A 40,697-nucleotide genomic window follows, 5' to 3' on the forward strand; every position below is an offset into this window, starting at 1 on the left:
AGCCACAGAGTGGCGACGGTCAGGCCAAGCTGCGCGCCGGAAGAGACGCCCAGCGTGGTCGGCTCCGCCAGCGGATTGCGCAGCACCTGCTGGAACAGCAGGCCCGCGAGGCCAAGTCCGGCCCCGACCAGCAGCGCCAGCGCCAGCCGCGACAGCAGGCTGTAGTGGAACACCACCTGACGGATGTTATCGATATCCGGCGCGAACATCGCCTGCTGCCACTGCGCCAGCGGCAGCGCCTGGCGCAGGTTGATAAACGTGAGCGCCAGCGCCAGTAAACTGAGCACGCTGAGCAGCGTGACGGGAAACAGACGGTTGCGCATCAGTGCGACTCCAGCGCGCGTTCCAGCACGCGAATAAATTTGATGGCTGAGTAAGTGGCGCCGTAATACCACACCGCCGGCACCCGCCGGAAACGGCCGGAACGGACAAACGGCAGCGCCTGCCACAGTGCGCTTTGCGTCACCTGCTGCATATCGCGTTCGTTATCGTGATCGAAGCAGATCACCTCAGCGTCACCGACCTCCGCCAGCCGCTCCAGACCGACCACCGCACTGCCCCAGAAGTTGGTTTCGCCCTGCCAGGCATTGCGCAGGCCAAGCTGCTCCATCACTTCGAGGAACAGGCTGCCTTTACCGAAAGTAATGGCGTGACGCGGATCCATCAGCGACATCAGCAGCAGCGGACGCTGCGCCCACGGACGTAACCGCTCACGCGCGGCAGCCACTTCACCATCCACCCATTGCAAATGGGCCTGTGCCTGCGCTTCAAGGCCAAGCCGGGCAGCCAGCGCATGCAGCGATGTGCGCGCGGTGGTGAACGGTTTGCCATCGCCGCTGTTGAGGTCAAAGCCCATCGTCGGCGCAATGCGCTCCAGCTTGTCGACCGCCGGGCCGTAACCGTTGGAGTGCAGGATCAGTGACGGTGCCAGCTGGGTCATCAGTTCCAGATTGGGTTCGGTGCGTAAGCCGAGATCGAGGGTGCCGGCCGGCAAGACCGGGTCACCCACCCAGATGGCGTAGTTGTGCAGATCGGCCACGCCGAGCGGGGCGACGCCGAGCGCCATCAGCAACTCCACCGGCAGCCACTCCAGCGCCAGGATGCGCTGGCTGTCCGGCGGCGCGGCGCGCAGCGGTGCAAGGTTCATCAGCGGTGAGAGCGCCAGCGCGGTCAGCAGACGACGACGGGAAATGTCGAACATCACGAGGCCTCAGTAGACAAAGCTGACGGGCGCGCCGCCCTGCGGATGCGGCAGAATGCCCATCGGAATGCCATAAATATCACCCAGCACCCCGGCCTGCATAATCGCTTCCGGTCCGCCTTGCGCGATCACTTCGCCCGCGCGCAGCGCCACCAGCCGGTCACAGTAGCGAGCCGCCATGTTGAGATCGTGCAGTACCGCTATCACCGTCAGGCCGCGTTCGTGGCTGAGGCGCTGAATCAGCGCCAGCACATCCACCTGATGAGCGATATCCAGCGCAGATGTGGGTTCGTCCAGCAGCAGGCAGCGGCTGTTCTGCGCCACCAGCATCGCCAGCCACGCACGCTGCCGCTCGCCGCCGGACAGGCTGTCCACCAGCCGCCCGGCGAAGGGTTTCAGTCCAACCAGCGCAATCGCCTCGTCTACCCGATCGCGATCTTCCTGGCCGTAGCGCCCCAGCGCACCGTGCCACGGATAGCGCCCAATCGCCACCAGCTCGCGCACCGTCATGCCCTCCGCCGCGGGCAGCTGCTGCGGCAGATAGGCCACCTGACGTGCAAAGGCTTTACTGCTCCAGGTATCAACCGCCTCACCGTTGAGCATCACGCGCCCTTCGCTGGCGGCATGGTGACGGCCGAGCATCTTCAGCAGCGTGGATTTACCGGAACCGTTATGCCCGATCAGCGCGGTGACTTTGCCCGGGGCGAAAGTCAGCGACAGCGGATGCAGCAGCGTGCGGTCGGGTACACGGAAGCTGACGTTTTCCAGTGAAAAGGTGGTTTCTGCGTGGTGCGGATGCTGCATGATAATCCCTGGTTAACGGGCGCCGCAGCGCCCTGTGTTCAGTATCAGAAGCGGAAGGTGGCGGTACCGACGATCTGGCGCTCTGCGCCCCAGTAGCAGGCGTAGTCGCGGTAGCAGCTGGCAACGTATTCGCGATCGAACAGGTTGTTGATATTGACGCCGACGGTTGAGCCCGGCAAGCCGAAGCGGCCCAGATCGTACTTCAGTGCAGCATCTACAGTGGTGTAAGCGGCGACGTCAAAGTTCTGGTTGGCATTTGCGCCGCTGGCGTACAGACCTTTGCTTTCACCCACGTAGCGCACCCCGGCACCCACGGTGAAGCCCGACAGTGCGGTTTCGTGGAAGGTGTAATCACCCCACAGCGAGGCCATGTGCTTCGGCACCTGCACCGGTGTACGGCCTTTCAGCAGGGTGTCTTCGGTGTATTCCGCATCGGTATAAGAGTAAGCCGCCGTCAGGTTGATGTTGGCGTTAAGCGCCGCTTTGGCTTCCAGCTCGACGCCGCGGGAGCGAATCTCCCCTCCCTGCACACTAAATTGCAGACTGTTCGGATCTGCTGTCAGGTTTTTGGTTTTAGTCAGCTGATAAACCGCCGCGGTGACCACAATCGGGCGATCTTTTGGCACGTATTTTACGCCAGCCTCATACTGCTTCGCGCGGGATGGGTCAAAAGGTTTCCCATCAACCGTGGTGCCAGTCGTTGGGATAAAGGATTCGCTGTAGCTGAAATACGGCGCGATACCATTATCAAACACATAGTTCACACCACCGCGCCAGGTAAATGCCTGGTCGTGGTTTTTTACTTCGCTGTTACCGTTACGGTTCAGTGCGGAGGTCATCGCATAATCGTATCGCCCGCCCAGCGTCAGCACCCATTTATTCCATTCCATCTGATCCTGCGTATACAGGCCAGTTTGTTCCTGACGGTTCAGATATTGATAGGGGAAGGCGGCACCCACAGCATCATTACCGTACTGCGGATCAATCGCGTTGATAGGCGCTGCGGAGGCAAAGGCAGCATCAATATCATTACGGGTGCGCTGATAATCAACCCCCATCAGCAGCGTATGATCGACCGCACCGGTAGCAAATTTTGCCTGCACCTGATTATCGACGGCAAACTGATTCAGTTTCTCATCGGAAATGGCTGAACCACGCGTAATCTGTTGTGATTCAGGCAGATAGCCGTTGCCATAAATACTGCGATAATTCGTTTTCAGCTCGGCATAGCGCAGATTCTGGCGCACCGTCCAGGTATCGTTAAAGCTGTGCTCAAAGTTGTAGCCAACCATTTTGGTGTTGCGCGAGATCTTATTGCTGTCTTCGCCTTCATCAAAATTGGTGGGCAGCTTATAACTGCTGCCGTCCGGCCGGGTGATGCCCACCACGGTGCCTTCGCGCGGCAGCCAGCCGTAATAGCCAGTTTCCGGTTCGTTCTGGAAGTAGGTCAGCAGGTCAAAGCGGGTATTGGCATCGGGACGCCAGCTGAACGAAGGCGCAAGGGTATAGCGCTTCTCTTTGTTCATCTCCTGTTGCGCATCGGCGCTGCGCGCCAGGCCGGTCAGGCGATAGCTGTAAACACCGTCATCATCCAGTGAGCCGCCAAAATCGAAGCCGGTGGAGAACAGGTTGTCGGTGCCCATCTGGAACTGGACTTCACGCAGCGTCTCCTGGGTCGGCCGCTTGCTCACCAGTGATACCACACCGCCCGGGTTGCTCTTACCGTACAGCACCGACACCGGACCACGCAGCAGTTCCGCGCGCTCAAGGAAATAAGGATCGATAGCGAATTCGGAATAGTTGTCACCCTGCAGCTTCAGGCCATCCAGATACTGGTTGGTGTTGGTTTCGCTGAAGCCGCGAATCGACAGCGCATCGATAACGTCCGAGCTGCCGCGGTTACCGGTCAGCACGCCTGGCGTGTAATTGAACGCACCTTTGACGCTGGTCACCGCATGCATTGACATCTCTTCCTGCGTCACCACCGACACCGACTGCGGATTCTTCTCGATTGGCGTATCGGTTTTGGTGCCGGTCGCGCTGTGTTTAGCGGCGATGGTCGGCGACGGTCCCCATGCACTCTCCTGCGCGACGCCGCTGCCGCCATCAGCCGTCACCACCACGGTATCTTCGGCCAGCGCCTGCATGCTGAGTGTGCCCAGAGTCAGGGAAATCAATAACGCGAGCGGTCGACGGGTGGTCACCGCGCGCAGAGAACAAGGAAAAGTGTTTCGCGCATTCATAGTGGGATCTCATGAAAATAGAACAATGCAGGCGAATGGAAACGAGAATGATTATTAGACGCACGGATTTTAGGCGAAACCCGGCAAGCACCGCAAGATGTAATGCCTGCTGGCGGTGAGTTTGCCAGCGGATCGCACATATCCATGATCGCGGCTAAAAAAATGGCGGGCAAAGAAAAAGGCGCCGCAGCGCCAGTGGGAGTTAAATTCAGTTTATAGGTAAGGCTCAGGCTGGAGCGCCGCCATGTATCTGGCGCCGCCACGTGGTGGTAAAACGCCGGCACTGCATAGGCTCTGAAGGTATAAAGCCGGTGCAGTGCCGGATGGCTTATTTACTGCCAAACATATCTTTAATCCAGCCCGCGACGCCGTCAGAGTCTTTCTGCTCGCCCTGCGGCTGTTGCTGTTGCTGCTGTTGCTGTTGCTGCTCTTGCTGTTGCTGCTGCTGAATCTGCTGCTGTTGCTGCTGGCACAGCGCGTTCGGATCCAGCGCCCACACCGGCAGCGAACGCCAGGTGCTGCTGCCGCTGCCGCAGACAAAGTTACCGGCCGAATCGATATTCATCTGAGTGATATCTTCCGGTGGCGTCAGGACCAGTGGCATCGGCGCCTGGTTGTCGAGGTAGCGACGATAGATCTGCATCGCACCACTGGCACCGTACAGCTTCGAGGTCTGGTTGTTGTCGCGGCCAACCCAAGTGATCGCCACTTCTTTGCCATCAATACCGGCAAACCAGCTGTCGATCAGGTCATTGGTGGTACCGGTTTTCGCCGCCAGATGCGCACCCGGGAAGCGTGCGCCCAGCGCCCGCGCCGTACCGTGATCGGCCACCTGCTGCATGGTATACAGCGTCAGATACGCCGCCTGCGCCGGCTCAACGCGCTGCGCCTGCGGGAAGCTCTGATACAGCACCGTGCCATCTTCCGCAATTACCGAGCGCACCGCCGACAGCGCAGCGCGGTTACCGCCGCTGGCAATTGACTGGAACGCCTGCGCCACTTCAATCGGCGTCAGATTAAGCGCCCCCAGCAGCATGGCCGGTACCGGATGCAGCTGATCTTTTGGCACGCCCAGTTTAGTCCAGGTATCCACTACCGCATCGAGTCCCAGCGTCATACCGAGGTTAACGGTTGGCACGTTCATCGAGTTAGTCAGTGCATCCACCAGCATCACTTTACCGCTGAAGCGACGATCGTCGTTCATCGGCTTCCACACCGAACCGTTTGGCTGTTTCAGCGCGATCGGCTCGTCGGCGATCCAGCTGTTCAGGCGATAGCTGTTTGGCTGGCTGAGGGCGGTCAGATAGGTCGCCGGTTTGGCCAGTGAACCAATCGAGCGACGCGCCTGCAGCGCGCGGTTATAGCCGGCAAACTGTGGATCGGCACCGCCGACCATGGCGCGCACTTCACCACTGAAGCGGTCGACCACCACCATCGCGGTTTCCAGATCTTTCAGCCCGCGCTGTTTCTTCAGCGTGGGAATGCCGTCTTCAACCGCTTTTTCCGCCGCATCCTGCGAAATCGGATCGAGCGTGGTGAAGATCTTCACGCCGGAGAGGTCTTTGACCTTATCACCCAGCTTCGCCTGCAGCTCATTACGCACCATCTGCATAAATGCCGGCTGCGGCGTGATCACCCCGCCTTTCGGCTGGACACCAAGCGGCCGCGCCGACAGCATGTCGTACAGCTCCTGGTCGATCACCTTCTGCTGTTGCAGCAGACGCAGCACCAGGTTACGACGCTCCAGCGCCAGCTGCGGATTACGCCACGGATTGTACAGCGACGCACCTTTAACCATGCCGACCAGCATCGCCTGCTGATCAAGGCTCAGTTCGTCCACCGGGCGGCCAAAGTAGTACAGGCTGGCCAGCGGGAAACCGCGGATTTGGTCATTGCCCGCCTGGCCGAGATACACCTCGTTCAGGTACAGCTCAAGAATGCGATCTTTGCTGTAGCGCGCATCCATGATCACCGCCATATAAGCTTCACGCGCTTTACGCCACAGCGAGCGTTCGTTGGTGAGGAACAGGTTTTTCACCAGCTGCTGCGTCAGCGTACTGCCGCCCTGCACCGCTTTACCGGCGGTGATATTGGCAAGGAAGGCGCGACCAATCGAGTACGGGCTGATACCGTCATGCTCGTAGAAGTGGCGGTCTTCGGTGGCGATCAGCGTATCGACCAGCAGATCCGGGAACCCGGCGCGCGGCACAAACAGACGCTGCTCGCCGTTTGGCGACTGCAACATGGTGATCAGCCGCGGATCGAGGCGGAAGAAGCCAAAGTCGCGTCCGGTATCGAGGTTTTTAATCTCGCTCAGCTCGTTGTTACTGAAGGTGAGACGCGCGTTAATCTGGCCCTCTTTGCTGTCCGGAAAATCAAACGGACGGCGCAGCAGGTCGATAGTGTTGCCTTTCACGCTGAACTCACCCGGACGGGTAATGCGCGACACTTCGCGATACTGCGTGCCTTCCAGCAGCGCAATCATCTCTTTCTTGTCGTAAGCCATGCCCGGTTCGAGGCTAACCATGCGCCCGTACACGGCCGCTGGCAGCTGCCACACTTTACCGTCAATGCGGCTGCGGATTTCCGAATCGAGATAGACGCCCCAGGCGGCCATCACCACGACAAACACCAGGAAGAGTTTAATCAACCAGCCTAACCAGCGGCGTTTGCCACGCGTTGGACGTTTTCCTTTACCTTTGGGTGGCACCGGCGCACTCTCCTCATCATCTTCGTCAAAATCGTCCTGATCGATATCATCTTCAGGCTCCCTGCGGCGACCCCGGCGCGTAACGTTACGCGGCGGCTTTGGCGCTTTTCCTTTGCGCCCAATAGGTTCGCGATCGTTCCCAGACATGCTTTGTTTTCTCCAGGCATAGCTACGGCAGCGCCGCTACTCTAACTGCTTTCTCGTGCCGCGCATGGCAGAACCCTCTGAATTCGATCCACTGCGGGCTACGAGGAATATTTTTTGGTGCGCCTCGTCGGCAAGGCGCTGGCCGGATCGTCCGGCCACGGATGTTTGGGATAGCGCCCTTTCATCTCTTTCTGCACTTCAGGATACGCACCGCGCCAGAACGCCGCGAGGTCACGGGTGATCTGCAGCGGACGGTGCGCCGGCGAAAGCAGCTCCAGCACCAGCGCAACGCGTCCATCGGCAACCGCCGGGTTCTGCGCCTCGCCAAACATCTCCTGCATACGCACCGCCAGCGCGGGGGGCTTTTCCGCGTCGTAGCGAATCGGCAGGCGACTTCCGGTCGGCACAGTGTAATGAGTTGGCAGCACAGTATCCAGCCGCTGCCGCTGTGACCATGTCAGCAAATGTAATAAAGCGCTGACAAGATTAACGCTCTGCAGCCCTTTCAAATCGCGTACTGCGCCCATCTCCGGCAGCAGCCAGTGCTCCAGCGAGGCCAGCAGTGTGTCATCATCCAGCGTCGGCCACGCCTCTTCCGGCAGCCACTGCGCGGCGCACTGCAGGCGCACACGCAGCTGCTCTGCCTCTGGCGTCCAGCCGAGCACCGCCAGCCCTTTTTCGCGGATCCAGCGCAGCATCGCCGGATGCAGGATCTCCGGCTCGGGCCGCGCCTGCGGCTGGGCCCGCAGGATCAGCGCGCCAATCGCTTCCCGCCTCCACGCGCGCAGCGTGCCTTTGTCTTCATCCCAGTCCACATCGGTGCGCTGCTCCACCAGCTGCGGGCACTGCTGGCGCAGCGCATCCATCTCTACCGGCAGCGCCAGCAGCATGCGCGCATCGGCGCTGCTGGCCCCCTGCAGCAGGCTCGGGGCAATCAGCCACTCATAGCGGCTCAGGCCGTCGTGCTCATCCAGCATCGCGCCGATACCATTGGCGAGCTGATAGCGCGCGCTGTGACCGCGACGCTGCGCCAGCCGGTCAGCAAACCCGGCGGCCAGCAGCGCCGGGAAGCGATCGGCGTCAACGCGCCCCTGACCTGCATTCAGGCGCTGCTGCCAGTGGCGCGCGCGCCGCAGCCACTGCGGCTGTGGCTGGTTGAGCGCATCACGCAGATCGACACTGCCGCTGCGCGGCGGATCCTCCAGAATCGCCACCAGCAGCGCCGCGCTGGCGATGGCGTGCACATCATCGCCGGCGGCGCACAGCATCGCCGTGAGACGCGGATCGCTGCCGAGCTGCGCCATTTTACGACCGCGCGCGCTGAGCCGCCCTTCGCTATCCAGCGCGCCGAGCCGCTGCAGCTGTTGACGTGCCGCCTGCAGGCTGCGCGCCGGTGGACTATCCAGCCATTGCAGCTGAGCCGCGTCCTGACAGCCCCACTGCAGTAAATCCAGCTGCAGCGAGGCCAGATCGCTGGTGAGTATCTCCGGCTCACTCTGCGCCGCCGCACGCAGCGCCTGCTCCTGCGGCAGCAGATGCAGACAGATCCCCGGCGCCAGGCGACCGGCGCGGCCAGCGCGCTGCGTCATTGATGCCTGGCTGATGCGCTGGGTCAGCAAACGCGTCACGCCGCTGCGCACGTCAAACTGCGCCGCGCGCTCCAGTGCGCTGTCCACCACCAGGCGGATGCCTTCAATCGTCAGGCTGGTCTCGGCGATATTGGTGGCGAGCACCACTTTACGCCGGCCCGGCGCGGCCGGCAGGATGGCCCGCCGCTGCGCCTCCAGCGACAGCGCACCATATAAAGGAGATAAATCCACCTCATCACTGACGCGCGACACCAGTTCACGCTTCACCCGTTCAATCTCCGCCACGCCGGGCAGAAACAGCAGCAGCGAACCGGGCTCGTCACGCAGCAACTGTGCCACCTCGCGCGCCACCGCCTCTTCAAACCGCTGCTGCGGATTGAGCGAAGCGTAACGTCGAATCACCGGAAAGCTGCGCCCCTGTGACGCAATAAACGGCGCGTCGGGCAGTAGCCTGCGTAGCTGCTGATTATCCAGCGTTGCCGACATCAGCAGAATTTTCAGGTCGTCGCGCAATCCCTGCTGCACATCAAGCAGCAGCGCCAGCGCCAGGTCAGCCTGCAGGCTGCGCTCATGGAATTCGTCGAGGATCACCAGCGATACGCCCTCCAGCAGCGGATCGCGCTGCAGCATGCGCGTCAGAATGCCTTCGGTGACCACCAGCAGACGTGTCGCTGCGCTGCTGCAGTTTTCCCCGCGCAGCCGATAGCCTACCGTCCCGCCCGGCTGTTCACCCAGCTGTTCCGCCAGCCGCTGTGCCACGTTGCGTGCCGCCAGCCGGCGCGGCTCCAGCATGATGATTTGCCCTGACAGCTGCGCCTGTTGCAGCAGCTGTAGCGGCAGCCAGGTGGATTTCCCGGCGCCGGTCGGGGCCGCCAGCAGCACCTGTGGCGACTGCGCCAGCGCGGCCAGCAATGCAGGCAGTACCTCGCTTACCGGTAACTCACTCACACTCAACTCCCACTCTGCCTGTGCTAAGATGGCGCGCATTGTACACCACCCGGCGCCAATTACCGGAGTTCAGCATGGCCACGCAACGACTGTTTTTTGCCCTCGAATTGCCTGATGCCCTCCAGCAACAGCTGGTGCAATGGCGGGCCGATTGCTTCGCCGCAGACGCGGGTAAACCGGTGGCGGCGGCGAATCTGCACCTGACGCTGGCGTTTCTCGGTGAGGTCAGCACGGAAACGGCGGAGCAGCTGCAGCAGCTGGCGGCACGCATCCGCCAGCCGGGCTTTACGCTGGATCTCGATGACGCCGGTCACTGGCCGCGTCCCGGCGTGGTGTGGCTTGGCTGCCAGCGCGCGCCGCGCGGTTTACTGCAGCTGGCCAACCTGCTGCGCGCCCAGGCCGCGCGCCATGGCTGTGCGCAGAGTACGCAGCCGTTCCATCCCCACATCACCCTGCTGCGCCACGCTGCGCAGGCCGTGGCGCTGCCGCCGCGCGGTTTTCACTGGCGCATTGAGGTGAGTCATTTCGCGCTGTTTGCGTCCAGCTTCACGCAGGGACGCACGCGCTATCGCCGGCTGGCGCGCTGGCCACTGTTATCTGCCGCAGGAGCATAAATGCAGTTCGATCCGCCGTTACAATCAGCCCGCTTAATCACCCGCTATAAACGTTTTTTAGCCGATGTCATTACGCCTGAAGGTGACACATTTACCCTGCACTGCGCCAATACCGGCGCGATGACCGGCTGCGCCACGCCAGGCGACACCGTGTGGTACTCCACCTCGGCCAGCGCGACGCGCAAATATCCGCACAGCTGGGAAATAACGCAAACCGCGCAGGGCCACTGGATTTGCGTCAACACCCTGCGCGCCAACCAACTGGTGCGCGAGGCGCTGCTGCGCGATGCAATTCCGGAATTATCCGCTTATAGCCACTGCCAGGCTGAGGTGAAATACGGCACGGAAAAAAGCCGAATTGACTTCCTGTTGCAAGCGGAGGGCAAAGCCAACTGCTATATTGAAGTCAAGTCCGTCACCCTTTTACAAAATGGTAAAGGCTATTTTCCGGATGCGGTGACGGCTCGTGGACAGAAACATCTGCGCGAATTAAGCACTATCGCGGCAGAAGGCCACCGGGCCGTTTTGTTGTTTGCTGTTCTGCACACGGGGATTGAGGACGTTTCCCCGGCGCACCATATCGATGCGCAATACGCAGAACTACTGGTACAGGCGCAGCGCTGCGGTGTGGAAGTGTTGGCGTATCAGGCTCAGATTTCACCGGCAGAAATGTTACTTACCCGGCCGTTAACGGTAACGATTAACGCACAGTTGTAATATTTAACGTTATTTGCTGTGATAAGAATGTTCTGAGCGGTGCGCTAAATACGCTGTTCCTCACAGGCTTGTCAAGGTGCGTTCATGAATAATTGCCAACCTTGATTGCTTCTGCTATTTATAGCGGCCTGTTTTTTTCCCTGATGGGAATCGATATGCCCCGCATGCGTCGGGTTGCAGGCAAAGGCTTTCGCAATCTGAAACAGAACGGGTAGTGCGTGTTATCCAGGAGAAACAACATGCAAGAAGGGCAAAACCGTAAAACATCGTCCCTGAGTATCCTCGCCATCGCTGGGGTGGAGCCGTATCAGGAGAAACCGGGCGAAGAGTATATGAATGACGCCCAGCTGAGCCATTTCCGCAAGATTCTGGAAGCCTGGCGCAACCAACTCAGGGATGAAGTAGACCGTACTGTGTCGCATATGCAGGACGAAGCTGCCAACTTCCCGGATCCGGTTGACCGTGCCGCCCAGGAAGAGGAGTTCAGCCTGGAGCTGCGTAACCGCGATCGTGAGCGCAAACTCATTAAAAAGATTGAGAAAACGCTCAAGAAAGTGGAAGACGACGACTTTGGCTACTGCGAATCCTGTGGGGTCGAAATTGGTATCCGCCGTCTCGAAGCGCGTCCGACCGCCGATCTCTGCATTGACTGCAAAACGCTGGCAGAAATCCGCGAGAAGCAGATGGCAGGCTAATGGCCGTTAACAGACTGTCGCCGCACAGCCGGGAAAACCACTGTTTTCCCGCCGTGCGGTGTACCAAAGCATGATGTCCGCCACGCTTCCCTGCATCGGGCGTTTCGCCCCCTCTCCTTCCGGTGATCTTCATTTCGGTTCGCTGATAGCCGCATTAGGCAGCTACCTGAGCGCGCGCGCGCAGCAGGGCCGCTGGCTGGTGCGCATTGAAGATATTGATCCGCCGCGTGAAGTCGCCGGTGCCGCAACGCGCATCCTGCGTCAGCTGACCCATTATGGGCTGCACTGGGACGGCGACGTGCTGTGGCAGTCGCAGCGCCACGAGGCCTATCGCGCGGCGCTGAGCTGGCTGCGCGAACACCGTCAAAGCTACTTTTGTACCTGCCCGCGCAGCCGCATTCAGCAGCTGGGCGGCTTTTACGACGGTCACTGCCGCGATTTACATTTGCCGCCGGACGGCGCCGCGCTGCGGCTGCGTCAGCATGCGCCGGTGTACGGCTTTGACGATCGCCTGCGCGGCCATTTGCAGGCGGAGCCGCGTCTGGCGCAGGAAGACTTTATTATTCACCGTCGTGATGGACTGTTCGCCTATAACCTTGCGGTGGTGATCGATGACCATTTTCAGGGCGTGACGGAGATTGTGCGCGGTGCGGATTTGATTGAGCCGACGGTGCGTCAGATTGCGCTGTATCAGCAGTTTGGCTGGCCGGTGCCGGCTTATCTGCATCTGCCGCTGGCAATTAACCCGGACGGTAATAAATTGTCGAAGCAGAACCACGCGCCAGCCTTACCGGACGGCGATCCGCGACCGGTGCTGGTGCAGGCGCTGAGCTTCCTGGGGCAGTCGGTTTTGCCAGGCTGGCAGGACCATGGGCTGGAGGCGTTGCTGGAGCATGCCGTTACACACTGGGATAGCGCATCGATTCCGCGGCATGATGCGCAACAACCGGATGAGGCGACAACGCCATTCCTAAATGGTTCGCAACAGGCTATGATTAGCCGCTGATTTTATTCACACCCATTTTCTCACTGTCGAGGTGTCCCATTTTTACCCGAGTCGCTAATTTTTGCCGGAGAGTCCTCAAGCGTGATGAGGAGGCCCCTGAAGAGGTGGAAACCGTAAGTCTGATGACCGTTATCCCCCGGGAAAGCCACAATATCTCACGCAAAGATATCAGCGAAAACGCTCTCAAAGTGCTGTATCGCCTGAACAAAGCCGGATACGAAGCCTATCTGGTTGGCGGCGGCGTGCGCGATTTGCTGCTGGGTAAAAAGCCGAAGGACTTTGACGTGACCACCAACGCCACGCCGGAGCAGATGCGTAAGCTATTCCGCAACTGCCGCCTGGTCGGGCGTCGCTTCCGTCTGGCGCATGTGATGTTCGGTCCGGAAGTGATCGAAGTCGCTACGTTCCGCGGCCACCATCAGGAAGAGAGCGTCGACGATCGCAACGGTTCGCAGCGCGGTCAGAACGGCATGCTGCTGCGCGACAACATTTTTGGCAACATTGAAGATGATGCGCAGCGCCGCGATTTAACCATCAACAGCCTCTATTACAGCGTGGCTGATTTCACCGTACGCGATTACGTCGGTGGCCTGCAGGATCTGCAGGAAGGCATCATCCGCATGATTGGCGATCCGGAAACGCGCTACCGCGAAGATCCGGTGCGTATGCTGCGCGTGGTGCGCTTCGCCGCCAAGCTGGACATGAGCATTGCGGCGGAAACCGCCGAGCCGATTCCCCGCCTCGCCACGCTGCTGAATGACATTCCGCCGGCGCGCCTGTTTGAAGAGTCGCTGAAGCTGCTGCAGGCCGGTTACGGTTATCGCACCTATCTGATGATGCGCGAATACCAGCTGTTCCAGCCGCTGTTCCCGACGCTGGCGCGCAACTTCACCGAACAGGGCGACAGCCCGATGGAACGCATGCTGGCCCAGGTGCTGAAAAACACCGATACCCGCCTGCACAACGACATGCGCGTGAATCCGGCGTTCCTGTTTGCGGCGATGTTCTGGTATCCGCAGCTGGAGTCAGCCGAGCAGATTGCGCAGGAGAGCGGCCTGACCTATTTCGACGCGTTTGCGCTGTCCATGAACGAAACGCTGGATGAAGCCTGCCGTGCGCTGGCGATTCCGAAACGTATCACCACGCTGATTCGCGATATCTGGCAGCTGCAGCTGCGCATGTCGCGGCGTCACGGTAAGCGCGCATGGAAGCTGATGGAGCATCCTAAATTCCGCGCCGCCTACGACCTGCTGGCGCTGCGCGCAGAAGTCGAGAACAACGCCGAGCTGCTGCGCCTCAGCCAGTGGTGGGGCGAGTTCCAGTCGGCGGTGCCGACACAGCAGAAAACCATGCTCAATACTTTGGGTGACGATCCGGCCCCGCGCCGTAAACCACGCCGTCCACGCCGTCGTCCAGCTGGCCCGCGCCGCGACAGCAACCACAGCGCGTCATGACGCGGGTCTATCTCGCCTTAGGCAGTAATCTCGCCGATCCGCTGCATCAGGTTGATGCAGCGCTGGCCGCGCTGGATGCCATTCCCGATACCCACCGCGTAGCCACCTCCGCGTTATATCGCACGCCACCGTACGGCCCGCCGGATCAACCGGATTACCTCAACGCCGTGGTGGCACTGGAGACCACACTGGCCGCGGAAACGCTGCTCGATCACACCCAGCGCATTGAGCTGGAGCATGGCCGGGTGCGCAAAGCCGAACGCTGGGGACCGCGCACACTGGACCTCGATATTATGCTGTTCGGCAATGCGGTGATCCACACGCCGCGTCTGACGGTGCCGCACTACGATATGCACAACCGCGCCTTTATGCTGGTGCCGCTGCTGGAGATCGCGCCAGCGCTGCGCCTGCCGAACGGCCAGCCGCTGGCTGGCATTCTGGCGACGCTGGACCGCAGCAGCATCCGCTTGTGGTCCGCCTGACGCGGCAGAATCGCACGCCCGTCGTATCGCCTTTGCAATCAATCCAGTACACTGCGCGCATCAGAAAATGCTGGAGATTGCGATGAAACCCACCACCCTCTCTCACTTACGCCAGCTGAAAGCCAGCGGCCGCAAGTTCGCCACGCTGACCGCCTACGATTTCAGCTTCGCGCGCCTGTTTGCCGACCAGGGCATTCCGCTGCTGCTGATTGGCGATTCGCTCGGCATGACCATACAGGGCCATGATTCCACGCTGCCGGTGACGGTCGACGATATTGCTTATCACACCGCCGCCGTGCGGCGCGGTGCGCCTAACGCGCTGGTGATGGCCGACCTGCCGTTTATGAGTTACGCCACGCCGCAGCAAACCTTTGACAGTGCCGCGCAGCTGATGCGCGCCGGTGCCAACCTGGTAAAACTGGAAGGCGGCGCCTGGCTGGCAGAGACCGTGCGCATGCTGACCGAGCGCGCCGTGCCGGTGTGTGGTCATCTGGGATTGACGCCGCAGTCGGTTAACATCTTCGGTGGCTACAAGGTGCAGGGGCGCGATGAAGCGGCAGCCGAGCGCCTGCTGGCGGATGCGCTGGCGCTGGAAGCGGCCGGCATGCAGCTGCTGGTGCTGGAGTGCGTGCCGGTCGCGCTGGCTGAGCGCGTCACAAAAGCGTTATCGGTACCGGTGATCGGCATCGGTGCCGGTAACGTCACCGACGGCCAGATTCTGGTGATGCACGACGCGTTTGGTATTACCGGCGGCCACATTCCAAAATTTGCCAAAAATTTCCTTGCGGAAACCGGCGACATTCGTGCGGCAATTCGCCAGTATATGGCCGACGTTGAGGCAGGCACCTACCCTGCTGCCGAACACAGTTTCCAGTAAATCAGGAGATTTGCAGTGCTGATCATTGAAACGCTGCCGCTGCTGCGCCGTGAGATTCGACGCTGGCGCCAGGCAGGTAAACGCATCGCGCTGGTGCCCACTATGGGTAACCTGCATGAGGGGCATCTGACGCTGGTGGATGAAGCACGCCAGCGCGCAGATATCGTGGTGGTATCGATCTTCGTTAACCCGATGCAGTTTGATCGCGCCGACGACCTGGCGCGCTATCCGCGCACGCTGCAGGACGATTGTGAAAAACTCAATCGCCACAGCGTCGACCTGGTCTTTGCCCCGGCGCCGGCCGATGTCTATCCGCAGGGTCTCGACAGCCAGACGTTTGTTGAAGTACCGGGCCTCTCCTCGCTGCTGGAGGGCGCCAGCCGTCCCGGTCATTTCCGCGGCGTGGCGACCATCGTCAGTAAGCTGTTTAATCTGGTGCAGCCGGATATCGCCTGTTTTGGCGAGAAGGATTTTCAGCAGCTGGCGATCATCCGCAAGATGGTAGCGGACATGGGCTTTGACATTGACATCGTTGGCGTGCCGACGGTGCGCGCCAAAGACGGTCTCGCGCTCAGCTCACGTAACGGCTATCTTACTTCCGATGAACGCAAGCTGGCGCCGGTGCTCAGCCAGGTGATGAACAGCATGGCGCAGCGCCTCAGCAACGGCGAGCGGCACGTGGATGAGATTATTGAGCACGCCGAACAGACGCTGCGCGATCAGGGCCTGCGCCCCGACGGCCTGGCCATCTGCGATGCCGATACGCTGCAGCCGCTGACGGTCGACAGCCAGCGCGCAGTGATTCTGATGGCCGCCTGGCTCGGTAATGCGCGTTTGATTGATAATCAGCAAGTGGATCTGACGGTTTAACGCCGTCGTTTATGGGCAGCATGTACCCGCTACACACTGCACGGTGGAAACCGGCCGCGCACGGGTATAACAAAGGTATCACGCTATGATTCGTACCGTATTACAAGGCAAACTGCACCGCGTAAAAGTGACGCAGGCGGATTTGCATTATGAAGGCTCCTGCGCCATCGATCAGGATTTTCTTGATGCCTCCGGCATTCTGCAATACGAAGCCATCGACATCTATAACGTCACCAACGGCCAGCGCTTCTCTACCTATGCCATCGCCGCCGAGCGTGGCTCGAAAATCATTTCGGTCAACGGTGCAGCCGCGCGCTGTGCCTGTCAGGGCGATCTGCTGATCATCTGTTCTTATGTGCAGGTGGAAGATGAAGTGGCGCGCAGCTGGCAGCCCAAAGTGGCCTACTTCGACGGCGATAACGAGATGAAACGTATCGCTAAAGCGCTACCGGTGCAGGTGGCCTGATCATCCCGCGCGCTGTACTGACAGCGCGCCTTTTCCTTATACGCCCGCCAGCTGCGGCTGCCCTTTGCGCTTCAGCGTAAACAACCAGTCAAACCACCCTTTTGCCCGCAGTAAGCACAGCGCCGTTGGCAACGCCAGCGCGACGCTGAACGCCAGCACAAAATGCAGGTCAGCCAGCCACGCAGAGTGGCCGTCGTGGCGCAGCAATTTACTGCACACCTGAATCGCCAGATAGTGCGAAAGATAAAACACAATCGAATGGCGGCCAACGTAGTTAACCGCCCGCAGATTGATACGGCAGGCCAGCGCAACGAACAGCGGGATTGAGGGCAGCGCCAGCGGCAGCAGCCACGGCGAATGCTGACGCAGCCCGCCCCACAGGCTGAACGCCGCGAGCAGCATAAAGGCGATCAGCGACAGCAGCAGCGGCGTACGACGCTGCGCGAACGCGGCAATATCAATATCCTGGCGCACCAGCCAGTCGGCGCTGTAGAAGAAGGCAAACAGCACCAGCGACTTGTTCAGATGCAGGTTGTCGAAACTGGCAAACAGCGAGTCAGGCGGCACCGGCGGCAGCAGCACCGCACCGGCAACGCACAATGTCAGCACCAGCGCCGCAGGCAGGCGGCGCACCGGGATAATCAGCACAAAGAACAGAAACAGCGAGTGCAGAAACCAGGTGATATCGCCGCCGCTCAGATGGCCGAGCGCGATGGCCAGCGGCGACTGTGGGTGATTGGCCATCGCGCTGAAGGTCCACTTCAGCCCGCCGTAGATCAGCGCCCAGACGGCAAACGGATAGAGAATGCTGCTGACTTTGTTTCGCAGATAGCGCGCCTGCCCGTGGCGTAAACCGCTGGCGACGAACAGTCCGGAGACAAAGCACATCAGCCCCATACGCACCGGCGCCAGCAGCTGATTCACCAGCTCGTTAAAGGCAGTGAAGTGCCCGGCCTGCTGGTTCACTGCAATCATGCAGTGCAAAAAAATCACCGCCAGAATGCTCATGCCGCGTAAATTATCAATCCATGATACCCGATTCACTCTTCGCTTCCCCGCTGCTTTTTTGGTCAGCGGCCACTATGGGGAAAGCCACGGGCTGAAAGCACAAGACGCGTCTGGAATTGCGAAGAGTGGGTAAAAAAAAGCCGCCGCCGGACGACGCCGGCAGCGGCTTCTTATTCGGAGCTGCGCCTCAGGTGCGCAAGCCGCGTCCGCGCTGAATCAGCGCATACACCAGCACGTAAAACACCACGATAAACGCCACCAGCACTGACAGCGTCAACACCAGCGGAACATCGTTGATGCCAAGGAAGCCATAGCGGAACCCGCTGATCATGTACACCACCGGATTGAGCTTCGACACCGCCTGCCAGAACGGCGGCAGCAGCGCCAGCGAGTAGAATACGCCGCCGAGGTAAGTTAACGGCGTCAGCACGAAGGTCGGGATCAGGCTGATATCGTCAAAGGTGCGCGCAAACACCGCATTCAGCAGGCCCGCCAGCGAGAACAGAATCGCTGTCAGCAGCAGCGTGATCGCCACCATCGGCCACGAGAATACGTGGAACGGCACGAAAAACAGCGACACCGCCGTCACCAGCACGCCCACGCACACGCCGCGCGCTACGCCGCCGCCGACATAACCGGCGATAATGATGTGCGTCGGCACCGGCGCCACCAGCAGCTCTTCAATGTTGCGCTGGAACTTGGCGCTGAAGAATGACGAGGCGACGTTGGCGTACGCGTTGGTGATCACCGCCATCATAATCAGGCCCGGCACGATAAACTGCATGTAGCTGAAGCCGTGCATATCGCCGATGCGTGAGCCGATCAGATTGCCAAAGATAATAAAGTACAGCGTCATGGTGATCACCGGCGGCACCAGCGTCTGAATCCAGATGCGGGCAAAACGGTTGATCTCTTTGCTCCAGATACTCTTGAGCGCCACCCAGTACAGATGCGTCATGCGGTTACTCCTGTTTTTCCCTGCGTCAGGCTGACGAACAGCTCTTCCAGACGATTCGCTTTATTGCGCATGCTGAGCACCTGCACGCCCTGCGCGCTCAGCTGGCTGAATACGCTATTCAGCCCCTGTTCACGCATCACTTCCACTTCCAGCGTTGAGGTATCAACCAGACGATACTGGAAGCCCTCCAGCTGCGGCAGCGGGCTGCGCGGCGCCAGGTCGAGGATAAAGGTTTCCGACTGCAGCTTGGACAGCAGCCCTTTCATTGAGGTGTTCTCCACCAGCTCGCCGCTCTGGATGATGCCGATGTTACGGCACAGCATTTCCGCCTCTTCCAGATAGTGGGTGGTCAGGATGATGGTGGTGCCTTTAGCGTTCAGCTCTTTCAGGAACACCCACATCGAGCGGCGCAGTTCGATATCCACGCCAGCCGTCGGCTCATCAAGAATCAACAGTTTCGGTTCATGCATCAGCGCCCGGGCAATCATCAGCCGGCGCTTCATGCCGCCGGACAACATGCGCGCCCGTTCGTTACGCTTGCCCCACAGGTCGAGCTGATTGAGGTATTTTTCCGCGCGCTTGTTCGCTTCGGCACGTTCCACGCCGTAATAACCGGCCTGATTAACCACAATCTGCATCACGGTTTCAAACGGGTTAAAGTTGAATTCCTGTGGCACCAGCCCAAGCTGCCGCTTGGCGTTGACCACATCTTTCTGCAGGTCGTAGCCAAACACGCGCACGCTGCCGCTGGATTTGTTCACCAGCGAGCTGATAATGCCAATGGTGGTGGACTTACCGGCACCGTTAGGGCCCAGTAAGGCATAAAAATCGCCTGCTTCCACGTTGAGATCGAGGCCTTTCAGCGCCTGTACGCCGCCGGGATAGGTCTTGGTCAGCCCGGAAAGTTCCAGTGCATAAGTCATTGCGAGTCCGTACCCTGTTGTAGTGACATCATAGCCATATGAAATGATAGTGCGCTCGCGTCGAGCGTGCGGGGTTATTCAGCGATAACGGTTGTGAAATCAAAGGAATTGCGCAGAGTGATAACCCAACACACTCTACCACTCTGCGTGCCGCAGGAAAACGCGTGCCGAGCCCGTAAGTCATTGAGTTACGGGCTGCGCATCTTATCGCAGGCGGAGGGAATCAGCCTTGGAAGATTGTGCGGTTATTCGTCCAGCAGCGTAACTTTGCCAATATACGGCAAATGGCGGTAGCGCTGTGCGTAATCAATACCGAAGCCGACCACGAACTCATCCGGAATGGTAAAGCCGACAAACTCGACCGGCACCTCAACTTCACGACGCTCCGGCTTATCCAGCAGCGTGCAGATCGCCAGTGATTTTGGCTCACGCAGCTGCAGAATTTCACGCACTTTGCTCAGGGTGTTACCGGAGTCGATGATGTCTTCGACGATCAGCACATCTTTGCCGCGAATGTCTTCATCGAGATCTTTGAGGATTTTCACGTCGCGCGTGGAGGACATGCCGCTGCCGTAGCTGGAGGCGGTCATGAAGTCGACTTCGTGCGCGACATCAATGGCGCGGCACAGGTCAGCCATAAACATGAAGGAGCCGCGCAGCAGGCCGACCAGCACCATTTCGCTGCCGCTGTTGCGGTAGTGCTCGCTGATCTGCTTGCCCAGTTCGGCAATACGGGTTGCGATCTCCTGCTCAGAGATCATCACGTCGACGGTGTGTTTCATTGCATTCGCCTAAGAAGGTTTTCAGAAAGCCGCGCATTCTATCATAGTCGACGCACAGGCTAACGCCGCGCACAGAACGCAAACGTTATCGTGGCGAAATTTATTGCGCTGGCGTTAACTGTAAGCATCCTGCCCCGCTCTCTCTGGAGATCCCTATGGCCGCTTCATCAGGTAAAAAAACGCAGATCGGCACGCGTGAACTGCATCCGGAAACGCAGATGCTCAACTACGGTTACGATCCGCGCCTGTCAGAAGGTGCGGTGAAGCCGCCGGTGTTTCTGACGTCAACCTTTGTGTTTAACAGCGCCGAAGAGGGCAAAGAATTTTTCGATTTCGTTGCCGGCCGCCAGCAACCGCCGGCGGGCAAAAGCGGCGGGCTGGTCTATTCCCGCTTCAACCATCCTAACAGCGAGATCGTCGAAGATCGGCTGGCCATTTATGAAGGTGCCGAAAGCGCCGCGCTGTTCTCTTCCGGCATGTCGGCGATTGCCACCACGCTGCTGACCTTTGCCCGTCCCGGCGAAGTGATCCTGCACTCGCAGCCGCTGTACGGCGGCACCGAAACGCTGCTGAGCAAAACGCTGCACGATCTGGAGATCAAAGCGGTGGGATTCAGCGACGGCACCGACGAAGATAAAGTGTATGAAGCCGCGAAGCTGGCGTGGCAGCGCGGGCGCGTCGCGATGATTCTGATTGAAACGCCGGCCAACCCCACCAACAGTCTGGTAGACATCCAACTGATGCGTCAGGTGGCGGAGGTGATCACCCAGCAGCAGGGCTCCCGGCCGATTCTCGCCTGCGACAACACCCTGCTCGGCCCGCTGTTTCAGCGTCCGCTGCAGCACGGCGCGGATATCTCGCTCTACTCGCTGACCAAATATGTCGGCGGTCATTCCGATTTGATTGCCGGCGCCGCGCTGGGCAGCCGGGCGTTAATGAACAAAGTGCGTTCGCTGCGCAGCGCGATTGGCACCCAGCTCGATCCGCACTCCAGCTGGATGATTGGCCGCTCGCTGGAAACGCTGTCGCTGCGCATGGAGAAAGCCGCCAGCAATGCGGAACAGGTCGCGGCATTTTTACGCGATCACGCGCAGGTGGCGAAACTGCACTGGCTGCCCTATCTCGACGTCAGCAGTCCGGCAGGAGAAACCTGGCAGCGCCAGTGCAGCGGCGCCGGTTCCACCTTCTCCTTTGATATTGAGGGCGGCCAGGCTGCGGCATTCCGCTTTCTCAACGCGCTGGCGCTGTTCAAACTGGCGGTGAGCCTCGGCGGCACCGAGTCGCTCGCCAGCCATCCCGCCAGCACCACCCATTCCGGCGTGCCGCAGGAGGTGCGGGAGCGCATCGGCATCACCGACGCGACGGTGCGCCTGTCGATCGGCATCGAACATGCCGATGATTTGATTGAGGATATTCGCCTGGCGCTGGAAGCGGCCGTCAGCTCACCGTAAAGCCCAGCATCATGCCGGTATCTTCATGCTCCAGCAGATGGCAGTGCGCCATATAGGCATTTTCAGTATCGGCGACGTAGTTGAAGCGCACCAGCACTTCACTGCGCCAGCCGTTGACGCTGACCATGTCTTTCCAGCCGGCACGATGCGCCGCAGGCGGCTTGCCGTTCTCGGACAGAATGCGGAACTGCGTGCCGTGAATGTGGAACGGATGCAGCATGGCGTCGCCTTCGCCGGAGATGGTCCATTTTTCATACTTGCCCAGCGGCACGGCAAACATGGGCTTTTCCATGTTAAAGGCCTGGCCGTTGATTTTGTTGCCGTTGTGGAAATCATATGCGGCGCTGCTGGCAGGGTTGCCCTGATCCATCGCCATATCGCCGTGCTCCATGTTGCCATGCTCCATCGCGCCATGGTCCATGTTCATGCTGCCGTGATCCATCGCTTTGCCCGCGCCGTGCTGGCTGCCCATCGCTTTGGCACCGTAGCGCTGCTGTAACGCCTGCATGCCCTGCTGATCCAGCTGCGGATCCATCATCAGCTGTAGCCAGCGGCTCTGCAGCCCTTCCATTGCCGGCAGCGGCGGCACATCCACCAGCTGGTCCGGCAGCGTACCGCTGGCCATCACGCGCAGCGGAAGAATCTGCACCAGCGGCAGCGGCTGATCGAACGGCGCCAGCGTCATGCCCATCTGCGTGACCGGCAGCGTTACGATATCGAAGGTTTTGCCGTCTGAAGTATCCACCAGCACTTCAAAGCGCTCGCCCGGCAGCAGCGGCAGGCTCTCCACCTTCACCGGTTCAGCCAGCAGGCCACCGTCGCTCGGCACCACGTACAGCGGACGTCTATCGCTGGCGGCGATGTGCAGCGAGCGCGCATTGCAGCCGTTGAGCAGGCGTAGCCGCAGCCAGCCGCGCGGCACCGCGTGCTGCGGATACGGCACGCCATTGGTCAGCATCAAATCGCCAAACCAGCCCACGGCGGCGCGCATGATATCCAGCTGATAATCGATACGCGTGCCGTCCTGAGTGAGCTGCTTATCCTGGAAAATCAGCGGCACATCATCTTCGCCCCACTGCATCGGCAGCCGCAGCTTGCCGGACGCCTCATCTTCCAGCAGTACCAGCCCCGCCAGCCCCTGCGCCACCTGATAGCCGGTTTTGCCGTGCTGATGCGGATGGAACCAGCAGGTCGCCGCCGGTTGATCGGGGGTAAAACTCACCTGACGCGTGGCGCCGGGCGCAATCAGCGCCTGCGGACCGCCATCCACCGCGCCGGGAATTTCCAGCCCGTGCCAGTGCAGCGTGGTGGCTTCCGGCAGGCGATTATGAATATTGACGGTGACGCTTTTCTCACGCTGCAGGCGCAGCGCCGGGCCGAGCAGGCTACCGTTGTAACCCCAGGTTGGGACGGATTTGCCGTTCCACTGGCTGCTGCCGGTCATGGCGGTCAGCGTGTACTGGCCGTGTGCATCGGGCTCCAGCAGCGACGGGATGGGCAACAGCGGGCGCGTAGCGGCCATCAGCGAGCGGCTCCAGAAGGGCAGCGCGCCGGCTGCACTGAGGGCGGCAGTCAGCTTGAGAAAATGACGACGTTGCATATTCATATCCTTATCGTGAATAGGGGCACAGCGTAAACCTTTCCCCTGCGGGAGGGTCAAGCGATGAAAGCGCCCGCCGGGATAAAAAACGCGCCAGTGGCCCATTTAGCCAAATTTAGCGGAATCCCGGCAATAACTGTGCTAACGTCATTAAATTGTCCCTTGTTGAGAACGATTATGACGAAAAGCATCAAGATCCTGCTGCTGGCGGGACTCCTTGGCTTCTCCTCCACCAGTTTTGCCCTGAGCGAATCCGAAGCAGAAGATCTGGCTGACCTCACCGCGGTGTTTGTCTATCTGAAAAATGATTGCGGCTATCAGGATCTGCCCGACGCGCAGATTCGTAAAGCACTGGTGTTTTTTGCCCAGCAAAACCGCTGGGATCTGAGCAACTACAGCGCTTACAACATGAAATCCCTCGGTGAAGAGAGCTACAAAGATTTGAGCGGTATCGCCATCACCAACGACAAAAAGTGTAAGTCGCTGGCGCGCGATTCCCTCAGCCTGCTTGCCTACGTGAAATAATCCTCCGCCCTGCGCTGCTGTTAACGCCCTGACCGTGCAAGCACGGTCATAATTCGTTATGCTTTTTTCTGGCATTATTGCGCGTTAACAGCATAAGGAGCGCTCCGGCATGGCCGACAACGACACCTGGCATGAGACGCTGCACAGCGGCTTTGGCCAATATTTCAGCGTAGACAATCTGCTTTACCGCGATAAAACCGCGCATCAGGATCTGGTGATCTTTGAAAACGCGGCCTTTGGTCGCGTTATGGCGCTGGACGGCGTGGTGCAAACCACCGAGCGCGATGAGTTTATCTACCATGAAATGATGACGCACGTGCCGATTCTGGCGCACGGCAACGCCCGGCGCGTATTGATTATCGGCGGCGGCGACGGCGCGATGCTGCGCGAGGTCGCCCGGCATCAGCGCGTTGAGCACATCACCATGGTGGAAATTGATGCCGGCGTGGTGAATTTCTGTCAAACCTATCTGCCTAACCACAGCGCCGGCGCTTACGACGATCCGCGTCTGCAGCTGGTGATCGACGATGGCGTTAACTTCGTCAGCCAGACGCAGGAACGGTTTGATGTGATCATCTCCGACTGTACCGATCCAATCGGTCCCGGCGAGAGTCTGTTCACCTCGGCGTTTTATGCCGGCTGCAAACAGGCGCTCAATCCCGGTGGCGTGTTTGTCGCGCAGAACGGCGTCTGCTTCCTGCAGCAGGATGAAGCGGTCAACAGCCACCGCAAACTCAGCCACTATTTCGCTGACGTCAGCTTTTACCAGGCGGCGATTCCGACCTACTACGGCGGCATCATGACCTTCGCCTGGGCGAGCGACGATCCGGCGCTGCGCCAGCCGGACCTTGCGACGCTGCAGTCACGTTTTGCCGCAGCCGGACTGCCCTGCCGTTACTACACGCCACAGCTGCACATCGGCAGCTTTGCCCTGCCGCAATATCTTTTAAACGCGCTCAGCTGATCTCAGGAGGTGAACCCAATTGCAAAAGCTAAAACTACATGGCTTCAATAATCTGACCAAAAGCCTGAGTTTTTGTATCTACGACATTTGCTATGCCAATAGCGAAGCCGAACGTGATGGCTATATCGCCTATATTGATGAGCAATATAATGCCAACCGCCTGACGGAAATCCTCACCGAGACCTGCTCAATCATCGGTGCTAACGTGCTGAATATCGCGCGCCAGGATTATGAGCCGCAGGGTGCCAGCGTGACGATTCTGGTCAGCGAAGAGCCGATCAATCCTCAGGATATCGATAACTCCGAGCATCCCGGCCCGCTGCCCAGTTCGGTGGTGGCGCACCTCGACAAGAGTCACATCTGCGTGCACACCTATCCGGAGAGTCACCCGGAAGGCGGTTTATGTACCTTCCGCGCCGACATTGAAGTCTCGACCTGCGGCGTGATTTCGCCCCTGAAGGCGCTAAATTATCTGATCCACCAGCTGGAGTCGGATATCGTGACCGTGGATTACCGCGTGCGCGGCTTCACCCGCGACGTCAATGGCGTGAAGCATTTCATCGACCATGAGATCAATTCCATTCAGAACTTTATGTCCGAGGATATGAAAGCGATGTACGACATGGTGGACGTTAACGTTTATCAGGAAAACATCTTTCATACCAAGATGTTGCTGAAAGAATTTGATCTGAAGTATTACCTGTTCAACACCAAACCTGAAGAGCTGAGCCCGCAGGAGCACAAGCGCATTACCAATCTGTTGTGGAAGGAGATGCGTGAGATTTATTACGGGCGCAATATTCCGGCGACGGGATTGAAGTTGTTATAACTCAGCGCCAGCAGTGGGTGAAGGCTGCGCCGCGGTAACGCAGCGCACGTCATTCACCCGCTGATGCGGGCGGCACATTTACGCGGTCAGCTGCAGGCCAATGCCGCGCTCGCGCAAATCACGGCATACCGCTTCATCAAGGCGGGAATCTGTCACCACATCGGTCAGGCTATCAATCGGTGCCGCGCAGTACAGCGACCATGAGCCATATTTACTGCTGTCGGCCAGCAGAATGCGCCGGCGCGCATTGGCCAGCAGATCCATCTTCAGCCCGGCTTTGTCTTCCGTCGGCGTGGTAATACCGCGCTCAATACTCCATGAGTTACAGCTGACAAACGCAATGTCCGGATTGATGCTGCGCAGCAGGCGCCGGCCGTGCTCACCAATGCACGACTGGCTGGAGTCGTCGATGCGGCCGCCGATGATGGTGGTCTCAATCTGTTTAAACTCCGACAAAAACAACGCAATGTGCAGATCGGCGGTGATCACCCGCAGCTGCAAATGGGTCAGCTGTCGTGCCAGTTCCAGCATGGTGGTGCCGGCATCCAGCACTACCGCATCGCCGGACTGCACATAGCTGGCGGCGAACTGCGCGATGGCCTGCTTCTCCGCCAGGTTACGCTGCATCTTCTCCAGCGTGGTCGGCTGCGTCGGGATAAAGCGGTTCAGCGTGACGCCGCCGTGGCTGCGGCTAATCACCCCTTCCTTGTCCAGCTTAATCAGATCGCGGCGAATGGTGGCTGGCGAAGCAGAAATGGCGCTCACCAGCTGTTCAACAGTGACCAGATTATGACTTTTGAGATAGTCCATAATCTGGTCGAGACGGCTTTGTCCCTTCATATTTCCCTATGCAAGCTGCATCGCGAGTTTAATCGAGATCGCCATGCTCGCAGAGTTCGCTTTACCTGTCCAGGCGATATCAAATGCCGTGCCGTGGTCGGCGGAAGTGCGGATAAACGGCAGTCCCGCCGTGATGTTAACGCCATCGTAAAAGCCAAGCAGTTTCAACGGGATATGCCCCTGATCGTGGTACATCGCCACTACCATATCGTACTGCCCCTGCTGGCACTGTAAAAACACCGTATCCGGCGGGCACGGCCCATAGACATCAATGCCCTGCTGCTTCATTGCCTGGATCGCTGGCGTCACCGTGGTGATCTCTTCATCACCAAACAGGCCATTCTCGCCCGCGTGCGGATTGACCCCGGCGACGGCGATGCGCGGTTGGTCATAGCCCACGCGGCGCAGGAAGCTGTCAGCCATGCCGATCACCGTCTGAATACGTTCGCCGTTCAGCGTGTCGAGGAACTTACGCAGCGCGATGTGCGTGGTCACGTGGATCACTTTCAGATGGTCGGTATACAGCACCATGGCGTAATTTTTGGTCTGGGTCAGCTGTGCCAGCAGTTCAGTGTGACCGGGATAAAGGTGGCCCGCCGCGTGCAGCGCCTCTTTGTTCAGCGGAGCGGTGGCAATCGCCTGCACGTCGCCCGCCAGCGCCAGTTCGGTGGCGCGCTTCACGCAGCGCCAGGCCAGATCGCCGGCCTGCTTCTGCACCTTGCCCGGCTGCAGCGCGTCAGGATCGGCCAGCGGCTCATCGATGACGTTAATGATGCCCGGTGCGAAATGCGCATCCTGCACGCTGTCCAGCACGCGCAGCTCGGCGTGCGGCGTAATATTCAACGCCAGCACCCGACGCAGCGTCGCGGCACAGCCGACCACCACCGCCGGAATGCCCGCCAGCTCCCCTTCTGCCAGCGCTTTAATGATGATTTCCGGGCTGATGCCCGCCGGATCGCCCATGGTCACCGCAATAGTGTTATTCACTCGACTTCTCCTCAATAAAACGAATGGCTTCTGCCAGGGTGTTTTCATCACCAAAGCCACCCGCTTTGGTCATCACCGGCAGGTGTAATTCACTGTTAAGCAGAACCCCGTGCGGCACACAGCCCGCCACCTGGCCCTGAATCTGAAAGCCGCTGGCCCCGAGTGCCTGCGCTACCGCGATGGCCACGTCACCGCCGGAGAGAAACAGGCCGGCAGGCTGAATGTGCGCGCAGACGGCGCGCGTCAGCTGCGCCAGGAACTGGCAGATGCGCTCACCGAGCTGCTGGCGCGTAATCTGCTGCTGCTGACACAGCTGCGCAATCGCGTGGCGCTGGTCAGCCTGTTGCGTAGTGCGCACCACACAGTGCACGCCCTCGCGCAGCGCCTGGATCATCGCCTGCTGCCAGGCCGCCGCCTGTGGCCATGCCGGTGTGGCAAACAGCTGGCAAATATCAATATCAATCAAGCGAATGTCACGCTGGCTGGCGAGCCGGGCGATTTGCTGCTGCGCCATGGCGCTCATCGAACCGACTATCGCCAGCACCGGGCGAGAGGGGCGCGCAGCAAGATGCGCACCCAGCGCATCGCTTAACCCGGACGCGCCGACCAGCAGCGGACGTTCCGGCAGCGTCGCGGCAGCCGCGATAATGGCGTCGATATCCGCCTGCTGTTCCGCGTCCAGTACCAGCAGGCCCTGACTGGTCGCCAGCCGTGCGGCCAGCGTGCCGCTGCGTACCGTGGCAAGATCGATCTGCTCGCCCGGCAGGTCGCATTGCATCTGCAGCCGCGTCAGCACGTTACTGCTGGTCACCGGGGTTTTAGGATCGCTGGCAAATTCGGTGTCGATCAGGCGCTGCTGATGGATCCACACTTCCCCGCCGCGCGTGATGCGGCCCAGCTTAGGCACCGCCGGCACCACCAGCGCCAGCCGTTTCGCGCTGACCTGCAGCGCGGCGGCTACCTCAGCGCCTGGATTGCCGCGCAGCGTTGAGTCGATCTTCTTAAACAGCCAGCCGTGTTGCGCTATCTGCTGATGCGGCTGAATGGCGGCATGCGTGCGGCTGGCGGCTTCCGCTGCGCTGACCGCACGGCTATCGGTGCTGATCACCAGCACATCCGCTGCGCCTGCATCCGGGGGTGTCAGGTTATTGAACAGCACGTGGACGCGTGCGCCGGCCAGCGCGAAGCCGCTGCCTGCGTCATTGGCGCCGGTAAAATCGTCGGCAATCACCAGAACCGGCGTTTTCCATGGCGATGAAGTCATTTTCTCTCCTGTCACGGCCCCTTGCCGTGCTGCATTTGATTATATTCAATCATGATTGATTATATGTGAGCAAGATCAAATTAATTGAAATCGATATCGCCTATAAATTTAGCCTCAGAAAGGGATACACCCCGCACAGCATTGAGCAAACCTAATCATAATGTGCAAAACCGTTATAAGGGCATGACATGAATATCAACAGCACCGTGATCAGTGGCTATCAGGCTTTGAACGATCTCAGCTATTTACTGCAGGATAAGCAGAAGGCGTTGCTGGTCACGGATAAAAACATTCTGGGCATTCCGGCGGTGCAGGCGCTTATCGCCCGGCTGCAGCAGCAGATCGCCAGCCTGAGCCTGATTGATACGGTGCCGCCCGAGCCGAGCCAGCATGATGTGGCGGAGATTGTTGCGGCACTGCCGCACGGCGAGGTCGATCTGGTGATCGGCATTGGCGGCGGCAGCGTGCTGGATGTGGCGAAGCTGCTGTCCGTGCTGTGCGTGGCCGATGCGCCAACCCTGACGGCACTGCTGGCCGGTGAGAAGCCGCACACGCGTACCGCTTCTTTACTGATCCCGACCACGGCCGGCACCGGCTCGGAAGCCACGCCCAATGCCATCCTTGCCATCCCGGAGAAAGAGACCAAGGTCGGTATTATTTCGCCGGTGATGCTGCCGGACTACGTGGCGCTGATTCCGGAACTGACCACCAGCATGCCGGCGCACATCGCCTCGTCGACCGGGATTGATGCGCTGTGTCACCTGATTGAGTGCTTCACCGCCACCGTGGCCAATCCGGTGAGTGATAACTATGCGCTGATCGGCATGAAAAAGCTGTTCGCCAGCCTCGAAAAGACCCTTGCCGAACCGGACAACCTGGAAGCACGGCTGAATATGTTGTGGGCGTCCTACTACGGCGGAGCGGCGATCGCCCATGCCGGGACACATCTGGTGCACGCCATGTCCTATCCGCTGGGCGGCAAGTATCATCTGCCGCATGGCGTGGCCAACGCCATTCTGCTGGCGCCGTGCATGCAGTTTGTGCGTCCGGCGGCGGTGAGCAAGTTAGCGCAGGCCTACGATCTGCTGCCGGATGCCGATAGCGCACTGGATGAAGAGGCCAAATCGCACGCGCTGGTGGCCTATTTCGCCGCGCTGGTGCAGCGCCTTAAACTGCCGGCCAGCCTGGAAGCGCTGGGTATCGGGCCGGATCATCTGCCGTATCTGGTCGAAGCCGCGCTGGACGTGCAGCGCCTGATGAAGAATGTACCGATGAAAGTCAGCGCCGACGATGTGCGCAACGTCTACCTGACGCTGTTTCCGGCGTTAAATCACTCAGCATGAGCGGGGAAATCATGAGCAACACCATTCAGGGCGTACTGACCGCCATCGTCACCACTTTTGATCGCGACGGAGCCTACAATCCTGCCGCGCAGCGTGAACAGATTCGGCGTCAGCTGAGCGCCGGTAACGGTATTTTCTGCGGCGGCACCAACGGGGAATTTTTCGTGCTGAACGAGCAGGAGAAGCTGGCGGTGACCGAGACCTGCGTCGACGAAGTAAACGGCAGCGCACCGGTGGTGGCGCACATTGGCGAGATCTCGACGCGTGAGACTATCCGGCTGGGCAGGCAAGTGGCAAAGCTGGGCGTGGATGCCGTATCGGTGATCACCCCTTACTTTGTCCCGCTTAAACAGGAAGAGCTGATTGATCACTACCGCGCCGTGGCCGACGCCCTCGACGTCCCGCTGTTTCTCTACAACATTCCGGCGCGCACCGGTAATACGCTGCAGCCGGAAACCGTGCGCACGCTGGCAGCGCATCCCAACATCATTGGCATCAAAGACAGCGCCGGCAGCTACGAAAGCCTGAGCGGCTTTCTGCAGGCAGCGGCAGGTATTGCGCATTTCAATGTACTGAACGGGCCGGATTCACTGATTCATCAGGGCTTCGTCGATGGCTGCTCCGCCTGTATTTCCGGGCTGGCTAACGTGGCACCGAAAGAGATTAACGCCATCTGGGCGCGCTTCCATGCCGGTGACATCGCCGGATCGCGCGCCGCTCAGGAGAACGTCACCGGCCTGCGTACCGATCTCTACAGCATTGGTTTTTCCCCGGCGGCGGTGAAAAAAGCCGTGGCGCTGCTCGGCTATGAGGTCGGCGACAGCCGCTATGCGGTGCGCTTCTCTGCGGAGGAAGAGCAGAAGATCCGCCAGATCGTGAATCAGTATTTGCAGTAAAGCCAGGAAATTCAAAGCACTTACCGCACGCAACTGTGGTAGCGGCGCGATTCATCGCGCAATACAGCCGCCGCTACCCCCTGCCGCCATCAGGGTTAGGGTTAATCTGACGGAGGCGGGGCGGATTCAGGCAGCGATGGCTGCTGTTATTAACACCGGGACGCATTTGCTATGAAAGTCATCTGTACTTCACCTTCGTTCGCCCGCTACGACGCCGCGCCGATCGACACACTGCGCCAGCAGGGCTTTGAGCTGATTACGCTGCCCACCGACGCACCGCTCAGCGCGCTGGCGCCGCATCTCGCCGACACCGTCGCCCTGATCGTGGCCTTTACCGAGGTCAACGATGCGCTGCTGTCGCTGGCACCGCAGCTGAAAATTGTCTGCAAGCACGGCGTGGGCGTCGATAACATCGACCTCGACGCGACGCGTGTGCGCGGTATTTACGTGACGAACGTGCCGGACGCGAACAAACACGCGGTTGCCGATTTCGCCTTTGCGCTGATTCTCAATAGTGCGCGCCAGATCACCACCGCCGCAATAGAGACCCGCGCCGGCCACTGGCCACGCATTTTTGCCACCGACGTCTACGGCAAAACGCTCGGCATCATCGGCCTGGGCAATATCGGTAAGCAGGTGGCACTGCGCGCTAAAGGCTTCAATATGCGCATTCTCGCCTTCGATTTTTACCCCGATGACGCCTTCGCCGCCGAACACGGCGTGACGTTTGTCAGCCTCGATCAGCTGACGGAGCACAGCGACTTCATCACCTTACATATGCCGCTCACCGACCAGACGCAAAACCTGTTCGACGCTGCGCGCCTGAAACGCATGAAGAAGAGCGCGTTTCTCATCAACGCGTCACGCGGTGGCGTGGTGAATGAGCAGGATCTCTACCAGGCGTTGCAGGATAACGTGATTGCCGGTGCGGCGGCGGATGTCTTTGTGCAGGAGCCGCTGGCGCAGCATCCGCTGTTCACCCTGAGCAACTTTATCCCCACGGCGCACCTTGCCGGTTATACCGACGGTGCCATCAGCGCCATCGGCGAACGCTGCGTGACACAGATTGTGCAGTGTATAAAACAGGGCGAACGCCCGATGAATGTCATGAACGGGCTGGCCTGACGCCGCCCTCCTCTGTCACCCTTTTCGCGTGGATAATGATTATGACCAACACCGCACGCTCAACACGCATCAGATGGTGGATCGCCGGCCTGATGTGGCTGGCCATTGCCATTAACTATATTGATCGTACCGTACTCTCTGCCGCCGCACCGCACCTGATCACCGAGCTCGACATCAATCCGGAGATGATGGGCTTTATCATGGCGGCATTTTTCTGGTCCTACGCACTGTTGCAGATCCCGGCAGGCTGGTTTGCCGACCGCTTCGGCCAGAAAAAAGGCCTCGGAATCGCTGTCGGCTGGTGGTCGATTGCCACCATGGCGATGGGGCTCGCTACCGGCTTTAAATCGCTGCTGGCGCTGCGTCTGGCGCTCGGCGTGGGTGAAGCGGCGGCTTATCCCAGCAACGCCGGTATTACCGCGCGCTGGTTCCCGGATCGCGAGCGCGCCACCGTCTCCGGCCTGTTCGACAGCGCATCAAAATTTGGCGGGGCCGTCGCCATGCCGCTGATCGTCTTTATGATCGCGCTGTTTGACTGGCGTCTGACCTTTCTGGCGATTGGTGCCGTCGGGCTGATCTGGGTCATCGCCTGGTACTTCATTTATGCCGAGAACCCGGAAGATCACAAAGCGATCAGCACCGATGAAGTGCGCCTGATCCGCGATGGCCAGGCGCAGAAGCACGGCGATAAGAACGTGCGGCCGATGAAGTGGTACAAGCTGCTGCGCTACCGCAACATCTGGGCGATGTGTATTGGCTTCTTCACCATCAATTACACTTCCTACTTCTTTATCACCTGGCTGCCAACCTACCTGGTGAAAGACAAAGGGATGGATTTCCTGAAAATGGGCATGGTGGCGGCGCTGCCGCTGATCTGCGGTATGGTGATTGAGGTGCTGGCGGGCTGGGCGTCGGACCGTATGGTGCATAAAAAAGTGCTGTCGCTGACCGCCACACGCAAGCTGTTCCTGACGATTGGCCTGCTGATGGCGCTGTGCATCGGGTTCGCGCCGTTCACCGATTCCGTGTTCATGACGGTACTGCTGCTGTGTATTGCTAAGTCCGGCACCACCGTCGCGGCCTCTCAGGTGTGGGCGCTGCCGGGCGATGTTGCGCCCACCAACAGCGTGTCAATTGTTGCCGGGCTGCAGAATACCGTCTCCAATATGGGCGGCGCGGTCGGACCAATCATTACCGGCGCTATCGTCGGTGCCACTGGCCACTTTACCTGGGCGCTGGTGTTCTCGGCGGTGCTGGTGGTGATCGGAATCCTTAACTACCTGTTCCTGCTCGGCAAGGTCGAACCGATTGTGGATGAGGAACCTTTATCCCACGCCCGTTCCGCCATTAACGGCGTGTAACCTGCGCAACGGCAGTGGCGCCCCGGCTGCGGGCGCCCGTTAACGGCCGGCCATAAACCGGCGATAAGCAGCAATTACCGCGAGGAAATCCTCCACGCCGCAGAACGACAGGCTCTCCTCATCGTAATAAGTCATGCCCTCTTCCAGGCCGTCATCCTCTAACGCCAGCTGATTGGCGCGGATCATCACCTCTTCCTCATCCAGCCACAGCGTATATTCGTGCCCGACGCGCTGCCACTGCTGCTGCGTGCCTTTGACTGCACGCACCGCGGCTTCGACTTCATCCAGCAGCGCAAAGTTCTCTTTCACCTCTTCATTGAACCAGTGCCCCACCGCTTCGTGGTCCATCGACATGCGCACCCGGACCTGACCGGTCACGTCACGCAGAAATTCATATTCCATGTTGGCCTCATACCAGTGGCGCGCCAGACGGCACGCTTTCGTGCATTTTGTGCGCAGCGCGCGCAAGAAAGTGGGATCGCGCTCGCATTATGCCTGGAGACGGCGAGGGAAAAAAGCGCATAAAAAAAGGGACGATGCGCTCGTCCCTTTTTCACTGGCAGGCGTATTTTACACCGCGGTCTGGAAAATCACTCCGTCCGCTTTTTCGGTGTACTGGCCCAGCTGATCAAAGTTCAGGTAGCGGTAGGTGTCGGCAGCGGTTTTATCCACCTGCACCATAAACTGCTGATACTCGTCCGGCGTAGGCAGTTTACCCAGCAGGGAAGCGACCGCAGCCAGCTCGGCTGATGCCAGGAACACGTTGGCACCGGTACCCAGACGGTTCGGGAAGTTACGGGTCGAGGTGGAAACCACCGTCGCGCCGTCTTTCACGCGCGCCTGGTTACCCATGCACAGTGAACAGCCCGGAATCTCGATACGCGCACCGCTCTTACCAAAGACGCTGTAGTAGCCCTCTTCCGTCAGCTGCGCGGCATCCATCTTGGTTGGCGGCGCCACCCACAGGCGGGTCGGCAGCTGGCCTTTGTGCGCGTCCAACAGTTTACCTGCCGCACGGAAGTGACCGATGTTGGTCATGCACGAACCGATGAACACTTCGTCGATCTTCTCGCCCTGCACGTCAGACAGCCAGCGTGCGTCGTCCGGATCGTTCGGCGCACACAGGATTGGCTCTTTGATTTCCGCCAGATCGATTTCGATCACCGCTGCGTATTCCGCATCGGAATCGGCTTCCAGCAGTTGCGGATCGGCCAGCCATTTTTCCATGCCCTGGATACGGCGCTCCAGCGTACGACGGTCGCCGTAGCCTTCGGAGATCATCCACTTCAGCAGTACGATGTTGGAGTTCAGATACTCGATGATCGGCTCTTTATCCAGCTTGATGGTACAACCCGCCGCAGAACGCTCGGCCGAGGCATCGGTCAGCTCAAACGCCTGCTCAACTTTCAGCTTCGGCAGACCTTCGATTTCCAGCACGCGACCGGAGAAGATGTTTTTCTTGCCTTTCTTCTCAACGGTCAGCAGGCCCTGCTTGATGGCGTACAGCGGAATCGCGTGCACCAGATCGCGCAGCGTGATGCCCGGCTGCATTTCGCCTTTGAAGCGCACCAGCACTGACTCCGGCATATCCAGAGGCATTACGCCCGTCGCGGCGGCAAACGCCACCAGACCAGAACCGGCCGGGAACGAGATGCCAATCGGGAAGCGGGTGTGTGAGTCACCGCCGGTGCCGACGGTATCCGGCAGCAGCATACGGTTCAGCCAGCTGTGAATCACGCCATCGCCCGGACGCAGCGAGACACCGCCACGGTTCATGATGAAGTCCGGCAGCGTGTGGTGTGTGGTGACATCGACCGGCTTCGGATAAGCGGCAGTGTGACAGAAGGACTGCATCACCAGATCGGAGGAGAAGCCCAGACACGCCAGATCTTTCAGTTCATCACGGGTCATTGGACCGGTGGTGTCCTGAGAGCCGACCGAGGTCATTTTCGGTTCACAGTAGGCGCCAGGACGAATCCCTGCCACGCCACAGGCGCGGCCCACCATTTTCTGCGCCAGCGAGTAACCACGGTTACTTTCGGCCACATCTTTGGCTTTGGTGAACACATCGCTGTGCGGCAGACCCAGCGACTCACGCGCTTTGGTGGTCAGGCCGCGACCGATAATCAGCGGAATACGGCCACCGGCGCGCACTTCATCCAGCAGCACGTCAGTTTTCAGCGCAAAGGTCGCCAGCAGTTCATTGGTCTCGTGATTGCGTACTTCACCCTTGTAAGGGTAAACGTCAATCACATCGCCCATGTTCAGGCGCTCAACGTCGAGTTCGATCGGCAGCGCGCCGGCATCTTCCATGGTGTTGAAGAAGATCGGCGCGATTTTACCGCCGAGGCACAGACCGCCGCCTTTTTTGTTCGGCACATACGGAATGTCGTCACCCATGAACCACAGCACTGAGTTGGTCGCGGACTTACGTGAAGAACCGGTACCAACCACGTCACCGACGTAGGTCAGCGGGAAGCCTTTCTGCTGCAGAGCTTCAATTTGTTTGATCGGGCCAATGTTGCCAGCATCGTCGGGTTCGATGCCGTCACGTGGGTTTTTCAGCATCGCCAGCGCGTGCAGTGGAATATCCGGACGTGACCATGCATCCGGCGCCGGAGAGAGGTCGTCGGTGTTGGTTTCGCCGGTCACTTTGAACACGGTGGTGGTGATTTTTTCTGCCAGCTTAGGACGCTTGAGGAACCATTCTGCATCAGCCCAGGACTGGAGGATTTTCTTCGCGTGGGGATTACCCGCTTTGGCTTTCTCTTCGACGTCGTAGAAGTTATCGAACATCAGCAGCGTGTGGGACAGTGCTTCAGCGGCAATCGGTGCCAGAGCCTCATCGTCAAGCGCCTCGATCAGCGCATGGATATTGTAGCCGCCCTGCATGGTGCCCAGCAGTTCGACTGCTTTTTCACGAGTGACCAGAGGAGAGTGGGCTTCGCCCTTTGCGATAGCTGCCAGGAATCCGGCTTTTACATACGCCGCTTCATCAACACCCGGCGGGACACGGTTGACCAGCAGGTCAGTCAGGAATTCTTCTTCACCCGCTGGCGGGTTTTTCAGCAGTTCAACCAGCGCGGCCATCTGGGAAGCATCTAACGGCTTAGGTACGATTCCCTGGGCAGCACGCTCGGCAACGTGCTTACGGTATTCTTCTAGCACGACGTTCTCCTCGCTCTCATTGTATAGCTTTCCGGTGCACCTGTTGATGCTGTCAAACAGTAGGGTGAGGTGCCCGGTTCTGCGTCGGCCAGCATAGCAGGATTTCGGCTGATTGTTAATCCGTTTACAAAAAAGCAACATCCGCGCGTTATTTAGCAGATTTGTCTGCGCTTTGCGCCAGGAGAGACGCCAGAATGGCCGTGACAGCGGCTGTTCGCGCCTGTGCCGATAGCCAGCGGAGCCAGGTTGTAGCGCGTAATTTGTTGCATCCGGCCTTCACGCAGCGAATCCATAACCTGCAATCCCCTTTCAGGCCGGTTCATTCACTTTTGGTTATGTGCTAATGCGCTTGCACTAAACGGCTACCGTTCAGCTTCCCATACGTTTTCCTGAGGAAAAATCAATACCACATCACCTGATAAATATTGAACGCAATGCCTTGCGCACATCTAATTAATTATCAACGCAGTGCCGGTTTAAATGAATCTTTAAACTTAGTCATTCAATTAAAATAAACCCTTAAAAAATAACTGCGATTTAAAAAAGAGATAAAAAATAAAAGAGGAAATGATAAATAAATAGCGTAGACTGCCTGCGGGCGCTTGAGGCTATCTGCCTTAAGATCTGCAAAAGAAATTGAGGTGGATGGTGGAAGGTGAACCGTGCGATTAATTTTCATTAACCGCACGGGTGAGCCACTACCCTACACCCAGACAGTGTCAGGGTAATGGCTTGCTCGTGCTAATGCAAGGAGTAAGTGATTATGAAGGTGAAATTCAGCACGCTGATTATCAGCGGGCTCATCCTGTTAGGTTTATGCCTGGCAAATCGCAGTTCACTGTGTGAATTACGATTGCGGATATTCGCGGCTGAATTATCGGCTGTCATGGCTTACGAAGCACAACAGTAAACTTCAATAGCGGAGGGTTTCCTCCGCTATTCCGGCATCGTTTAACGTGTTGCTCCTGCGCCCGCTTTTATCTATTCAACTTACTTTTTCAATTAATAAAAAAACGGCTCCTTACAGGAGCCGTTAATAAACCTAAGCCTCAGGCGAAATTATTTCTTTTTCGCTTTTGGATTTGGCAGGTCAGTAATGCTACCTTCAAACACTTCCGCCGCCAGGCCAACCGATTCGTGCAGGGTTGGGTGCGCGTGGATGGTCAGCGCGATATCTTCGGCATCACAACCCATCTCGATAGCCAGACCGATTTCACCCAGCAGCTCGCCGCCGTTGGTACCGACAATCGCGCCACCAATAACACGGTGCGTCTCTTTGTCGAAGATCAGTTTGGTCATACCGTCTGCACAGTCAGACGCGATAGCACGGCCCGATGCCGCCCACGGGAAGGTGGACACTTCGTAGCTGATGCCTTTCTCTTTGGCTTCTTTCTCGGTCAGACCCACCCAGGCCACTTCTGGCTCGGTATAAGCGATAGAAGGGATCACTTTCGGGTCGAAGTAGTGCTTCAGACCGGAAATCACTTCTGCCGCCACGTGACCTTCGTGCACGCCTTTGTGCGCCAGCATTGGCTGACCGACGATGTCACCGATAGCATAGATGTGTGGCACGTTGGTGCGCATCTGTTTGTCGACGCGGATAAAGCCGCGATCGTCCACTTCCACGCCTGCTTTGCCAGCATCCAGACCTTTACCGTTCGGTACACGGCCAATCGCCACCAGCACTGCGTCGTAACGCTGTGGTTCAGCCGGCGCTTTTTTACCTTCCATTGATACGTAGATACCGTCGTCTTTCGCTTCTACCGCGGTGACTTTGGTTTCCAGCATCAGGTTGAATTTCTTGCTGATACGCTTGGTGAACACTTTCACCACGTCTTTATCGGCGGCCGGGATCACCTGGTCAAACATCTCGACCACGTCGATCTCTGAACCCAGCGCATGGTAGACGGTACCCATCTCCAGACCGATGATGCCACCGCCCATAACCAGCAGACGCTTCGGAACTTCTTTCAGCTCCAGCGCATCGGTAGAGTCCCACACGCGCGGATCGTTATGTGGAATGAAAGGCAGTTCGATTGGACGCGAGCCTGCAGCGATGATGGCGTTATCGAAGTTGATGGTGGTTGCGCCGCCCTCTCCTTCCACTACCAGCGTGTTGGCGCCGGTGAATTTACCCAGACCGTTGACCACTTTCACTTTGCGGCCTTTTGCCATGCCAGCCAGACCACCGGTCAGCTGAGTGATGACTTTCTCTTTCCAGGTACGGATTTTGTTGATGTCAGTCTGCGGCTGGCCAAACACGATACCGTGCTCTTCCAGAGCTTTAGCTTCTTCGATGACTTTCGCCACGTGCAGCAGCGCTTTTGACGGGATACAGCCGACGTTCAGACAGACACCGCCGAGGGTGCTGTAGCGCTCTACCAGTACGGTTTCCAGACCTAAATCAGCGCAACGGAAGGCTGCAGAGTAACCTGCAGGACCTGCCCCAAGTACCACGACTTGAGTTTTAATCTCTGTACTCATCATGACCTCTTGTTAGATTGCCGGCGGTCAAAAGCGACCCTTTCCCAGGCTCTTGATGCCCTATCTCCACCGGGACATTTCACCGCGAGAGTTTACAGAATTGTTAACAAACTGCCAACCGCGGCAACTCCGAATGCTTACAACAAGGCCGGCATTTGCCGGCCTTGATTAACGTCACATCACCAGACGGCGAATATCAGACAGCATATTGTTAATGATGGTGATGAAGCGCGCACCATCCGCACCGTCGATGACGCGGTGGTCGAACGACAGTGAAATCGGCATCATCAGGCGCGGAGCGAACTCTTTGCCGTTCCACACCGGCTCCATCGCCGACTTAGACACCCCGAGGATAGCCACTTCCGGCGCGTTAACAATTGGCGCGAAGTGCGTGGTGCCGAGGCCGCCAAGGCTGGAGATGGTGAAGCAGCCGCCCTGCATATCGCTGGCGGTCAGTTTGCCATCACGCGCTTTTTTCGACGTCGCCATCAGCTCACGCGACAGTTCAGTGATGCCTTTCTTGTTCACGTCTTTGAACACCGGAACCACCAGACCGTTTGGCGTATCCACCGCCACACCGATGTTGATGTACTTTTTCAGCGTCAGCTTCTGACCATCTTCCGACAGCGAGCTGTTGAAACGTGGCATCTGCTCCAGTGCCGCGGCGACCGCTTTCATGATGAACACCACCGGGGTGAACTTCACATCCAGCTTGCGCTTCTCGGCTTCCGCATTCTGCTGCTTACGGAACGCTTCCAGATCGGTGATATCGGTTTTGTCGAAGTGAGTCACATGCGGAATCATTACCCAGTTACGGCTCAGGTTAGCACCCGAGATTTTCTGGATACGACCCAGTTCCACTTCTTCGATTTCACCGAACTTGCTGAAGTCCACTTTCGGCCATGGCAGCATGCCCGGAATACCGCCGCCTGCGGCCGCAGCCGGTGCCGCTTCAGCGCGTTTCACCGCGTCTTTCACGTAAGCCTGCACGTCCTCTTTGAGGATGCGACCTTTACGGCCGGTGCCTTTGACTTTCGCCAGGTTAACACCGAACTCGCGCGCCAGGCGACGAATCACCGGCGTGGCGTGCACGTAAGCATCGTTTTCAGCGAATTCGCTCTTCGCATCGGCTTTCGCCGCTGCTGGCGCAGGTGCAGCAGCCGGTTTGGCTTCTGCAGCTGGTGCGGCTTCCTGTTTCGCTGCCGGTGCCGCAGCAGCCGGCGCAGCGCCTTCAACTTCGAACACCATGATAAGCGAACCGGTGCTGACTTTATCGCCGGTAGCCACTTTCAGCGCTTTAACCGTACCGGCAAACGGCGCCGGAACTTCCATTGACGCTTTATCGCCTTCCACCACGATCAGTGAC

At 59.1% G+C, this 40,697-nt stretch carries 35 protein-coding genes; 17 read left to right on the top strand and 18 right to left on the bottom strand.

All coding sequences use genetic code 11. From position 1 onward, the window contains the following. The 6 genes from ERD80_RS13630 to hrpB form a co-directional block, all read right to left on the bottom strand. A partial coding sequence (locus tag ERD80_RS13630; protein ID WP_168926278.1) for an iron chelate uptake ABC transporter family permease subunit occupies nucleotides 1-323 on the bottom strand: 323 nt, incomplete at its 3' end. After that, complete coding sequence (gene fhuD, locus ERD80_RS13635; RefSeq protein ID WP_136547251.1) at nucleotides 323-1,201, bottom strand: Fe(3+)-hydroxamate ABC transporter substrate-binding protein FhuD; 879 nt, start codon at nucleotides 1,199-1,201, stop codon at nucleotides 323-325. The genes fhuD and ERD80_RS13630, both read right to left, overlap by 1 nt. Before the next feature lie 9 nt (nucleotides 1,202-1,210). Further along, nucleotides 1,211-2,005: a Fe3+-hydroxamate ABC transporter ATP-binding protein FhuC gene (gene fhuC, locus ERD80_RS13640; RefSeq protein ID WP_136547253.1), complete on the bottom strand. Its 795-nt coding sequence runs from the start codon at nucleotides 2,003-2,005 to the stop codon at nucleotides 1,211-1,213. A gap of 44 nt (nucleotides 2,006-2,049) precedes the next feature. Next, the gene (gene fhuA / locus ERD80_RS13645) at nucleotides 2,050-4,248 is read right to left on the bottom strand and encodes a ferrichrome porin FhuA (RefSeq protein ID WP_088516629.1); all 2,199 of its coding nucleotides are present in this window, start codon (nucleotides 4,246-4,248) and stop codon (nucleotides 2,050-2,052) included. Between the two features lie 328 nt (nucleotides 4,249-4,576). Continuing rightward, nucleotides 4,577-7,105, bottom strand: coding sequence for a bifunctional glycosyl transferase/transpeptidase (gene mrcB, locus ERD80_RS13650; protein ID WP_136547255.1), 2,529 nt, complete (start codon nucleotides 7,103-7,105; stop codon nucleotides 4,577-4,579). 98 nt (nucleotides 7,106-7,203) lie between these two features. Beyond that, on the bottom strand, nucleotides 7,204-9,681 hold the full coding sequence (gene hrpB / locus ERD80_RS13655; protein ID WP_136547257.1) for an ATP-dependent helicase HrpB: 2,478 nt from the start codon (nucleotides 9,679-9,681) through the stop codon (nucleotides 7,204-7,206). 35 nt (nucleotides 9,682-9,716) lie between these two features. Here hrpB and thpR point away from each other — a divergent pair, with 35 nt between their 5' ends. The 9 genes from thpR (at nucleotide 9,717) to panD (ending at nucleotide 16,823) form a co-directional block, all read left to right on the top strand. After that, complete coding sequence (thpR, locus tag ERD80_RS13660; RefSeq protein WP_136547259.1) at nucleotides 9,717-10,256, top strand: RNA 2',3'-cyclic phosphodiesterase; 540 nt, start codon at nucleotides 9,717-9,719, stop codon at nucleotides 10,254-10,256. After that, complete coding sequence (gene sfsA, locus ERD80_RS13665; protein WP_021507511.1) at nucleotides 10,257-10,973, top strand: DNA/RNA nuclease SfsA; 717 nt, start codon at nucleotides 10,257-10,259, stop codon at nucleotides 10,971-10,973. It abuts the gene before it with no gap. Between the two features lie 239 nt (nucleotides 10,974-11,212). Then, on the top strand, nucleotides 11,213-11,668 hold the full coding sequence (gene dksA / locus ERD80_RS13670; protein ID WP_021507512.1) for an RNA polymerase-binding protein DksA: 456 nt from the start codon (nucleotides 11,213-11,215) through the stop codon (nucleotides 11,666-11,668). A 73-nt stretch (nucleotides 11,669-11,741) separates the two neighbouring features. Then, nucleotides 11,742-12,674 (top strand): tRNA glutamyl-Q(34) synthetase GluQRS, encoded by a 933-nt coding sequence (gene gluQRS, locus ERD80_RS13675; protein WP_136547280.1) that lies wholly within the window; start codon nucleotides 11,742-11,744, stop codon nucleotides 12,672-12,674. A gap of 38 nt (nucleotides 12,675-12,712) precedes the next feature. Next, on the top strand, nucleotides 12,713-14,128 hold the full coding sequence (pcnB, locus tag ERD80_RS13680; RefSeq protein WP_206099480.1) for a polynucleotide adenylyltransferase PcnB: 1,416 nt from the start codon (nucleotides 12,713-12,715) through the stop codon (nucleotides 14,126-14,128). Next, on the top strand, nucleotides 14,125-14,610 hold the full coding sequence (folK, locus tag ERD80_RS13685; protein WP_136547261.1) for a 2-amino-4-hydroxy-6-hydroxymethyldihydropteridine diphosphokinase: 486 nt from the start codon (nucleotides 14,125-14,127) through the stop codon (nucleotides 14,608-14,610). The genes pcnB and folK overlap by 4 nt, the downstream gene beginning before the upstream one ends. Nucleotides 14,611-14,692: 82 nt before the next feature. Beyond that, nucleotides 14,693-15,487 (top strand): 3-methyl-2-oxobutanoate hydroxymethyltransferase, encoded by a 795-nt coding sequence (gene panB / locus ERD80_RS13690; RefSeq protein ID WP_058774806.1) that lies wholly within the window; start codon nucleotides 14,693-14,695, stop codon nucleotides 15,485-15,487. A 15-nt stretch (nucleotides 15,488-15,502) separates the two neighbouring features. Further along, entirely contained in the window at nucleotides 15,503-16,357 is an 855-nt protein-coding gene (panC, locus tag ERD80_RS13695; protein ID WP_058774807.1) for a pantoate--beta-alanine ligase, read from the top strand. Between the two features lie 85 nt (nucleotides 16,358-16,442). Next, entirely contained in the window at nucleotides 16,443-16,823 is a 381-nt protein-coding gene (gene panD / locus ERD80_RS13700; RefSeq protein WP_021507518.1) for an aspartate 1-decarboxylase, read from the top strand. Between the two features lie 36 nt (nucleotides 16,824-16,859). Here panD and ERD80_RS13705 read toward each other — a convergent pair whose 3' ends face one another. The 4 genes from ERD80_RS13705 to hpt form a co-directional block, all read right to left on the bottom strand. After that, a complete protein-coding gene (locus ERD80_RS13705) occupies nucleotides 16,860-17,867 on the bottom strand; it encodes an acyltransferase (protein ID WP_136547263.1) in 1,008 nt (335 codons plus the stop codon). Between the two features lie 151 nt (nucleotides 17,868-18,018). After that, the gene (locus tag ERD80_RS13710) at nucleotides 18,019-18,789 is read right to left on the bottom strand and encodes an ABC transporter permease (protein WP_021507520.1); all 771 of its coding nucleotides are present in this window, start codon (nucleotides 18,787-18,789) and stop codon (nucleotides 18,019-18,021) included. Continuing rightward, the gene (locus tag ERD80_RS13715; RefSeq protein WP_021507521.1) at nucleotides 18,786-19,712 is read right to left on the bottom strand and encodes an ABC transporter ATP-binding protein; all 927 of its coding nucleotides are present in this window, start codon (nucleotides 19,710-19,712) and stop codon (nucleotides 18,786-18,788) included. Before ERD80_RS13715 ends, ERD80_RS13710 begins: the two co-directional genes overlap by 4 nt. A 245-nt stretch (nucleotides 19,713-19,957) precedes the next feature. Continuing rightward, nucleotides 19,958-20,494, bottom strand: a complete 537-nt coding sequence (hpt, locus tag ERD80_RS13720) for a hypoxanthine phosphoribosyltransferase (protein WP_021507522.1) — start codon at nucleotides 20,492-20,494, stop codon at nucleotides 19,958-19,960. A 155-nt stretch (nucleotides 20,495-20,649) separates the two neighbouring features. Here hpt and ERD80_RS13725 point away from each other — a divergent pair, with 155 nt between their 5' ends. Continuing rightward, complete coding sequence (locus ERD80_RS13725; RefSeq protein WP_136547265.1) at nucleotides 20,650-21,945, top strand: cystathionine gamma-synthase family protein; 1,296 nt, start codon at nucleotides 20,650-20,652, stop codon at nucleotides 21,943-21,945. Here the strand turns inward: ERD80_RS13725 and cueO are convergent. Continuing rightward, nucleotides 21,932-23,545 carry a multicopper oxidase CueO gene (cueO, locus tag ERD80_RS13730; RefSeq protein ID WP_136547267.1) on the bottom strand — a complete coding sequence of 538 codons (1,614 nt, stop codon included), beginning with the start codon at nucleotides 23,543-23,545 and terminating at the stop codon, nucleotides 21,932-21,934. The two genes, ERD80_RS13725 and cueO, sit on opposite strands and share 14 nt — an antisense overlap. A 177-nt stretch (nucleotides 23,546-23,722) precedes the next feature. On the opposite strand from cueO, the gene ERD80_RS13735 reads away from it, so the two are divergent. The 3 genes from ERD80_RS13735 to speD all read left to right on the top strand — a co-directional run bounded on the left by ERD80_RS13735 (nucleotide 23,723) and on the right by speD (nucleotide 25,863). Then, the gene (locus tag ERD80_RS13735; RefSeq protein WP_021507525.1) at nucleotides 23,723-24,070 is read left to right on the top strand and encodes a YacC family pilotin-like protein; all 348 of its coding nucleotides are present in this window, start codon (nucleotides 23,723-23,725) and stop codon (nucleotides 24,068-24,070) included. A 109-nt stretch (nucleotides 24,071-24,179) separates the two neighbouring features. After that, on the top strand, nucleotides 24,180-25,034 hold the full coding sequence (gene speE / locus ERD80_RS13740) for a polyamine aminopropyltransferase (protein WP_136547269.1): 855 nt from the start codon (nucleotides 24,180-24,182) through the stop codon (nucleotides 25,032-25,034). 19 nt (nucleotides 25,035-25,053) lie between these two features. Beyond that, entirely contained in the window at nucleotides 25,054-25,863 is an 810-nt protein-coding gene (gene speD, locus ERD80_RS13745; protein WP_021507527.1) for an adenosylmethionine decarboxylase, read from the top strand. 78 nt (nucleotides 25,864-25,941) lie between these two features. On the opposite strand, the gene ERD80_RS13750 is transcribed toward speD, so the two are convergent. From ERD80_RS13750 to ERD80_RS13760, 3 genes are read right to left on the bottom strand one after another with little or no spacing between them, the layout of a single operon-like run. After that, nucleotides 25,942-26,703: a DeoR/GlpR family DNA-binding transcription regulator gene (locus tag ERD80_RS13750; RefSeq protein ID WP_022547144.1), complete on the bottom strand. Its 762-nt coding sequence runs from the start codon at nucleotides 26,701-26,703 to the stop codon at nucleotides 25,942-25,944. 6 nt (nucleotides 26,704-26,709) lie between these two features. Continuing rightward, a complete protein-coding gene (locus ERD80_RS13755; RefSeq protein ID WP_104094017.1) occupies nucleotides 26,710-27,690 on the bottom strand; it encodes a D-threonate 4-phosphate dehydrogenase in 981 nt (326 codons plus the stop codon). After that, a complete protein-coding gene (locus ERD80_RS13760; RefSeq protein ID WP_136547271.1) occupies nucleotides 27,683-28,954 on the bottom strand; it encodes a four-carbon acid sugar kinase family protein in 1,272 nt (423 codons plus the stop codon). Before ERD80_RS13760 ends, ERD80_RS13755 begins: the two co-directional genes overlap by 8 nt. Nucleotides 28,955-29,142: 188 nt before the next feature. Between ERD80_RS13760 and ERD80_RS13765 the strand changes: the two genes are divergently transcribed. The 4 genes from ERD80_RS13765 (at nucleotide 29,143) to ERD80_RS13780 (ending at nucleotide 33,679) form a co-directional block, all read left to right on the top strand. Then, on the top strand, nucleotides 29,143-30,297 hold the full coding sequence (locus tag ERD80_RS13765; RefSeq protein ID WP_136547272.1) for an iron-containing alcohol dehydrogenase: 1,155 nt from the start codon (nucleotides 29,143-29,145) through the stop codon (nucleotides 30,295-30,297). Between the two features lie 11 nt (nucleotides 30,298-30,308). Then, nucleotides 30,309-31,193, top strand: a complete 885-nt coding sequence (locus ERD80_RS13770; RefSeq protein ID WP_127833687.1) for a dihydrodipicolinate synthase family protein — start codon at nucleotides 30,309-30,311, stop codon at nucleotides 31,191-31,193. Between the two features lie 171 nt (nucleotides 31,194-31,364). After that, nucleotides 31,365-32,318, top strand: coding sequence for a phosphoglycerate dehydrogenase (locus ERD80_RS13775; RefSeq protein ID WP_136547274.1), 954 nt, complete (start codon nucleotides 31,365-31,367; stop codon nucleotides 32,316-32,318). 41 nt (nucleotides 32,319-32,359) lie between these two features. After that, nucleotides 32,360-33,679 (top strand): MFS transporter, encoded by a 1,320-nt coding sequence (locus ERD80_RS13780; protein WP_058780450.1) that lies wholly within the window; start codon nucleotides 32,360-32,362, stop codon nucleotides 33,677-33,679. A 39-nt stretch (nucleotides 33,680-33,718) separates the two neighbouring features. Here ERD80_RS13780 and yacL read toward each other — a convergent pair whose 3' ends face one another. From yacL to aceF, 4 genes are all read right to left on the bottom strand, one after another. Continuing rightward, complete coding sequence (yacL, locus tag ERD80_RS13785; RefSeq protein ID WP_031279698.1) at nucleotides 33,719-34,081, bottom strand: protein YacL; 363 nt, start codon at nucleotides 34,079-34,081, stop codon at nucleotides 33,719-33,721. 168 nt (nucleotides 34,082-34,249) lie between these two features. Next, nucleotides 34,250-36,847, bottom strand: a complete 2,598-nt coding sequence (acnB, locus tag ERD80_RS13790) for a bifunctional aconitate hydratase 2/2-methylisocitrate dehydratase (RefSeq protein ID WP_136547276.1) — start codon at nucleotides 36,845-36,847, stop codon at nucleotides 34,250-34,252. 1,059 nt (nucleotides 36,848-37,906) lie between these two features. Further along, entirely contained in the window at nucleotides 37,907-39,331 is a 1,425-nt protein-coding gene (gene lpdA / locus ERD80_RS13800; RefSeq protein WP_021507536.1) for a dihydrolipoyl dehydrogenase, read from the bottom strand. Between the two features lie 174 nt (nucleotides 39,332-39,505). Further along, nucleotides 39,506-40,697 (bottom strand): dihydrolipoyllysine-residue acetyltransferase (gene aceF / locus ERD80_RS13805; protein ID WP_136547278.1); only part of this gene is annotated, 1,192 nt, incomplete at its 5' end.

Origin of the sequence: Pantoea sp. R102 (genome assembly GCF_004916815.1) — a bacterium.
Classification (GTDB): Bacteria; Pseudomonadota; Gammaproteobacteria; order Enterobacterales; family Enterobacteriaceae; genus Pantoea; species Pantoea dispersa.

Excerpts from the sequence above, each read along its gene's own strand:
- fhuD (WP_136547251.1), bottom strand. The coding sequence starts at position 1,201 with ATGTTCGACATTTCCCGTCGTCGTCTGCTGACCGCGCTGGCGCTCTCA.
- fhuC (WP_136547253.1), bottom strand. The coding sequence starts at position 2,005 with ATGCAGCATCCGCACCACGCAGAAACCACCTTTTCACTGGAAAACGTC.
- fhuA (WP_088516629.1), bottom strand. The coding sequence starts at position 4,248 with ATGAATGCGCGAAACACTTTTCCTTGTTCTCTGCGCGCGGTGACCACC.
- mrcB (WP_136547255.1), bottom strand. The coding sequence starts at position 7,105 with ATGTCTGGGAACGATCGCGAACCTATTGGGCGCAAAGGAAAAGCGCCA.
- hrpB (WP_136547257.1), bottom strand. The coding sequence starts at position 9,681 with ATGCGCGCCATCTTAGCACAGGCAGAGTGGGAGTTGAGTGTGAGTGAG.
- thpR (WP_136547259.1), top strand. The coding sequence starts at position 9,717 with ATGGCCACGCAACGACTGTTTTTTGCCCTCGAATTGCCTGATGCCCTC.
- sfsA (WP_021507511.1), top strand. The coding sequence starts at position 10,257 with ATGCAGTTCGATCCGCCGTTACAATCAGCCCGCTTAATCACCCGCTAT.
- dksA (WP_021507512.1), top strand. The coding sequence starts at position 11,213 with ATGCAAGAAGGGCAAAACCGTAAAACATCGTCCCTGAGTATCCTCGCC.
- gluQRS (WP_136547280.1), top strand. The coding sequence starts at position 11,742 with ATGTCCGCCACGCTTCCCTGCATCGGGCGTTTCGCCCCCTCTCCTTCC.
- folK (WP_136547261.1), top strand. The coding sequence starts at position 14,125 with ATGACGCGGGTCTATCTCGCCTTAGGCAGTAATCTCGCCGATCCGCTG.
- panB (WP_058774806.1), top strand. The coding sequence starts at position 14,693 with ATGAAACCCACCACCCTCTCTCACTTACGCCAGCTGAAAGCCAGCGGC.
- panD (WP_021507518.1), top strand. The coding sequence starts at position 16,443 with ATGATTCGTACCGTATTACAAGGCAAACTGCACCGCGTAAAAGTGACG.
- ERD80_RS13710 (WP_021507520.1), bottom strand. The coding sequence starts at position 18,789 with ATGACGCATCTGTACTGGGTGGCGCTCAAGAGTATCTGGAGCAAAGAG.
- ERD80_RS13715 (WP_021507521.1), bottom strand. The coding sequence starts at position 19,712 with ATGACTTATGCACTGGAACTTTCCGGGCTGACCAAGACCTATCCCGGC.
- hpt (WP_021507522.1), bottom strand. The coding sequence starts at position 20,494 with ATGAAACACACCGTCGACGTGATGATCTCTGAGCAGGAGATCGCAACC.
- ERD80_RS13725 (WP_136547265.1), top strand. The coding sequence starts at position 20,650 with ATGGCCGCTTCATCAGGTAAAAAAACGCAGATCGGCACGCGTGAACTG.
- cueO (WP_136547267.1), bottom strand. The coding sequence starts at position 23,545 with ATGCAACGTCGTCATTTTCTCAAGCTGACTGCCGCCCTCAGTGCAGCC.
- ERD80_RS13735 (WP_021507525.1), top strand. The coding sequence starts at position 23,723 with ATGACGAAAAGCATCAAGATCCTGCTGCTGGCGGGACTCCTTGGCTTC.
- speE (WP_136547269.1), top strand. The coding sequence starts at position 24,180 with ATGGCCGACAACGACACCTGGCATGAGACGCTGCACAGCGGCTTTGGC.
- ERD80_RS13750 (WP_022547144.1), bottom strand. The coding sequence starts at position 26,703 with ATGAAGGGACAAAGCCGTCTCGACCAGATTATGGACTATCTCAAAAGT.
- ERD80_RS13760 (WP_136547271.1), bottom strand. The coding sequence starts at position 28,954 with ATGACTTCATCGCCATGGAAAACGCCGGTTCTGGTGATTGCCGACGAT.
- ERD80_RS13765 (WP_136547272.1), top strand. The coding sequence starts at position 29,143 with ATGAATATCAACAGCACCGTGATCAGTGGCTATCAGGCTTTGAACGAT.
- ERD80_RS13770 (WP_127833687.1), top strand. The coding sequence starts at position 30,309 with ATGAGCAACACCATTCAGGGCGTACTGACCGCCATCGTCACCACTTTT.
- ERD80_RS13775 (WP_136547274.1), top strand. The coding sequence starts at position 31,365 with ATGAAAGTCATCTGTACTTCACCTTCGTTCGCCCGCTACGACGCCGCG.
- ERD80_RS13780 (WP_058780450.1), top strand. The coding sequence starts at position 32,360 with ATGACCAACACCGCACGCTCAACACGCATCAGATGGTGGATCGCCGGC.
- yacL (WP_031279698.1), bottom strand. The coding sequence starts at position 34,081 with ATGGAATATGAATTTCTGCGTGACGTGACCGGTCAGGTCCGGGTGCGC.
- lpdA (WP_021507536.1), bottom strand. The coding sequence starts at position 39,331 with ATGAGTACAGAGATTAAAACTCAAGTCGTGGTACTTGGGGCAGGTCCT.